Genomic DNA, 57,671 nt, shown 5'->3' with positions numbered 1-57,671 from the left:
AGGTGCCGTCCGTGAACAATTACTGAGTGTAGTGGGTCGGGAAACAAACATGCAGTCAATCGACGGGACCGAGTAACACGTCGATTGCGGCTTGGCCGGCAATTTCGGCCACCAGATAGGCCCAACGCTCAGTAAAAGGTCCGTTGCGCAACGGGATGCGGCTTCCCCGCGCACCGAGCACTTCGAGGTTCGTGGCGCCTCTTATCTGAAAGGTCACGTCAAAGGTGTTCTCGTCAGCAGCCGAAGTCAGTTCGATCTGAATCTCGAAGCCGCGGTATGCGATCGTTCGGTGCATGAAAGCCTCCCTTTTCGTCTTCGGAGACTAACATGAGTCAGCATCGGACGGTCTCCGCAACCTTTTGGATAGGTCGTCATGCATGCGCCACCACGCGTCCTCAACTATCTACATGCCGGAACCTTCAGGACCGCAATTACCGATTGAGTGAATGCTTCTTGGAACAAACTCGTTTGCACGATCTTCAACTGTTCTATCGACCTGTTTGAAGGGCGGGAGCGCTTGGGTCGTTGCATCCCGCTGGGTCGCTGCTCTCTTCCCGCACGCGATCGTTCGGTTGCTCGCCGAAAAACGCGCGGCTCTTTGGGCAAGTGTCGATCGCTTCCTGTGCTTATGCCGTGCAAGCGCGCTCTGCATCGCCCGCGCTCTGATACCCGCTTTGGGCAGGCAGCCTGAACACGCAACTCCGCGACTGACCGTCTTCCGCTTCCGGCTCTTTAATGCACACGGCGGCATCGAATCCGTCCTCATCGTTGTGACCGTGACCGGACATGATCCGGCTGGCGTGGAAAGACGAGCGGATAAATTTCCAGCCCACGATATAAGCGGAAATTGACTGGCATGAGTGAGCCCTCGAGCCGCTCAGGCGCCAAAGAAGACGGTGTGCAAAGCAGCTTTGCATGATGGACTTCGGTAAGTTCGTCGAAGCACTGCTGGAACACAAAGCGGCACTCGGTCCAGCCGGCACGTCCCATCCTACCCGCTTCCCTTTGTATAGCTTACTTTGAGCGCACAACTTTGGCTGATGTTAGAAGGAAGCGCGTTATACAGCGATTCACGGGCTATACTTAAGCATTCTCCGTCAGTCGAAGCGGCGCCTGTCTGTCCCAATGGAGCGCCTATGTACCGGATCATTCCATTCCGCGGCTTCGCCACGTCCGCGGGGCGGTGTCAGCCGAAGACATGTATGACGTGACGTTTCCAATCAAAGGCAGCTCCAATCCTGGCGTGCTTGGTCGCGCCGGCCACCGCATCCAGATTCATTAGGGTCCTTTTACTCGTCGCTGGGCCTATCTCATTGCAGAGAGCGCCGGGCAAGCGGCAGTCGATGCCCTCCTCGATGCGCAGCAAAAAGGATTGACAAGGCGGCTTTGCGTGGGCTTTAACGTCGCCTCTCAGTCCACTCGGTCCTGCATTCAATTATCTCGACAAGCTCGCCCTCGGAGCTTCATCCGTTGCACAGGCCTCTCTATGAACGCTAACCTTGTCGAACTGTACGTTAGCCCGAATGGCGATAGGTGGTTGTTGGTTGCCGCAGCCAACGGTCATCCCGTCGTTCGGCACGTTCCCAGCACCGCTTCGGGGGGACGCTCATCAGATTTGTCCCTGTCGGCCTTTCTTTGCACCGACGGCGCAACGCCGCAGCAAGATGCGCTGCTTCGACTGATCAGCCGACTTGCCTTGCCGCTCGCAAGCGCCTGCTCGACTGTACCGGCAGACGTCCCCGCACTGCATCGACCTACTGCAGATGACTTGCTTCTCACGGCGGCTCGTGTGAGGACCTTCGCCAGCGCACAGCATCTCACCAATGCAAGCGGCTTCTTCTTTGCCCGTGACGAGCGCCTCTTTCTCGTCACAAGCCGTCATGTGGTCAACGACGAACCTAGCAAGCACTTCCCCGATCGCCTGGACATAGAGCTTCACGTCGATCGAGATAATCTCGGTGCGTCGACGTGGTTTTCGATGCCACTGTTTTCAGAAGGCGTCGCAGCGTGGCGACAAGGCTCCGACGACGGCGGCTCGATCGATGTCGCGGTGCTGGAAATTCACAAAGCTAGGCTGCCATCAAGTGCCGTCTTCAACGCGTTCACGCCTGAGCATCTGCCCAAGTCTGGCGATGCCATGCCGATAGGCGCCTCGGTTCTCATCGTGGGGTTTCCGCTCGGCTTTCACGACTCGCTCCACCATCTTCCCGTCGTGAGACAAGGCGTCGTTGCATCGGCGTTCGGTCTTCGCTTTCAGGGTAAGGGATGCTTCATTACGGATGCGCGAACGCATCGAGGGACAAGCGGCGCACCTGTGGTGATGAGCAAGCCGTTAAAAGAACAGTCGGCGATGGGTGAGAGCTTGCCATGGACGCTTCTTGGCGTTCACTCATCCACCATTGACATGGGCAGTCGCGACCTCCAAGTCGACGAGACGCTCGGCCTCAACAGCGCATGGTACGCCGACATTTTGATGACGCTCACGGAACACTGAGGCAGTCGTTTCTCCCGGCGCCGGCAGCTACCTTCCGACAACAGCGCTGAGCGGTCCACCTTGCCATGACGACGGACGCACAAACTTACCGGCCTTCCGAGGCGGCGCTGCTTTGAAAAAGCTGCAGGAGGGCCGAGACAGGGCCGTCAGAGGCTTGCGGAAGGGCCCGATTTCGCCATGGGCATCCGCGGGCCAGGCCTTGCCCTCGTGGTGGTCGTTAAGCTGCCACCGGATCAAACCATAGCCAGGCGCACGGCGTACTCAGCAGATTGCCTGCTTACGAGTTGGGCACGTCACTGAATCACTAATCGGTTGCGACCGAGAAGGTCCACTCGTTCACGGAACTCATCCTGTCTGAACGCAAACGCAGGATGCTACGGACATGCGCCCCGTCGAGATGGCATGCCGCAGCCCGAGCCTCCTGCATTTTCGTGAAATGGTGCACCCTGCCGACGTCGGCAACTGCCGAACAACTACAGAAACTACCTCTGGGAATAGCCCTCTCGCCACAACGTGGCACCGACGGCCATCAGAACTTGGGCGTCTCCTTCCTCCAGACGATCCCAGGCCGACGCCAGCCACTGCGCGAGTCCGTTGCACGCGTCATTCAACGTCACGTAGTCTCTTCCCTCAGCGTTGAACTGCTCAAAGGTAGCAAGTACGTTTTCTTCTGTCGCCATGTCAATCCCCAGGGTACGTCCGTACTCGACGAGCATAGCCGCGAGTTGCTTGAAATATGCTGGACTGTCCGCGCCCACTTCTCGCACGCCTTCGTACGGGCTTCGCTGCATGGGCCTATCACGGATGTCCAGTGTAGTGACTGCCACGGGGCGTCAGCCCAAGCGACGCATGTGACATCGATAGCGCCGGTCCTCAACTGCCGTCGTCGGTCGCACGCGCCGGCGAAACGTAGATCGATTTCGAAAAAAGCGTCTCACCGCCCATCGATCGATCGAGTACACCGATCGCTCGGTTCAGCAGGCCGACCTCGGCGCCCATGCTACGCGCTTGACGCATATAGAAGTTCACAGCATCGAGCCCGTCAATGGTGCGGGCATCGCCTAGCGGTTGCCCCGGCCACCGCGCGAGAAGTACTGGATCTACATCGGGCCCGTAACTGTCCCTACTCGACAAAATGCACCCGGTGCCAATGTGCACCACTTCGCTTCGAGCACGATCTGCGTGGAACTGCGGAAGTGTCGAAAGAAACTCCAGTAGAGGATACATTTGCCCTCCGGGGCCTGTGCCTGCGATAGGTTGGGGGATCATTCAGCGCGCTGCAACGGTGGTAACACCGATCACGCAGTCGCCAGGAATACAGACGTTCTAAACGCAGCGCTATCGCACGCTTTGCGGGAGTCGCTCGGCTTTAATCCTTGAATGCCGAAAGGGCAATCGTTAATGAGATCGCAGACTGCCGCGAATCCGCTCATAGCCACGCTCCCATGATCGCTAGCGATCACATGTGGGCTGGCGCTGGCTCTGTTCAGCCGCTGAAACGGTCGCGTATATCGACTTATGGCAGACCGCAGTAGTACTGCGCGTCACCTTGCCGGCAAACAGCTATGATCCGGCGATCCTATCACCGGTAGTCGACCCCCGATTTCCGGGGAGAGATGACTGGCAGGACGAGCTGACTATATGGTCAGACGCATCGGACAAAGAGGTTCCACTAAAGCGCGCCGATGCGATCGCGCAAATTGTGACGCGCGGGTGTCGACTGTAGCGACAGAAAAGGGCCGGTAGACCGGCCCTTGAACTGCGTTACAGCGGTGAGATATTCGCGGCTTGCATGCCTTTCGGACCGCGCTTTGTCTCGTAGCTTACTTTTTGATTCTCCGCGAGCGTCTTGAAGCCGTCGCCTTTAACTTCCGAGAAGTGAGCAAACAGATCGTCCCCACCCGCATCAGGGGTGATGAAACCAAAGCCCTTGCTATCGTTGAACCACTTGACTGTACCGGTATCCATTAGAATTCCTTGAAAAAATAAGAGCTCGCGTTCGGAGCGACAAAAACTTCAAGGAAGAAGAGAGGATAGCGAGTACCGCGCCGACGACGCGGATAATGGTGATCAGCAATCGAGCTTCTTGAATATTTCATTTTTCACAATATAGTGGTGGCATGGCCTTGTCAATGCTTTTCTAGACGATTCTCAGTGGAACTGGGGCGGCTAATTGCGCCCTGATGACGACTCGAATATCGATCGGCTCTTGACATGCGGAAGTCGGCCGTGAGCCGTTGCAGCCCCAAGCCGCAACGCCGACGCACGTGCTGTCGTGGCAATCGTCCTGCCGAACGGCATGATGGTTGTACCTCGCACGATTGACGGGTTGACCACTCAACACGTTGAGCCGCTTAGGCGTCTCCTAGCGGTCTTCGTGCGAATCTCCAGGTTCGCGTTCCCATGTTTTCCGCGGAATGCTGTCGTTATTGTTCTTGTCAGCAAGATAAAAGATGAGCCATGCACCAAGGACCAACATAGTGACCGTCATCGCTATCATTGATGCACCGTTTAGTAGTTGCCGCGCCAGCGTCGCACTCCCACACGCTGAGAGCCGTGGGACAGCAGGCCTCTCAGCAACGCCAGTTGAAAACGTGATGCGAGGCACCTGCCAATGCCCACCGCAGCTTTGGTCTCGCTTGTTTCGGTGGCATTCCACAAAGCCAAGCAGATGGGCTGCCATTGGGACAATGAGCGCTAGGACTGCGGCTGCGACACGCAATTCCACGTCGGTCGTGTCCCACACGAACACTTAGATGGCCCCTAATGCTTCTCGCCACCGCTCGCTGGCACAGAACACGCTCGATGCCGGAGTCGTGCGACACGTCACAGGCTCCACAGGCTGGTCATCGCCTAGGCACTCGACGGTAGCGCACTTATTTTACTGCTCCGCTCACGACAACCTTTGACACCGGCGACGGATCGGAGTGTCCGCACCGCTTCGCGCGCTTTTGCTTCGAGCGACGCGCGCCCATTTCTTCGATCAAGTGCGTAAAGCCTCGAAGCCCACGGTGCACGGCACCTTTTTCATTCGCATTCATCAAACCTCCTTGAGCATGCACGTAGCTCATTATGCGCCCCCGGTACGAGGGGCGAGTGATTACTGCTGCAATGTCCGAGACGGCGCCTGTCACGGCGGGTCAGAAGGCGCCACGCACATCGTCGCCCTGACGTCGTGCCGGTCGAGACATGAATGACACTAGACACGAATGCCCTCAACACCGCTCGCGCAGGAAAATTCGGCCATCGGGGCGCAACCAGGATTACCGTCATCGCGGAATTGATCGTGCAACGTTTGGAGCATGCTTTAAGTCGCTCCGCAAAGGATCACCTTATGGTCGCCGTCCTGATCGCCCTTGCCCGAGAGCCGTATGGATGAAGATGGAAGCTATATGGCGGATAGCAAAGAGACGTTGCAGCGCTGGCGTGACAGCATTAAAAGAAAGATCACGATCGGTGTTGGCGTGTCGACGCGGAAAAAACCGATTCGCTCGTTGGAGAGGGCTTCTTGAACCGGGCTGATCTGCCGTTCTGCATTCCCGCGTCCTGTATCGTTGAGCGCTGTAATTTGGCAGGTCCGAGAGAGAACCAGTCATTCGATTGGCAAGGGGACGGCACTTGCCGAGGCTGGCGAGACGGCCGCGCAAACTCGCGCGCTGCTTCGAGCCCGATCCGGCTTTACTATCGTTCAGTTAGCTGCCGATTCAAGTTGGCAATAGTGGGCCTGCTATCCAGGGAATGATTCTTACCAGTATCTTCGAACCGCTTTTCAGAGGGCAGAACAGCAATTCAAGTGACCAATCTGAGAATCTTTGACTCGGTCTGTACATAGCGGTGAGATCGTTGAAGCCCATCGGGGTGCGATTGAAGCAGAGTCTGATGAGTCGGAAACTTATTTTCCATGGTCATGCCACGTGACAGGGCCCTCGAACCTACCAACTAAAGTGAGAAGTGGGCGAGCCCTCAGATAAAAGATGTTCGCGCGCCGACCTTTTGAGACATTCGACTATCTGTTCTCAAACGTCAGCAATGCGACGCGTTGCTCATGGCGCCAGTGCGATACAACTGGACCGTGTTGGCCTGCGCCAGGTGACTGCCTCGTCCCGAGGGGACCTTCGAATGTCCGCATGCATCGCTCGTCAAACGGTTTGATGGGCCGACCTTTGTCCGATACGATGGCCCTCGTTCTCTTAGATCTGCCTGCCAGTCTAAAACAACAAGGCAACCGCAACGGCGGTTTCGGATGTAAAAAGTCTCTCATTCACATCCACCGATTCACAGGCGTGCACCCGGTAACCAGTCTCACAAACCGCCATCGGATCGCTTGGAATCGCTTCCCGAGTTCTCAGCATGTGAGTGCATCCTCCATGCACGGCGCAAAATCTTGCGCCACCAGAACGGCCGAGGGTCAGCCAGCATGCTCAGCGCCCTGGCGTAATCGAGAACGAGCCCTGGTGTCCACGCCATAGTTAGGGCGCGCTTGCGAATCTGGGCAGCGACCCAGAGTTCCGGCGTAAAAAATAGCCGCACGAAGGCGCCCCAACCCGCTCTGTTGCCATATAGACGCCCGACAGCACCATTAAGTGCGGCCTCAAGCGCGTACGCCACCGAACTCGAACAGTTGCGATGAGTAAGGTTATATGTCGTATTCTGCCGGTAGTGATCCCAAAACGCTTGCAGGCTTGCAGGGTCGTAATTGCGAATGCGAACCTGCGTCGTCGATGGACACCACGCTTTCGATTCGTACGGGTAACTTGGCTGAAATACACCTGGAACATTGTTGTCGGGAGTTGCTCGTAGCAGCCGTGAAAATTCATCGGGCGACCGGTCAATTTCTGCGGCAGGATAAAGACTCACATAGACGCCTTCTGGTGTCTCCAAGGCTGCATGACCGGTCGAGATCACTCCGTTTTCGTCAATTGCTGCAATATAACGATCGATCAAAGGATAGTTCTGAGGCTTACCTTTGGATGAGCCCGTTGGCGTCCAAACATGCACCGTGAGTGCGGTCTCGCCATCAAGCGGTGGGCCATCCCATTCTGTTTGGCTGAAAACCGGCATGACTGTCGTTGGCACCGCCGCTGGACGTAACATGGACTTGTTCGAAGTCGCGAAGGCCGGATTGCGCACCATGTTTCGCACGCGTGCGCCAACGAGCAAGGTGTTTCCTCCAATAAAGACGAAAAGCGCAGCGAGACACCACGGCACTGTTCCGTAGTAGTGGGTTGGATAGGGCTGATAAACCGAGATCGCAAATAGCACTTCCAGTGTTCCCCACGCGAATGCGGCGCGCCATCGGCGATGACGAACTACCCACGCGGAAGTGCATTGCAACACTCCATCCGCTAGAAAGAATGTGCCGAAGATCATCGCGAGGATAAAATGGCCATGATGATGCCCCGCAAAAATGAGGACGGCTGCTAGCAGCACTGCAGCTCCTCGTACAAAACGAAGGATGCGCTGCCCTCCAACGCCGACTGACGCAGCTGCCATTGCAATGAAGCCATCGACCAACAGAAACCAGGCGAGAGGTGCGAAAGGGAACGAAAGGGCATTGTCGAGAGCGTCGATGAACAAGCCTATCCCGACCAGAATCCAGATCACGCCGAGCACGAGGAAGACCAGCCAACGTTTTCGGATCAGATTGACGCCCAAAACCAGCAATACCAGTCGAAACATGAAGGGCTTTCTCCATGCAGATGTCCTTCTGGAGTCGGAAAAAACGCGCGCCAGGTGCTCGTCAGTTGTAGCTCGCCCTTTCCTCGCAACCTATGGTTCATGCGACAGGCTAGCTCTCGCATGACCGTTCTCGAAGAATATCAGACCCCTGCAAATCATTTCTCCTTTGCTAGTGGCTGACCGCGCGTGGCCGACAAGCGCACGCTCGTTGGCCACGGAAGCTGGACTTCCGTTTGCTCAGCCATCTCAAGTGCGTCGTCTACCTCGATCCCAAGGTACCGCACCGTGCTCTCGATTTTTGTGTGGCCCAATAGCAATTGGACCGCGCGCAGGTTCTTGGTGCGGCGATGGATCAACGAAGCTTTTGTTCGTCGCATTGTGTACGTACCGTATGCGCTGTCGTCAAGTCCGATCGACGCGATCCAACGATGAACGATGCGCGCATACTGACGCGTCGACACATGCGCTGAGGCATGCAGCCGACTTGGAAACAAATAATCGGCAGGCTTCAATCCTCGAGCACAAATCCAAGCCGAAACACTTTGACGAGTCTGCTCCGTTATTTCTAACTGAACCGGTCGATGCGTTTTCTGCTGCATGAAAGTCGCGCGAGCTACGACATGACCTTCCATGGAGACGTCCTGCACTTGCAAGCGCGTCATATCGCACGCTCGAAGCTTACTGTCGATCGCAAGGTTGAACATCGCCAACTCGCGAACGTTGGATGACATCTGCAGTCTTGTCCGAATCGCCCAGATCTCACGAAGCTTCAATGGAGGCGTCTGTCCGGTCAGCCTCCCCTTATTCCACGGCACCCGACGAGCGGGCGAACAATCAAGCGCTTCCATGGCAACCTCCTCTTCAATTCTTCAATGAAGGGAGATCAACCTTCCGCTCACGCCAGCGGTCGCTTCCGACCCCGAACAGGCATTCGATCGGGCGACATGGACATAACCGGTCACAAGAGATATCGGTCATTCGGCGAGCCATGCGACGGGATAGCACAGATCAAGCACGGCTGAGAGCGATTACGGCGACGGAACCTGGACGATGCGCATTGAGACATTTTTTTCTCTGTAATCAGCCCTCACACGGAAATCGTCGAGCTTCGCCAGTGCCGTTGCCGCTAAAGCCTTTTGAGAAGTTTCCGCGATTCGCCGCATGCCTCACGAGACGTTTTCCGGCTTGTTACTTAGGTGCTAGTTTCGCGAGGTCAACAGGCTTGGATAATGCGGGTCAAGCCCAATTCGGTCATTGGCTTAGTGACGTATCCGTCGAAGTCTCCCATTTGCTCTTCTTCGAGATGAGTCTTGCCCGTTACGGCCACGATGCAGGCATGCGTTGAGTTTCCAGCGGAGCGAATGTATTTGCACAGCGTCAGGCCATCGATATCCGGCAGACCGATGTCCATGAAGATTGCATCGTATCGGGTGGCTGCAGCCAGCCGCAAGCCGACTCCTCCCTCGTGAGCAAGATGGGATCGGTGACCGAGAGAATTAGCGAGCGCCGCAAATGCCTCCGCAGAGTCGAGATCATCCTCAATGAACAGGAATAACATGAGTCCCTCACACAATGATCCCCTCGGCCTGCCCTCGTGGTAGCTGCTGCTATGGCACGATTTCGATAGCTGATGGAAGCAAAATTTCAATGTTTTCGCCTTGGCTCGACGCGCGTCCGCCATGTTTGGTCCAACGTCTCGACGCATGTAGGCATGTCGCACGGTCCATACCCGCACATTTTGTGCTCATGTTCGTGTTTGGACGGTCTCAAGGTGCCAGAGGTTTCTTCCGGGTTCCTGCTTCACGCAAGTGCTTACCGCCTATTTTCATAGGCGTTTGCGTTTTTATTCCATTCAACAAGCGTCCGTGCCCGGTTGTCTTCCAGGTGGGTACGGCAGTTGCATTGACGTGTGCGAAGGTCCGACACGCGCCTCCCATAGAACTAATTTCTCGACCCTGAAGCACTGAGGGATCACTTCCGATCGCCAGGAGCATGGTTTCATGAAACTTCGTGTTGGCTTCCAGTTGACCTATGCGTGTACGCAAGCGACACCCGCCATTCTGATGATGAATACCCATCCCTCGGTAGCGGAATGTATGCTGGAAGCGGATCGCATATGGTTCGATCCGCCGCTGTCGTTCACTCACTATTACGATGCGTTCGGAAATCTGTGCACGCGCATCGTCACGCCCGCTGGAGGCTCGCTTGTTGTCGCAACTGAAGGCGTGCTCGACTTGCCAGATACGGTCGAAACGCACCCTGTAGACGGTAGCGAACATTCGGTGGAGTCTCTGCCTCCCGATGCCCTTCAGTTTCTTCTGGGTAGTCGCTACTGCGAGACGGATCTGCTTTCGAATTTCGCGTGGACTCTGTTCAGCGGCGTGGCTCCAGGTCGCGCCCGAGTCCTTGCCGTTTGCGACTACGTGCATGATCACGTTAGATTCGATTACTCATCAGCCAGGCCGACCCGTACGGCGTTCGAAACTTTCAACGAAAAAATCGGCGTATGTCGGGACTATGCTCATCTGGCCATCGCACTGTGCCGCGCCTTGAATATCCCCGCGCGATACTGCACAGGCTACATTAGCGACGTCAATCTGCCGCCGCCCCACGCGGACCAGGATTTTTGTGCGTGGTTTGAAGCCTATTTGGGTGGAACTTGGCAGATCTTCGATCCCCGTAACAACGCCCCACGCACAGGCCGGGTGCTCATGGCCCGGGGCCGCGACGCAGCAGACGTGCCAATCAGCATGACATTTGGAGCCGCCGACCTTATTGGATTCAAAGTGATCTGTGAAAAACATGAGTGAAGGATGTTCACATCTCGTCTCGGTGCACCTGTAGGGCAGCCATGAGAATCTTCCACTGTACAGCGTGCGCACACCCGATCTTTTTCGAACACGTGCAGTGCGAACGCTGCGGCAGCGCACTCGGATTCATCTCCGAAACCGGTGAAATGAGTGCGTTCACCGACGAAGGCACAAATCGCTGGAAGGCCCACAATTCGGCCGACGATATGTTCTATAGGCCATGCCATAACTATGCGATCGAGCATGTTTGCAACTGGATGGTCCCCTCAGCGTCCGACGATCGATACTGTGAATCATGCCGCCTGACCTCCATCATTCCGAATCTCCGAGCACCACGACGAAAGCATTATTGGTCAAGGCTGGAGGCGGCCAAACGTCGACTGCTTTACACACTTTCCGTTTTGCAGTTGAGGGTGGAGACAAGACAACAGAATCCTGCGACAGGTCTGCAATTCGAGTTTCGCGAAAGTCGTGCTAACACAATTGTGACGACCGGCCATAAAGATGGTCTTATCACCATGAATATCGCCGAGGCAGACGATTTGCGGCGGGAACGCGTGCGTATCGCTTTGGGTGAACCCTATCGCACCCTGTTGGGACATTTCAGGCACGAAATTGGACACTATTACTTTGATCGGCTCGTGGCTGGCACAGAGCATCTAAGGTCCTTTCGCACTTTGTTCGGTGACGAACGCAAGGATTATGGCGACGCGCTCGATTTTCACTATCATAATGGCGCGCCTGCGGATTGGGGAAAGGCATACGTCAGTGCCTACGCCACCATGCATCCATGGGAGGATTGGGCCGAAACATGGTCCCATTATTTACATATGGTCGACACGGTAGGCACGGCCAGCGCATGCGGAATTAAAATCGAGTCCCGTGATCTTACTGCGCCCTATTCAATCGATCGCCCGGCTTCTCGTTTGCCTTCTTTCGAATCTCTGATTGAGCAATGGTGTCCTTTAACGTACGCGATGAATAGCTTGAATCGAAGCTTGGGAATGCCGGATCCCTATCCATTCACGCTGGCTCCCGCAGCCGTGAAAAAACTTGAGTTCGTCCACTATGTGATCGATACAGCTGGTTGACGTCGCTCACGGCAAAGGCGTTCGCTACTGCCTGCACGAAAGAAGTGGACGCGATTGCCCAAGCATACTGCGCCTGCGGAGGCAACATCTTCGCAGTTTGTTTCAAACCTGCATGGCAACCGCTCCCCGGCGGAGGAGATTATCGCCGCCCTGGTTCGAGCGGTCGAGCGATTGCTGGTCGGCCATTTAAGTCATTTGGTCTCAAATCCATAGTTTTGCGAACAGTAATAATAGTTACTCGTCCCCTCAGCAGCCCCGCTTAAATCGCTGCGACGCCTCGCCGGTTCAGCAGGTCGATAATTCCGGACGTCAAGGCGTCGACACTCACGGGCTTGTACAGCAGCTGGTCGATCTGAGCACCGGATGGAACGGTCATCGCCGCAGTCCACATGATAAAAGGGACGGTTGCAAACCGGCTGTCTTGCCTGAGCGCCCGGCACATTGCCAACCCATCGAGGCCGGGCATCATGTAGTCAGTCAGCACAAGATTGGGAAGACTTTCTTTTGCCAGTGTCAGCCCGGCAAAGCCATTGGAAGCTGTCAGAACCCGGAAACCCGATTCTTTCAGAAGTATTGCCCAGACATCGAGCAGATCGACCGCGTCATCCACCAGAAGGATGAGAGGGGCCGTAGAACCGTTGTGGAGATTCAAGTTGTTGCCCAATCAGTGGCGGACGGTATTGTCCATACCCACCCAAGGGCTGTGCCGTTCCGCATTGTGGAGCAACTTTCGATCCTAGGTAGCATTTGTTATTTTTTTGTGCGCTAGGTAATCCGAGATTAGCCTGGCGCTACATCGAGGGCACTCTGGGCAGCCCGGCATACTTTGCCTTGGTCAAGATATTTGCCTGCGTAAGCTGTCTGTCATATGGGACCAGTCTGTTAAAGTTGCAGAGCTACTTCCGCGTGTTTCACCTCGGCCGTGGCGGATTAGAGGACCAAGCCACCTTTTGGCAATGTGCCGCTACCTGCCGCGAACGCGGCTCATGAGGGGCCCGAGCATCCGCATGCACCCTATTGTCAAGCGCAACAATATCCAGATCACTGGTAGTGGCCGAGCCACAATGGTCTTTGCTCACGGATTTGGTTGCGATCAGACCATGTGGCGAAGCATTGTTCCCGCGTTCCGGGACCATTTCCGTGTTGTGCTTTTTGATCTGGTCGGCGCCGGCCATTCGGACCTATCTGCCTGGAATGAGGCACGTTACGAATCGCTTGACGGTTACGCGTCAGATTTGATTGAGGTTATCGACGCCTGCTCTGACCAACCTGTCGTGCACGTTGGACACTCGGTGAGTGCCATCATCGCGCTACTTGCGGCGAACGAAAGTCCGGACCGGTTCGCTGCAAACCTGATGATTGCGCCTTCGCCGTCATTCATCAACGACACACGTTACGTCGGTGGTTTCGAGCGGATCGACATCGAGGAACTCCTGGAATCCCTCGACAACAATTACCTTGGCTGGTCGAGCAAAATGGCGCCGGTGATCATGGGCGCGCCCGATCAGCCCTATCTCTCCGAGGAGCTGACGAACAGTTTCTGCCGGACGGACCCCGCCATCGCGCGTCACTTCGCGCGCGTCACATTCCTGTCAGATCACCGGTCGGATCTTCAGTACGTTACGACGCCCACCCTTATCATCCAGTCAGACGACGATCTTCTTGCTCCAGTTGGCGTAGGCGAATTCATGCATGACAGGATGCGCGAAAGCACATTGACGGTCGTGAATAATGTTGGCCATTGTCCGCACATGAGTGTTCCTGCTGACTGCGTAAACGCGATGAATGCCTTTCTAAAGCAGCAGGAAATGTGATGACGGGCGTCGCGGGGTTGGGTCCAACGGCAGATGAAATTTTCGAGAACGCGGGCTGTGGGCTCTTGGTCACGACGACCCAAGGCAGGATTGTCAGGGCGAACGGGACGTTCTGTCGCTGGATTGGCATGCAGCCAGACGAGATCGTGGGTCACAAGCGGTTCGCTGACCTGCTGACAATGGGTGGACGCATTTTTCACCAGACGCACTGGTCACCGCTGCTCCAACTGCAAGGGTCAGTTGCCGAGGTCAAGCTGGAGCTGCGCCACAGGGACGGCCGCAAAATACGCATGCTTGTCAATGCTGCACGGCGCCCGCATGGTGACGTTGACTACGACCATCTGGCCTGTATGGTGATGGACGAAAGACATTCTTACGAGCAGGAGTTGCTGGACGAACGACAAAAGGCAGAACTGGCGCTCAAGGTCGCATCCTCATCGGAGATGGCGCTACAGATCGCCGACCGTCACAAGGATGAGTTTCTCGCGACCCTCGCACACGAGATCCGCAATCCCCTCGCGACGCTTCGGGCAGTGGCCGACGTTCTGGAACGCAAGGAGTTCAGCGACCCCCAAATCACCTGGGCGCGTGGCGTTATCGGCAGGCAGGTCGGCCATATCACGCACCTGATGGATGACCTGCTTGAAGTCTCACGCATTGGAGAAGGAAAGCTCCAGATGCGGGACGTGGCGGTTGATGTAGTTTCCGTCGCCCGACAGGCACTCGAATCCTCCCAGTCCCTGATCAAGGCATCCGCACATACGGTGAATGTAGACATTCAAAGCGCTCCGCTTCTTGTGCAAGGTGACCCGACGCGGCTCTCGCAGGTAATGCAAAATCTGCTGAGCAATGCAGCGAAATACACGCCGCATGGTGGCGTCATCTGGTTCAGCGTCAAACAGCAGGAAGACGATGCCGTCATTATGGTCCGCGATAACGGCATCGGGATCGGTGAACAGGACCTTCTATCAATCTTTGGCCTCTACGCGCAGCTACCTCAGGGTGAATCACGCTCTCAGGGTGGATTGGGAATTGGTCTCGCACTCGTAAAAGCACTTGTTGAACGCCATGGCGGAACGGTATCGGCCCAAAGCGAAGGAAAGGGGCTTGGCAGCGAGTTCGCCGTACACATCCCAGTGATTGGCGTGGATGTGGGCTCTCCCGATTTTGCACCTGACCGGCGTCAGCAGGAGACACCCTCCCCACACCGCACGCAGCGAATCTTGATTGTGGACGATAATCCGGATGCAGCCGCGAGCCTTTCCATGCTGCTTGAAATGGACGGCCATGAAACACGAACGGTGGGCGACGGAAAGGATGCGTTGCGCATCCAGGTCGAATTCCGGGCGGACACGGTCATTCTGGATATCGGCTTGCCCGGAATGAACGGGTATGAAGTTGCGCAAGTGCTACGTCAACGTGAAAAAACCCGGGAAACCAAACTCATCGCGCTGACCGGCCGAGCTCAGCAACAGGATCGGGATATGGCGCTTGACGCGGGCTTTGATCTGCACCTTTCGAAGCCGGTTGATTACAGCGTGTTGTGCCAATTTCTTGCCGCCTAGCAACGAATGGCCGGTTTGATGGTTGGATGCGCCGTTTAAACGACGGGCCCGTTGAAACCGCGACTGACTGTTCATGGCCGGATACAGCCCGCTGCGGGCAGCGCAACTTGATCCTTTGCCGCCGGTCGAACCGCTAGCAGTGCAACGGCAGAAATCAGAATAGAGCAGCCTATGGATTGATGGATTTATCCCTTCCGATCGCTCCCCCGAGCAGCCCGGTCAAATCGATTCCATTCTTCGCCGCATCCAGTTGCTCGTCCGGCACCGGCCCCTCGCGCTCCGGATCAACGAGCGCCTGGTTCAGATCGACATACGGACGCATCCGATTCTCATAGGCCGCAAACGCCGCCGCAAAATCCGACCCGTTGCGCACGAGCTGATGCACGAGCACGAACGCGCCGACGAGCGCCAGGCTCGTGCCCTACCCTGAAAACGGCTATGCACAATGCGCCGCATCGCCGACCAGCACGACACGGCTCTTCGACCACGCAGGCATGTGAATCTGCGCGAGCTCGTTGTAGTAAAACTGATCCGTGCTCTTCATTGCATCGATGAAGCGGGGAAACTCGCCTTTCAGATGCGCGCAGCTCTCGGACACGATGCGCTTCTGCCCTTCGACATCGTTGCGGGACAACGGCGGCTCAGGCGCAGCGAAGCCCGCCCCGATGCGCAATTCGCGCTTGTCGCGGCTCGGATAGATGATGTACCCAAAATCGGCGACGCGATGTCCGATCTGCCAGTCGTCGAGCGCGATGAAGTTGGGCGTCGAGAACAGCGCGAGAACCACACCCAGCGGAAACACAGATGCCGCCTCGTTGTTGAACACCTGCTTGCGAACATTCGAGTAGATCCCGTCCGCACCGATCAAGAGGTCGAACGATCTGTCGGAACCGCTTTCAAACGCGACGCTGACACTGTCCTCACGCGGGGAGATTGAACCAATACTGTCGCCATAAAGGAACTCGACCTTCGCGCTCAATGCGTTCATCAGCAATTCGCAAAGATCGTCGCGAAAGATTTCGATGTCGGTGCTGTCGAGACGGCCCGCGCTGTAAGTGCGTTCTTCCGTCCGATGTATCTCGTTTCCATCGGCATCGAACATCGACACGCCTTTGAGCTGCGTGCGCAACGCCCTTGCATCGTCGAGCAAGCCCATCGCTTGCACGACATCCAGCGCGACGCCGCGAATATCGACAGCCTGACCGCCGCGCCGGAACTCGCCGGAACGCTCCACGAGCGTCACATCGTACCCGGCACGGTCCAGCCAGAAGGCAGCCGCCAGGCCAGCGACGCCGGCGCCTGAAATCAGAACGTTTCGAGTCATCGCAAATCTCCTCGCTGTCGGTCTTGCCGGCGATTCTAGCCGCTTTACAAGACGACGAGCCTTGATGAGTTGCCAGATGCCGGGTTTCCCATTTCCCATCCTCCGCAACTCACTGCCCCTTATCTGTCGCCCCGCCACACGACACCCTGCGCGCATCGCACAGCTCGCTTATCGACCATCCACCCCCCAGATCTCCGAACAGCGCCGCCGTATCAATGAGCCGTGTTTCCGTCACGCCGAGGGCTGTTTCCTCGCTGGTCAATTGCGTCGCCTGCGCCGTGGCGACGGTCGTATAGTCCACCGTGCCCGCCTGATACTCGTTCAACGCGACTTGGGCGCCATGACGCGCGTCCTGCACCGCGAGATCGATCGCGCTCTGCTGCTGCGCGAGGATCCGCAAGCCGGACAGATCGTCCTCGACGTTCTGGAACGCGCCCAGCACCGTACCGCGATAGTTCGCCACGGCCGAATCGTAGACCGCTCTCGCCGCGTCCACCCGCGCACCGCGCGCGCCGCCGTCGAAGATCGTCTCGCTCGCGCTGCCGCCCAGCGACCACACATAGCTGGCGATGTTGAACAGGCCCGCGAGCGGCGAACTCGACAACCCCGCCAGCCCCGATAGCGAAATGGTCGGATAGTACGCCGCCACCGCCACGCCGATGGCGGCGTTCTGCGCGGCCATCTGGCGCTCGGCCACGGCGATATCCGGACGGCGCTCGAGCAGCGTCGACGGCACGCCGGCGGGAATCTCGGGCAACGCGGGCAACGCGGGCAACGCCGCGCCGTGCGCGACGTCGAGCGCTTCCGGATTGCGACCGACGAGCACGGCGATCGCATGCTCGTACTTCGCGCGCGAAACGCCCAGCGCGATCAGGCTCGACTGCGCCGTTTCCAGTTGCGTACGTGCCGTGATGAGATCCGACGGCGCGATGGTGCCCGCATCCGACTGGTTCTGCGTGACCCGCAGCGATTCCGTGTACGCCTGCACAGTCCGCTGAAACAGGTCGATATTGGCATCCGCGACACGCAAATCGATCACTGCCTGCGCGAGCGCCACCTGTTCCGCGAGCGTCGCGTTGGCAAGCGTCGCCTGGCTTGCCTGCGCCGTGGCCGCGCTTTGTTCGATCGAACGGCGCACTTCGCCCCACAAGTCCGGCGCCCAACTGATATCGCCTTCGAGCGACGCCGCGTTGTTCACCGTTCTGCGATTGCCGAATGCCGCAGTGTTCGCACTCGTGCTCGCGCGCTCGCGCGTGCCGGACCCTGTCACGCCGAGCGTCGGAAACAGCGACGCGCGCGCGAGCCGCACGTCCGCGAGCGCTTCCTGATAGTTCGCGAGACTCTGCCGCACGGTCTGATTCGACACGGCCACCTGCGGTTCCAGCTCGTCCAGCAGCGGATCATGGAAGGCGGTCCACCAGTCGCCTTTGGACAGCGCCGCGGCATCGGGATGCGCGGCGGTCCAGCCGTCGAGTTCCTTCCACGTCGCGGGCACCGGCACGGGTGGACGATGATAGTCGGGGCCGACCGTGCAACCGGTCATGAGCGCGGCGAACAGAAGCGTCCAGACATTGCGAAGGGGGTTCATGATGCAGCCTCGGACTCGCGGCGCCGGTTCCACGGCAGCCGCGCGGACCATCCCGCGAGCCGCGCACGCAGCCGGTCCAGATAGAGATAGATCACCGGCGTCGTGTAGAGCGTGAAGACCTGGCTCAGGATCAGCCCGCCGATGACCGTCACGCCGAGCGGCTGACGCAGCGACGCGCCCTGCCCGATGCCGATCGCGAGCGGCACCGCGCCAAGCACGGCGGCGAGCGTGGTCATCAGGATCGGGCGCAGCCGCACGACCGCTGCATCGTGAATGGCGCGTGCGGCGTCATGGCCTTCATGACGCTGAAGATGAATCGCGACATCCACCATCATGATGCCGTTCTTCTTCACGATGCCGATCAGCAGAATCATGCCGATCATCGCGATGACGGAGAACGGCGTGCCGAAGATCAGCAACGCGAGCGTCGCGCCGATTCCGGCCGAAGGCAGCGTCGAGAGGATCGTGATGGGATGCACCGTGTTCTCGTAGAGCACGCCGAGCACGAGATACACCACGCCGAGCGCTGCGGCGATGAGCAGCGGCACCGCGCCCATCGATTGCGAATACGCCTGTGCCGCGCCCGCGAACCCGCCGTGAATGGACGCGGGCATGCCGATTTCCGCGCTCGCCTGCGCGATCGCCTGCCCCGCCGACGACAGCGAGCCCTTCGGCGGCAAGTTGAACGACAGGGTCGCGGCCACCTGCCCGCCCTGATGGTTGACCTGCGTGGCGGTATGGCTCGTCGAGAAACTGGCGAGCGCGGTGAGCGGCACCATGGTTTCAGCGGCCGTGCTGTCCGCACTGCCGCTCGACGTGCCGCCCTTCGAATTGGAAATGCTGTTGGTGGTGGCGTTGGCCTCGGCATCGGCGTTGTTCGTATTGCCGGACGACGATGCGCTCCCCGTTACCGCGACGGCGGACGCGGCCGTTACGCCGCTCACCGTGCTTTTCATCATCTGCGTCTGCGCGGTGCCGTTCGCGTTGCCCGCTGCCGTCGACAGATACAGGCGGTCCAGCTCCTGCGGATACTGCCAGTACGGCGGCGCCACTTCCATCACGACCGCATACTGGTTCAGCGCGTTGTAGATGGTGGACACCGTGCGCTGGCCGAGCGCGTCGTACAGCACGTTATCCACCTGATTCGGATCGAAGCCGTAGCGCTTGGCGGTCGCGCGCTGCACCTGCACCATCGTTTGCAGGCCGTTCTGTTGCAGGTCCGAGTTCACGTCCACCAGTTGCGCGCGATACTTGCCGAGCGCCGTGACGAGCTTCGGCGTCCATTTGAAGAGCTGATCGGCGTCGTCGGCGGTGAGCGTGTACTGGTACTCCGCCGCCGACTGCCGTCCGCCGATGCGCAAGTCCTGCTGCGCCTGCAAAAACAGCCGCGCACCCGGCACTGCCTCCAGCTTCGGCCGCAAGCGGTTGACCACTTGCTGCGCGGACGCATGCCGCTGGTTCAGCGGTTTGAGCGCGATGAACACCATCGCCGTATTCAGCGCCCGGCCGCCCGTGAAGCCCGCGACGGAGAGCACCGCCGGGTCCTTCTGCACGATCGCCTGCAATTGCGCAAGTTTTTGCTTCATCGCCGGAAAGGAGATGCTCTGGTCCGCGATGATCTGCCCCATCAGCGTGCCGTTGTCCTGCTCGGGAAAGAAGGTGGACGGCACGTAACGGAACAGCGCGACGTTGGCGACGATCAGGCCGATCAGGATCAGCACCACCAGCAGCGCGTGCTCGAGCACCGCCGTGAGCGAGCGCGAATAGGCCTGCAAGGCGCGCTCGAACAGCGTGTCGATCCAGCGCGGCCTCTGTTCGTGCCCGGGCGACCGCCTGAGCACGTACGCACACATCGCGGGCGTGATCGTGAGCGACACCACCAGCGAGATGACGATGGCGATCGACAGCGTCACCGCGAACTCGTGGAACAGCAGTCCGACGATGCCGGGCATCAGCAGGATCGGCAGGAACACGGCGATCAGCGACAGGCTCATCGACACCACGGTGAACGCCACTTCGCGGCTGCCCCGCAATGCGGCTTCGTGCGGCGGCATGCCGGCCTCGATATGGCGCATCACGTTTTCGAGCACGACCACGGCATCGTCGACGACGAAGCCGGTGCCGATCGTGAGCGCCATCAGCGAGAGATTGTCGATGCTGTAGCCGAGCAGGTACATCGGACCGAACGTGCCGACGATCGACAGCGGCAGCGCCACGGCCGGAATGAGCGCCGACCGCGGCGAGCGCAGGAACACGAACACCACGCCCACCACCAGCAGCACCGCGATGAACAGCGTGCGCCCCGTGTCGCCCACCGATGCGCGCACTGATTGCGAGTGATCCACGGCGACATGCACCTTCACATCGCCCGGCAAGGTCGCTTCGATGGACGGCAGCACCGCGCGAATCTGCCCCACGGTGCGCACGACATTGCCCCCCGGACGCGGAAACACGATGACGAGCACGGCTGCCTTGCCGTTGTACAGACCCGCGTTGCGGATGCTTTCGTTCGAATCGACCACGTCGGCGACATCGCGCAGCATGACCGGCGCGTCCTTGCGATAGGCGATGACGAGATCGCGATACGGCGCCGCCTTCGAGATCTGATCGTTGGACAGCACTTCGTAGCGCTGGCCGTTCGTATCGATATGCCCTTTCGCGCTGTCGGCATTGGCGGCGGACAACGACGCGCGCACGTCTTCCAGTCCGATGCCGTAGCTGTTGAGCTTGCCCGGCTGCAATTCGACGCGCACCGCGGGCAGCGCGCCGCCGCCGACGGTAATCTGGCCGACGCCGCTGATTTGCGACAACTGCTGCTGGATGACGGAATCCGCTGAATCGTAGAGCTGCGCGGTGGTGAGCGTGTCGGACGTGAGCGCCAGCACCGCGAGCGGCGCCTCCGCCGGGTTGTACTGGCGATAGGTCGGATTGCTGCGCAGCGTGGTCGGCAAGTCGGCGCGCGCGGCCTGGATCGCCGCTTCGACGTCGCGCGCCGCGCCGTTGATGTCGCGCGAGAGCCCGAACTGGATCACGATCAGCGAACTGCCGACGGAGTTGATCGAGGTCAGTTCGTTCACTTCGGCAATGGTGCCGAGCCTTCTTTCCAGTGGTTCGGCAACGGTCGAGGCCATCGTCTCGGGACTCGCGCCCGCCATCATCGCCTGCACGACGATCACCGGAAAGGCGGTGTTCGGCAGCGGGCCGACCGGCAGACGAAACACCGCCAGCAAGCCGGATAGCGCGATGGCGATGGCGAGCAGCGTCGTTGCGACGGGTCGCCGGATGAAGAGCGCCGACGGGTTCACGGCGCGCCCCCGCTCGCCGTGCCCGATGCGCGCGCGGCTCGCACACGCTGCGCGATACGGTCGAACAACAGATAGATGACGGGCGTCGTGAACAGCGTCAACACCTGACTCACCGTCAGACCGCCGATGATCGCGAGTCCGAGCGGACGGCGCAACTCGGAGCCCGTGCCGGTGCCAACCAGCATCGGCAGGGCGCCGAGCATCGCGGCAAAGGTCGTCATCAGAATGGGGCGCAGGCGCAGCAGCGATGCCTCGAAAATCGCCTCGCGCGGCGGCTTGCCGTGTTCGCGTTCGGCTTCCAGCGCGAAGTCCACCATCATGATGGCGTTCTTCTTCACGATGCCGATCAGCAGCACGATGCCGATAATGCCGATGACATCCAGATCGCTGCCCGCGATCATCAGCGCGAGCAATGCGCCGATGCCCGCCGAAGGCAAGGTCGAGAGAATCGTCACCGGATGCACGAAGCTTTCATAGAGCACGCCGAGCACGATATATACTGCGATCAACGCCGCCGCGAGCAGATAGATTTCACTCGACAGCGAATCCTCGAAGGCCTGCGCCGCGCCTTGGAACGCGACGCTGATCGACGCCGGCAACGCGAGCGATGCCTGTGCCTCGCGAATCTGCCGCACCGCGGTGGACAGCGACGCGCCCGGCGCGAGATTGAACGACACGGTCGCGACCGGAAACTGCGCCAGCCGGCTGATGACGAGCGGCGTCCTCGTGACCTTGAGCGTCGCGATCTGGCGCAGCGGCACCTGTCCGGTCGCGCCCGTTTGCGTGGGCAAATAGAGATCGCCGAGGGATTGAACGGTGGAGATCGATTCAGGTTTCGCCACCAGAATGACGCGGTGCTGGTCCGACTGCTCGAAGATGGTCGACACGATGCGCTGGCCGAGCGCGTCGTAGAGCGCGTTGTCGATGGTCGCGGGCGTGATGCCGTAACGCGCCGCGAGTTGCCGGTTCACCTCCACCTGGATGCCGGCGCCGGAGTTGTCCAGGTCGCTGGTGACATCGGTCAGGCCGTGCAGCGCCTTCATCTTCGTGACGAGCGCGGGAACGTATTGCTGCAACACCTGCTGGCTCGGACCGCGCAACGTAAGCTTGTACGCGTTGGGCGAGATGGACGTGTCGAGCGTCAGGTCCTGCTCGGGCTGTACATAGAGCCTGATGCCCGGCACGTTCGCGGTTTCTTCCGTGAGCCGCCGGGCGATCTCCTCCGCGCTTGCGCTGCGTGCATCGTGCGCGCGCAGATTGATGAGGAAGCGTCCGTTGTTGAGCGTCGCATTCGTGCCGTCGATACCGATATACGACGTCAGCGATACGACATCCGGGTCCTTCAGCACGGCATCCGCAAGCGCCTGCTGACGCGCCGACATGGCCGCGTACGACACCGATTTGTCCGCCACGCTGATGCCTTCGATCACGCCGACATCCTGGGTCGGGAACAGGCCCTTCGGTATCGCGATGTACAGCACGGCGGTGAGCACCAGCGTGATGGCAAAGATCAGCATGGTCAGCATCTGGTGTTCGAGCACCCACACGAGACCGCGCTCGTATGCGCGTTGCGTGCGTTCGAACAGGTGCTCGCTCACGCGTTCGAAGCGGCTCGGTTTGCGCTCGGTCTGCGCACGCAGGATGCGCGCGCACATCATCGGCACGACCGTCAGCGACACCAGCGCCGAGATCACGATGGTCACGGCGAGCGTCACCGCGAACTCGCTGAACAGCCTGCCTATCACGCCGCCCATGAACAGCAGCGGAATGAGCACGGCGATCAGCGAAAGCGTCAGCGAGAGAATCGTGAAGCCGATCTGCCCCGCGCCCGCGAGCGCCGCGTCGAGCGGTTTCATGCCTTCTTCGAGGTAGCGCACGACGTTCTCGATCATCACGATCGAATCGTCCACCACGAAACCCGTCGCGATGATGAGCGCCATCAACGAGAGGTTGTCGATCGAATAGTGCAGCTCATACATGATCGCGAGCGTGCCGACCAGCGACACCGGCACCGAGATGCTCGGCACGATGGTCGCGGGCAGGTTGCGCAGGAACACGAAGATCACCGCCACCACCAGCACGACCGCGAGCACGAGCTCCCACGCAGCGTCGTGCACCGACGCGCGGATCACGCCCGTGCTGTCCGCGATCACCTTCACCTGCATGCCGGCGGGCAAGGTGGATTCGAGAATGGGAAGCTGCTTGCGAATCTGGTCGACGGTCGCGATGACGTTCGCACCCGGCTGACGCTGCACGTTCAGTACGATGGCGGGCGTGCGGCCGCTCCATGCGCCGCGCTCGATGTCCTGCGCACCCGCGCTCGCGCGCGCCACATCGCGCAGATAGACGGGCGAGCCGTTCTGATAGGCGATCACCGTGTCCATGTAATCCTGCGGATCGGTGATCTGATCGTTGGAATTGACCGTGTAGTCGAGTTCGGGGCCGTCGAAATTGCCCTTCGGCTGACTCACGTTGACGTTCGCGAGCAACGTGCGCAGATCGTCGATGTTGAGGTCATAGGCGGCGAGCTTCTGGGGATCAGCCTCCACGCGCACGGCGGGCACGTTGCCGCCTGCCGCCGTGACGAGGCCGACGCCCGGCACTTCCGAGATCTTGGTGCCGAGGCGGTTGTTCGCCACGTCCTGCAACTGGGTGAGCGACATCGACTTCGAGGTGATGGCAAGCGTCATGATCGGCTGGTCTGCCGGATTCACTTTCGCATAGGTCGGCGGCGCGGGCAGGCCGGTCGGCAGATAGCTGCTGGCCGCGTTGATGGCCTGCTGCACGTCCTGCTCAGCGACGTCGAGGCTCAGCGCAAGGTCGAACTGCAACGTGATGACCGACGCGCCTTCCGAGCTATACGAAATCATCTGCTGCACGCCGGGAATCTCGCCGAGCTGCACTTCGAGCGGCGCGGTCACGGTGGTGGCCATCACGTCGGGGCTCGCACCGGGATAGAAGGTCTGCACCTGGATGGTCGGGTAATCGACATCGGGCAGCGACGAGATCGGCAGGAAATGCATCGCGACGAACCCGACCAGCACCATCGCGATCATCAGCAAGGAGGTCGCGACGGGCCGCAGAATGAAGGGACGGGACAGGTTCATGACGCGTGCGGCTGCGAGGCGGATCCCGGCGCGGACGCACTCGCCGCGCGCCCTGCTCCCGATACGCGGATCTTCGCGCCATCGCTCAGACGGTCCATGCCGTCGGTCACCACCGTCGCCCCCGCCGCGAGCCCGGACGTGACGACGGTATGCACGCCGTCGCTCGTACCGATCCCGATCTTGTTCACCGAGACGGTGCCGTTCGCGTTCACGCGATACACGAAGTTGCCCGGCGCGCCGCTCTGCACGGCGGCAGTCGGTACGAGCAACGCGCCGTGCAGCGTGTCGATCAGCAATTTCACGTTCACGAATTCGTTCGGGAACAGCACCTTGTCCGCGTTCGGAAAATCCGCCCGCAAGGTCACGGTGCCGGTGCTGGTGACGATCTGATTGCTGATCGCGTACAGCGTGCCGGTTCCGAGCAGCCGGGTGTTGTCGCTGCTGTAGGCATTTACCGGCAGCTTCGCCCCCTGCCCGAAGCGCTGCAGGATGCCGCCGAGCGAATCCTGCGGCACGGCGAACTCCACGGTGGTCGGCGCAATGGTCGTGATGACGGCGATGCCCGGACTGCTCGATGCCGTCACGTAGTTGCCCGGATCGACGAGCCGCAATCCCATACGCCCCGACACCGGCGCGACGATGCGGCAATACACCAGGTCCAGGTCGAACTGCCTGATGTTGGCGAGATCGGCCTGCACGGCGGCGGCGTCCTGTTGCACGGTGAACTGCTGATCGGCGAAGGTTTGCTCGGCAATCGACTTCTGCGCGTTGAGCTGCGTGTAGCGGGCGAGATCGGCACGGGCCTGTGCCAGCGCCGCGCGATCCTTGGCGAGTTGCGCTTCGGCCTGTTGCTTGTCGATCTCGTACTGGCGCGGATCGATCTGCGCGAGGAACTGCCCTTTAACGACGTCCTGCCCTTCCTTGTACCCCACCTCGGTGAGATAGCCGGACAGTTGCGGCAACACGGTCACCGTGGCGACGGGCGTCACCGTGCCGAGCGCGTTGAGCGTTTCGGGCATGTCGCCCTGCACGACCGTGGCCACCGTCACGACCTGTGCCTGAGCGCCGCGCAACGCCGGCTTGCGCCTGATCACGTGCAGTGTCACGAGCACCGCCACGATGACTACGATGAGCAACAGCACATAGCGCAAGCCGTGCCGTTTGCGGCGCGCGGGCGGCGTGTCGTTCGTCCCGCCGGTGGCGCTCATGCCCGAACCCTTGCGAGGTGTGTGCTGACGTGCAAAGGCGCGTTTCGACTCAGGCACGCGATTGAAGATGAAACGCCTCTGAGCATGTTGATCTCCTCGGTCATGGCGAAAAGAGCAGAGATGACGATTCGTAAGCACCGTTTGATTGCTTGTTCATCCGGGTCGTTCCCGTCTTGGTCGAATCGCAATGCAGACGATAGCCGAGCGTGGGTCGTTACGGGTTACGTGCCGGGAGACTTCGTAACAATCGTCAATCGAATCATGAAACAAAGGGTATTGACGTTTTCATTGCACGCTTGAAAGGACCGCATGCTTCGGTAAGCAAAACCGCCGTTCGTTGCATAGCGTCGAATGAATCCGCGAAAATGAACGGTGTGGACAGCAGGCAGGCGTTGATCCACCATTTTCGTGTCAGCAAAACGTATGATTCGTATGCCTCACCGGTGTAACGCGCGGTAAAGAAGAATCAGGACGATGCATCGCGCGGCGACATGCTTTGGCGGTAGCCTGTGAGCCATTGACCGTATGCCGACCGTCCCGCGATTCACTCATGCGGAATACCCAAACGCCGCTTCATGTAATGCTGGTCAACGATGACGCGCAATCGGCCGCGTCGATGCGTGCATTTCTTCATCGGCACGGCATCGAGTTGACCGTGGCGACGCAGGGCAATGGCGTGGAGAAGCGCATCGAGAGCGAGCACCCTGAACTTGTCGTGCTCGATCTGACGATGCCAGTGATCGACACGCTTGCCGCTCTGCGAGCGCTGCGCGGACTGGGCGCCCACGTGCCCCTCATTGTGTTGACGGCTCACCCGCGAGATATCGATCGCGCGCTTGAACTCGGCCTCGGCGCCGACGATTACCTGAGCAAACCTTTCAGCGCGCAGCAGCTTCACGCCCGCATCATCGCGCTGATGCACGGCCCGCGCGCCACTGCGCGCCGCGTCGACCCCTTTCATTTCGGTCCGTTTACGCTGGATTTCTCAACCCGCACCTTGCTGCGTGACCAGACGCCGCTCAAGATATGCGGCAGCGAATACGCGTTGCTCGTCATATTCACGCAGTATCCGATGCAGGCGCTTTCGCGTGCCCGGCTTGTGGAGTTGCTGCACGGGCCTCGCGCAACGGTGACGGAACGCGGCATGGACGTGCCGGTCTGGCGGCTGCGCCGCCTGCTGGAGGAGAATCCCGCCGTCCCGCGTCGCATTCAAACGCTTCGCGGCATAGGCTACATGTTCGTGCCGGACGAGGGCCACTGGATGTGAACGCGCTGCGCCGTATTTATCCTCACTCCGCCCAACAAAGCTCGCCGTCTTCGAGCGCGGGCATATCGACAGGCTCGATCACCTCATACAGGCAGTCTCCCCGTTGCGTCTTGCTCATCGAGCGTACGCAGATCACGGTTCCCGTCGTGGAGAAGAAGACGGGCGTCGCTGCACGCAACGGCGTCTCGACATCGTGCATATAACCGGCCAGCTCCCCTTCCTCGACTTGTTCGCCCAGACGAACCTTCGGTTCGAACACGCCGCGCTCGGGCGAGAGGACGAACGACCTGCCACCGGCACTTTTGAAAAGGCGCATCGGTTGCGCGGCGGCTTGCGGAGTCACGCTGATGATCCCGGTCCGATGCAATACGCGCCGCACACCCGCCTCCGCGAACGCCAGGATGTCAGGCGTTATCCGCGCTGCGCCGCCGAGTTCGGCCGTCAGCACCACCGTACCGGCCCGATCCGCCGCCGAATGAAAGGTGCGCTCCGCGCCCTGGCTGCCGCCGTAGCTGATGATGCAATGGGGCGCCGCAAATGCCTGCGCCAGCGCGAAGGTCTTCGCCACATGCGACGGGCTACCGAAGTCGCGAATGATGGAGCACGGCAGATACTCGAGCGAACGCCCGCCCGAATGCAGGTCGATTGCAACATCGGCCATCGGCAGGAGAACCGATTCGACATAGTGCGCGATCATCGCCGTGGGTCCGCCGTTTCGATCGCCGGGGAAGCTCCGATTGAGATTGCCGCCATCGATGGGCGACGTGCGCGTTCCCGCTGCGGCCGCGGGCAGATTCGCGGCGGGCAGTATGATCAGCCGCCCGTTGACATCGCCGGCATTGAGTTCGAGCGCGAGGCGCGACAGCGTCACCTGCCCTTCGTATTCGTCGCCGTGATTGCCGCCCAACATGAGGACCGTCGGCCCCGGTCCGCCGCGGATGCAAACGACAGGAATCTGGATGCGCCCGTAGGCGGACAGATCGTTCGAATCGGGCACGCTCAGGTAACCGTGCTGCTTGCCCGGAGTTGCAAAGTCGATATTGGTCGTCAGCCTGCTTGCGTTGGCTTCGGTGAGCTTGTCCACGGCGATCTTTCCCTCATCCATTCATGTTCAATACTTCGGAAGGCGTGCCGGTGCGCGCTACCCGCCCCTGTTCGATCAAGGCTACCCGGTCAGCCACTTCGGCAGCGAAGCGCATCTCGTGCGTGATCACCACCATCGTCATCCCTTCCCGCGCGAGCATGCGCATCACCTTCAGCACTTCCGAGGCCATGCGCGGATCGAGCGCCGACGTCGGTTCATCGAAGAGCATCAGTTGCGGTTCCATCGCAAGCGCTCGTGCAATCGCGACGCGCTGCTGCTGACCGCCGGACAGACTGGATGGGTAAGCATTCGCCTTGCCGGCCATTTCGACGCGCTCCAGCATGTGCATCGCTCGCTCGCGCGATTCCTTCCAGCTTTTCTTCAGCGCGAAACGCAGTCCGGATGCGGCGTTATCGAGGACGTTCAAATGCGGGAAGAGGTTGTAGTTCTGGAACACCACGCCGATCCGGGTACGCATTTCCGCCAATTGCCTGTCCGACGCCTCACGATAACAATGCTTCTCGCGTACGAATCCCACCGGCGTCCCCGCGACGGTCAGCTCGCCGGAGTCGATCTGCTCGAGACCATTGATGCAGCGCAGGAAGGTGGTCTTGCCGCAACCCGATGCGCCGATCAACACCACGACTTCCGACTGTCGGACGGTGAGAGAAAAATCGGCAAGGACGGCAGCGTCACCGAATCGCTTGGTTACGTTGCGCGCACAGACGATATCAACGGGCGCACTCATGCGAGTTCCTCCACGACAGCGCTCCTGACCGGCGCCGCCCCGCTGGAGCGCTGGTAACGGGAAGCCCATCGCTCGACCGCCGCCTGAGCGAGCATCAGCGCGGAGACCATGAACAGGTACCACGCGCTCACCACGAGCAGCAGTTCGATGATGAGAAAGTTGTCGGAGTAGATTTCCTGCGCGTGGGTCATGATGTCGCCTCCGCCGATGACCGCGACGAGCGACGTGTCCTTCATCAGCGCGACCACTCTCGTCATGCCCGAAGGCAGCATCACGCGCAGCGCCTGCGGCATCACGATCTTGAAGAGGATCGTCCGGCTGCGTATGCCGAGGCTCTGCGCGGCTTCGACCTGCCCGCGATCGACGGAGATGATGCCGGAGCGGATGATCTCCGAGAAATAGGCCGCTTCATGCAGCCCGAGTCCGATCATCGACGCAGTCATCGCCGTGATGATCGCGTTCGTCTGTCCTTCCCAGATCGTGCCGAGGAACGGCAACTCCAGATGGATGTGCGGAAAGACGATCGCGAGGTTGTACCAGAAGATCAGCTGGACGAGACCGGGCACGCTGAGAAACGCCCACGTGTAGGTGGCGCTCAGCGTGCGCGCCACCCCGATCCTCGATAACCTTGCGCACGCCAGCAGCAGTCCGCACAACACGCCGATCACCAGTCCGGCAACGGTCAGTACGAGCGTGATTTTCACGCCCGCGAGAATCCGCGGATCGAGCAGAAAGCGCGGGACGGCCGCGAAGTTGATCGCGCGGGTGTGCGCGACATCGAGCGCGAGTGTGGCCAGGATCGTGACGATGGCAATCGATACGATCCAAGCGCCCGTGCGCCTGCGCTTCCGGTATGGCAGCGCGCTGCCGGAGGTAGTGACGGCGGCGCCGAGCGGCGTGGCCGCGCCTTTCATGATGGGGTTGACCGGCATGCGTGTGCCTCACTGGCCGTCGTTGATGGTGAAGTCGGAAATCTTCTCCGCGCTGACATTCCATTTGTCGAAGATCCGCTCATAAGTCCCGTCGGCTTTCAACGATTGCAGCGCGGCCTGGATGGCCTTGGCAAGTTCGAGATTGCCCTTCTTCACGGCGATCCCGACCTTGCCGGATTCACCGACCATCGCAGGTTTGCCATCGACGCTGACCACTTCCAGCCGTCCTTCCGATTGATCGACCTCGTACACGCCGAGCGCAAAATCGCGCACTTCCGCCGCGCTGCGTCCCGACTTCAGGTCCAGACTGACCTGTGCCTGGCTGGGAAACCTCGAGATCGCGATCGGCTGCTTGCCGTCGGCGGCGCACTTCGAACTCTGCTGTTCGAGAATGGTCGATTGCATGCTGCCTTGCTGGGTCGCGACGGGAAGGCCGCACAGATCGCCGAGACTCCGGATGTGCCGCGGATTGCCTTTTTGCACGATGATCGACGTGAACGCCTGCGCATAGTCGACGAAGTCCACCTGCTTGCGCCGCGCCTCGGTGTCCGACATGTCCGAGAGCGCCATGTCGAAACGGCCCGACAGCAGCCCGGGGATGATGCCTTCAAACGGCACGTTCGAGAACGACGCCTTGACGCCGAGCTTGTCGGCCAGCGCTTTCCCGAGATCGATTTCGGCGCCCATCATCTGACCGTCCTTGTCGAATTCGAGCGGCGGAAAGCCGATGTAGCTGGCGATGCGCAACACCCCTGCCGATTTGATGACAGCCGGCGTCTGAATCGGGGATTGTGCGTTGACGATCCATGGCGTGCCGAGCGCGAGCAGCGCCAGGATCCATGACAACCACTTTCTGAGCGTTCCGGTCGAGCGATCGAGGTTCACGTTGCATCTCCTGATTCTTTGAATGGTCATGCGTTTGGTGCAGCCAGCGGCGCGCCTGCTGCGACGGGTTCGCGCGCCGAACTGGCCGTCGCGATCATCACGACGGTCGCCCCGTGCGGCAGCGTGCCGTTCGCTTTCAGAATGCGGATGGCGCCGAGCGCCGAGGCCGAGCTGAGTTCAAGATCGAAGCCGTGGCGCGCTGCGTCGCTCTGTGCCACAGTTGCAAGCGTGTCGTCGAGGCAGACCGCCGACCCGCGGCTCGCCGTCACGGCTCTGACGGCCTGATCGGTGGTCGTATCGCCGGCGATGGAAAACTGCTGCGTGTCGCCCGAAAAAAGATCCGTCGACTTTGCCTGACCCTGCAGGACTCGCGACAGGCGCGGGAATGGCTCGACCGCATGCAGCCTCGGCACCTTGTCGATCATCCCGGCGCGCTTCAGTTCGTCGAAGCCTTCGCCGATGCCCCATAGCAGATCTCCGCGCGCGCACGGCACGACGACATCATCGACGGCGCCGGCCTGCTGGAAGATTTCATAGGCGACCGTCTTGTAGCCTTGCACGCCATAGGGATTGCTCCCGACCGCGGGCAAGGCGAAGTTGGTGATCGGATACCAGCCTTCCGACACCATCCCGGCCATCACCTTCCAGCGATCCAGATGCGTGCGGCACACGACGATCTCCGCATTCATCCGTCCGAGCAGACTTCGATACGCATCCGAGATCGATGCCGTCACCAGCACGCGGCACTTCACACTGGCAGCCGACGCGTACGCGGCGAGGGAAATCGCTGCGTTGCCGGAGCTGGCGCAGACCACGCCGGCGGCACCGGTTTCGATCGCACGGGCCAATGCCAGCGGCGTCATCCGGTCTTTATGGCTGCCGGTAGGGTTCGCCGACTCGCGCTTGAAGATCAGCCTGTCGAGACCCATCGCATCTGCAAGCGCGGGCACATCGACGGCCGGCGTTCCGCCTTCGCCGAGCGACGGAAAGTCGAGGTAGGGCAACCAGGCACCGTACGATCGCATCGGTCCGACGCATGGCGGCAACGACAGCTCGCTCGGTCTGTATTCGGCGGCGACCGAGGTCGGCTCGCCGCGGCTTCTCGACGCCGGATCGCCTTCGAACCAGTCTCCCACGCCGAAATGCGATTGACCGTCGAGACTTCTGAATCCAATCAACAAAGGGTTGCGGACAACGTTGTTCATGAATATCCCTGGTTCATGCGAGAACGACTCGCGTTTTACAAGGCAAAGCGAATCCAGTCCGCGAGCGTGATCCGCTGCGACTCGATCGATAACCTCAGGTCTTGCTTGCACAGTGCTGCCGGACTGGGTGGGCGTTGCGCGATTGGCGGTGCCGCGGTCCGGAGATTCAAAGAGCGATGACTCGATGCCGGCGGCTTCATGAACCCGGTTCATCTTGTTCAAAAGTGTCGAGCCGGCAATAATATCTGTCAAATATCAAATTGCATGTAGTTGATTCAATCGCGATATCAACGCAGCGAGGTGAAAGCATGGATATGCGGCAGATCGAGTTGTTTCGAGCGGTAATGCTGCACAACGGCATCAACCGGGCAGCAGCGGCTTTGGGTGTGGCACAACCGAACATCAGCCGGGCCATCGCCGCGCTGGAGAAAGACGTCGGGTTCCAGTTGTTCAATCGTGAGAAGCAGCGCGTGACGCCCACCGACGAAGGGCTGTCGTTCTTCCGCGAAGTGCAGCACAGCTTCGCCGGACTGGACCGGCTTGGTCAGGCTGCGCGGGACATCAAGGAATTCGGTAACGGGCGACTGCGAGTGGCCAGCCTGATGGCGCTCTCGTTCGATTTCGCTCCACGGGCAATGCGTCGCTTCCTCGACCGCTTTCCGGAAGCAACGATTTCATTTCAGTCGAGGCCGAGCAGTCAGGTCTGGGAGTACACGGCGGGCGGATTATGCGAACTCGGATTCGCCGGTCCCAAGGAAGGATTCGCCGGTATCACTACCCATACATTCATGGCGAACAGTGCAGTTGCCGTTCTGCCTAAAGGTCATCGGCTTGCGCGCAAGCATTCGCTTCGGCAAGAAGACTTCGAAGGCGAGCGATTCATCTCGCTGGCGCTCGAAGATCCGACGCGGCATGTAGTGGACCTTGCCTTCTCCGAACGCAATGTCAAACGCAATCTCGTCGCGGAATCGCAATCGGCCAGCGTGCTATGCGCGATGGTTGCGAATGGAATCGGTGTGTCCATTACCGACCCGCTAATGTTTCTCGAAGGCCGCTTCAAGAACATCGTTTTCCGGCCGCTCGAGTTTTCCATCCGGAACGCCATCGAGCTTCTCATTCCGGCATCACGCAAGCCATCCCGATTGGGCGCCGGTTTCATCAAGGCGATGGAGGAGGAAAAGCTGGCGACGTTCGACGCGTTGCGCAAAGCCGGTTTGATCGAGCAGGACTATCGGTGATGTGTTCATGTTCGCGTAAGCGCTTCTATTCAAAAACCGACCTTCGTTGTACCCTTGTCACCCTCTCCGCGGGGCAGAGCGATACAGACAATTCAAATGGACATCAACCGCCTGGACCTCAATCTCCTCAAGATTTTCGACGCTGTTTATCGCCTGCGAAACCTGTCGGAAGTCGCCAAGGAAGTCCATCTCAGTCAGCCGGCGGTGAGTCACGCACTCGGGCGGCTGCGCGAGGCCATCGGCGACCGCTTGTTCATCAGAACGTCCGCCGGACTCGAACCGACGGCCCGCTGCGAGCGCCTCGCGGAACCCATACGTTCCGCGCTCGCCACCATTCAGGATTCGCTGCTGGACTCGATCGAATTCCTGCCGGAAGAATGCACGCGCGAGTTCCGCCTGCTACTGTCGGATGTGGGCGAGATCCTGTTCATTCCTCGCCTGCTCAGCCGCCTCAACGAGATTGCGCCAAAGGTGAAACTCGCGATTTTCCAGGCGCCGCGTTCGAGCTATGAACAGATGCTGGTGGGACGCGAAGTGGATCTCGTGGTGGGTCACCTGAACATGACCCGGCAGACCATTCGGCATGCCCATGTGTTTCGCGACCAATGCGTGGTCGTGACGCGCAAGCGGGATCGTGCTGACAGCGCCTCCAATGCGCTGACACTCGACGAATTCCAGTCGGGTTCGCATGTCGCCATCAAACAACTGGACGACCCGGTCGAGTCCGCGTTCGAGGATCTCAACATCCGGCGCACGGTGGTCATGCGCATGCCGAACTACTTCGCCTTGCCGAGCGTCATCGCGCAGTCTGATCTGCTCACCACCGTGCCCTCACGCGTCGCCGCGCACTTTCAGCGCAGCATGTCGCTCGACGTATACGACGTGCCCTTCCCCTGCCCGTTCTTCGATGTCCGCATGTACTGGCATACGCGCTTCGACACCGATCCCGCTCACGCATGGCTGCGCGAGACCTTTCTTTCCCTGTTCAAGTCAGACGAGCAATCGGTCGCGGCGCTGACGGCGCGATGATGGTTACCCGAAGGCGATCGTCATAGTCCGCCACGCACATCCATCAGGCAGCCCGTCACATAAGAAGCAGCGGGCGACGCCAGCCACACCACCGCTTCCGCGACTTCGTCCGCCGTTCCCATGCGTCCCAGCGGAATCGTGCTCGCAAAGCGAGCCAGCGAATCGGCCGTGCGCTGCTGGTGCAATTCCGTGTCGATGACGCCGGGCCGTACCGCGTTGACGCGAATGCCTTCCTGCGCCAGTTCCTTCGACAAGCCGATGGTCATCGTATCCATCGCGCCCTTGGTCGCCGCGTAGTGGACCCATACGTTGGGCGCACCCAGCACCGACGCACCCGAAGACATGTTGACGATGACGCCGCCCGCGCCGCCTCGCGCCGTCGACATGCGTCGCACCGCCTCGCGCGTGGCGATGAATGCGCCGATCACGTTGACGCTGAACACCTTCGCCAGGTTGTCGCTATCGAGATCGGCCACGCGGGACGTGCCGCCCGTGATGCCCGCGTTGTTCACCAGCACGCCGATGCGGCCCAGTTCGTCGATCTGCCGGAACGCGTCGAGCAGCGCGTGCTCGTCGCCCATGTCCGCGCGGATCGCCCACGCCTTGCCCGCGTTTGTTTCGATCTCGTCGACGACACCCTGCGCAGCAAGCGCGTCGTTCTTATAGAGAATCACCACGGGATGCGTCATCGCGGCGCGACGCGCAATGGCCGCGCCAATGCCGCGGCTGCCGCCCGTGATCACGAACAGTGGTTTATCGCTCATCCAGCTTCCTTTTCCAGTCTGATCGAGGTCTAGTAAGCGCCGTCGTTCGCATGCGACGCGCTCTTCGCGACAAGAGCCGCGTCCCTGAAACTGCGCGCAAGCTCGGTCGCCGCGCGCACCAGCAAGGTCGTATCGACACCGACGGCCACGAACTGCGCGCCAGCCTCCAGATAGTCATGCGCGAGCTTGCCATCCGTCACGAGGACACCCGCCGCCTTGCCTGCGCTTCGCACCACCGCGATGCCCTCGATGATCGCCGCTCGCACATCGGGATGATTGGCCTGGCCGCGCAAACCCATGTCCGCGGACAAGTCGGATGGGCCGAAGAACACGCCGTCGACGCCCTCGGTCGATGCGATCTCGTGCAGGTTGCTCATGGCTTGCCGCGTCTCGGCCTGAACCAGCAGCGCAACCTCGCCGTTGGCCTGATTCAGATAGTCGTCGATCTGGTTCCAGCGCGACGCTCGCGCCAGCGCTGCCCCAAGCCCCCGTATGCCCTCGGGCGGATAGCGCATGGCCTGCATCATCAGGCGTGCTTCTTCGGCGGTGTTGATCATTGGAATGAGCAGCGTCTGCGCGCCGATGTCCAGGTATTGCTTGACGAGCGACACATCGGCACGCACCGGACGTACAACTGCGTGCGACGAATACGGCTCGATCGCACGAAGTTGGTCCAGCGTCGTCCGTACATCGTTGGGCGCGTGCTCGTTGTCGAGCAGGAGCCAGTCGAAGCCCGTTCCGGCGAGCAGCTCGGCGGCATTGGCGTCGGCGAGTCCCACCCACAGCCCGATCTGCCGCTCTCCCGCGTGCAGCGCCCGTCGAAATGAATTTTCGCGAATCTGCATCTAGAGTCCTCAATGGAAGCGGAACGAGATCGCGCCGAGCGGACCGTAGTCGACATGGAAGCTGTCGCCGAATGCCGCGAAGCACGGTCGCGTGAACGAACCCGCCAGCACGATGTCGCCCGCCTCGATCTGTTCGTCGTAGGGCGCGATCTTGTTCGCGAGCCATGCCACGCCGTTTGCCGGATGATTCAGCACGCCGGCCGCGAGCCCCGTCTCCTCGATGACGCCGTTCTTGTAGAGCATCGCGCCGATCCAGCGAAGATCCACTTCCAGCGGGTTCATCGGACGTCCGCCGAGAACGATGCCGGCGTTCGCCGCGAAGTCGCTGATGGTGTCGCAGACCCGGCGCATCGCGCCCGTTTCGCTGTCGCGCTGTTCGATGCGCGCATCGATGATCTCGATGGCCGGGACCACATAGCTCGCCGCGGACAGTACGTCGAACATCGTGATACCCGGGCCCTTGAGCGGACGGTTCATGACGAAGGCCAGCTCCACTTCGACGCGTGGCGCGATGAAGCGATCGAACGGGATATCGCCGCCGCCCTCGAAGAACATGTCGTCCATCAGGGGCGCGAAATCAGGCTCGGTAATCTGGCTTGCCTGCTGCATCGCGCGCGACGTCAAGCCAATCTTTCGTCCCTTGATCTTGCGGCCGTCCGCGACTTCGAGCGCGACCCACGCACGCTGGATCGCATAGCCGTCGTCGACGGTCATCTGCGGATACTGTTTCGTGAAATGCGGCAACTGGACGCGCGTCCTGCGCGCCTCATACAACTGGCGGGCGAGTTGCGCGATGGTGTCTTGCGGAAGCATGAATCGACTTTTCCTTTTGGCTGTCGGATGGAGGTTGCATGGGACCGTCATGAATCAGCCCGCCATGCGCGGACCGACATAACCCGTCTGCCCGGCTTCCGACCCGAGGTTCAGAATGGGGCCGTCCATGCGCTCCTGCCAGATCAGCGACTCCATACCGATGTGCAGCGGATGATCCTGGATCGTGAGAATGAAGGTGGCCTCTTCATCGTAGTAGTGCGCATGCTCCGACCACGACGGTCCCGAGAGCAGCAGGTCGCCCGCCTTCCATGGAATCTCGACGCCATCGACGATGCTTCTTCCGTGCCCCGTGAAGTGATAGTTGATCGCGACCGAGCTGTGCTTATGACCACGTCCGACCTTGCGTGCCGGCTTTCCCACGGGATGCGAGAAGATCGTGGCGAAGAACGAGTGAGTCGTGCCGTTGCGACGTTCCGTTGCCGGGTTATAGAGAAGGATGATGTTGCGCTTCGCGTCGCCGTTCTCCATCGTCAGCATGTCGGCGACGGCTTCCCACGGCCACACCAGCGGCCGGTTGCGCACCACTTCGATATCCGTCAGGAATTCATAACCGCGCAGCCGCGCGCCTGCGTCGGAGATCTGCCGGTCAGGCGCGTTGTTGCGGTTATAGCTGTGGTCGAGTCCGGTCGCGGAGATCTCGACGTTGCGTTCGGTGACCGAATCAGCATAGTTGATCCAGTGCACGGCCAGCTTGCGCAACAAGGGCGCGTTGGAATACGTGAGACGCACCCAAGGCTCGTCGCCGGTGTTCTTGTGCGAATACGCCTGCATCGAAGGGATGGTGAGCGTTCCCCACTTGCTCAACTGGTGCGCTTCCGTCCCGACTTTGACGCTGCCCGAGCCACGGATGCAGAACTCGATCTGATTGGAATTGCGCATCAGCGCACGCGTCTCTTCGCCTGGATTGACGACGCTGATGGTGACGTCGATGCCGGGCGCGAAGCCCATCGAGCCATCCGTGCACGACGGATGAACGATCAACGCCGCACGCCGGCCGTCCTCGGGCAGCGGCATCTCGCTCAGTCGGCTGATCTCGCGCTCGGTCTCCTCGCGCGGGACGAGCAGCGGTTGCCAGGGTGTGATGGGCGCCGGTGCGGCTGCGCTGCCGTCCAGCATCGTGAATGTGGGTTCGCTCATGGTGTCCTCCGATATGCCTGAACTTGTAGTGAGGGGGGAGCCGGTCAGTTCCTGGATCAGCGGATTGGCGCAGGACCGCTGAGCGGCAGACGGATCTCCGCGCCGTGTCCCGTCACCGCGCGCTCATAGGCAAGCTTGGCGACAGCCAGATCCGATATGCCCATGCCCATGGCCTTGAAGAGCGTGATATCGCCTTCACGCTTCCTGTCGAGGCCGTGTCGAATGACGTCGGGCAAGGTCTGAACGTGTGCCCAGCCTTCATTCGCCGAGCCGAAGAAGTCGATGAATTCGCGGGACGCCTTTTGCGTGTTGACGAGGTTGTCGACCACGATCGCGACGGCGCGCTCGAACACGTCGGGAAAGAACTCCGCGTTGTGCGGCAGGATCGCGCCAACCGCATTCAGGTGCGCATTGGGCGCAAGCAAGCGCGCGTCGAAGAAAGGCTGCGTCGCCCGCGTGACCAGCGTCACGATTTCGGCGCCATCGACTGCATCTTCGAGCGAGGTTGCCTCGACGACCTGCACCGAGCCTAGACTGGTTGCCACCTTCTCGAAGAACGCGTGACGCTTCTCGGCGGTAGGACTCCAGATGCGCAAACGCTTGAGCGGCCGAACCGCGTTGACGGCAAAAATCTGCGCGAGTGCCTGACGCCCGCTGCCGATGATCGCCATGTCGCTCGCGTGCCTGTCGGCCATCCAGCGCGTGCCGACAGCGGTCATCGCGGAGGTCCGGATCTGGCCGAGCGTGTTTGCTTCGAGCATGGCGAGCAGCCGGCCGTTCTCGGTGCTGAACAGCGAGAACACCGCTTTCGCGCCGGCGGCGGTATGCACCCATGTCTTGAAGCCGCACACGCCCTCGCGCAACGACGCGGAGCCGAGCGCATGCATGGAGCCGCCATCGCCGATATCGCCGATTGCCTTGGGAACGTTGAACGCCGTGTCGTTGGCGATCTCGCCGAGGCTGTTCTCCAGCGCATCGATGGCGTCGTCGAGCGGCACCAGCTTCGATACATCGGATTCAGTTATCCAGATTGCTTCTTGTGTCATCAGTTATCCTGCCAAATGTGAATGGAGTGTGGGGCGATCGTGGTCGCTGCCGGCTACATCGAATCAGATGAATGGAAGATGACGCTCGCTCGACTTGCTCGCGATCAGCCAACGCTCGCCATCGAAGACCAGCGTGTCGATGCAGCGCCGCACTGCCGAGGGTGTCATCGACGGTGTGTCGCTTGCGTCCGTGCGTTGCGCTTCGAAGGCCATCAGGAAGAAGCTCACTTCGGCATGGGTACGATCCACCCTCGACACCAGCGGATTGCAGACAGCATGGAACGTTCTCCGGGTCTCGGGACGCGCAGCGAGCGCCCGGCCGATGCTTTCGCGGCCGCGCAGTGCTTCGCCGTTCCGATGCCACACGCCATCCGGCGCGAACAACGACACCGCCAGCTCGTGGGTACGCTCGTCGAGACAGCGGAAGAATGCGAAGACGGTTTCCGTACACGCCTTCGACGATGCAAGCGCTGCTTCATCCGACATGCGGCCTCCGCTCGTTGGTCACCGTATTGGCAAGCGTGCCGATGCTCGACACGTCAACTTCGAAGACATCGCCTTCCCGCAGATAGCGCGGCGGCTTCCGAGTCATGCCCACGCCTTCGGGCGTGCCGGTGGCGATGACATCGCCGGCATCGAGCGTGGTGAAGGAACTGAGGTAGGCGATCAACTGCGGCACGCTGAAGATCAGATCATCCGTTCCGGAGCGCTGTACTTCTTCGCCGTTGAGCCGGCCAGTCAGCACGAGCCTGCCTGGATCGGGCACTTCATCGGCGGTGACGATCCACGGACCCAGCGCGCCCGAACGCTCGAAGTTCTTGCCCGGCGTCGCCTGTGTGTTGTGCTGCTGGAAATCCCGCACCGAGTTCTCGGCCATGCACGTATAACCGGCTACGTATTCGAGCGCGTGCTCGACGCTCACATGCCGCGCAGGCTTGCCGATGACAACCGCCAGTTCCGCTTCGTAGTCGAAGCAGTCGGAGTTGAAGGGACGCACTACCGGCTCGCCATGTCCGACCAGCGAACTGGCGAAGCGAACGAAGATGGACGGATACTCGGGAAAGGCACGCTTCATTTCCACCAGATGCGCGCGATAGTTCAAGCCCGCGCATATGATCTTCGCATCGCGCCCGACCGGCGGCAGAAGCCTCACGGCGGAGAGCAGCACGGTCTCGCCAGCGGCGCCGGAGCGCGCCTGTGCTATGGCCTGTTCGAACGTATCGGCAGCGTCGATCGAGGTCACCTGGTCGTCATTCAGAACGCCCCACCGCTGGCGACTTGCGTGCTCAAAACGAACAATTTTCATCTCGCACTTTCCATTGAAGAATTCACTTGCGTATCGAAACCATGCGTCGTGACGCGGGGATCAACGCGGATACCGGTACGGGCCGATCAAGGTGATCGCGAATGCGCTGACGACGCATGCAGCCGACGCGAACATCATCACGGGCGTGTAGCTTTGCAGGCGATCGAACGCGATGCCGAAAAGAATCGGTCCGCCCAGCGTGCCGAGACAGAACAGCGAAATCATCACGCCGTACACGGAGCCGAACGAGCTCAGACCGAAGTAGCGCTTCACCAGGAACGGCATCAGATCGCCTTCCGCGCCCACGAGCATGCCGGTCAGTGCCGCGCCCGTCGCCAGCAACGCGTAGGACGGGTTGTGCGACGAGGTTGCGAGGATCAGCCCGCCGACAGCGCCCAGCAGAAACGCGCCGCAGGCCACCACGCGAGCCGGCACGATGTCCAGCAGCACGCCCGCGCCGAATCGGCCGATGGTGAGGCCGATCGCCGAGAACGCCGCGCCGGCCACGGCCTGGTTCGCCGACAAGCCTTTGTCGGTAAGCAACGCGGGAATATGCACGATGCTGCCCAATCCGACCGCCGCCACAATCGCGATGCTGATGCTGATGATCCAGAAGCGCGGCTCGGCCAGCGACTCGCGCAGCGAGTTCGACGGTCCGTGCTTGCCGCCGCGGGAGGCTGCGGGAATCGGCAGCGTCGCCTGGCGGTCGACGCGCAGCAGCAACAGCGCGGCCACACCCATGACTGCCGCGAGCACGCCGAGCACGGCATAGGCTTGCTCCCAGCCGTAGCGGGTCATCGCCCAGCGCGCGACCCAGGGCGCCGACGCCGCACCGATTCCCGCGCCGATCGATGCAACGCCGAACGCAAAGCCCGTCCGGCGCTCGAACGAACGCGCCAGGATCGGCAGGTAGCCGACCGGCGAAGTCGCGACGCCAAGCAGCCCGATCACGAAGGTCTTGAAGCCGATCAACAGCGGCGTTGCGGGGCCGACGCAGATCAGGAGGAAACTCGCCACGAACAGCGCGAGCGACCACGCGATCACGCGATAGGCGCCGTAGCGGTCCATCAGCTTGCCGGCGATCGGTGCGCCCAGCGCAAGTCCGAGCGATGCCATGGCAAGACAGGTGGACGCGACCGCACGGCCGGAGCCGAGCGATGACGCGATCGGCAGCAAAAAGACGCCCGTCGTGCCGGCGAACAGTGAGGTATAACCGCCTGCCAGTCCCAGCGACGTCGCGAGCAGCAGAATGGCGCTGCGCATGACGGAATGCCGGGTATCACTCGAAGATGCGGCAATCGGCTCCGAAAGGGCCGTGTGCGAGCCTTCCATCGTGGTGTCTCCTGGATTTGATCTGGATTTTTTATGAATGAAATCTAGCGGATCTGCGCAGGCGTTGACACTGAAACCTGTGCATTCGTCAAGTGCACGCGCTGCATCGGGCCTAGAAGCGATGGGCGATGTCGGCGCGCACGGCGGTCTGGGCATGGGTCGCGGACGGACTCAAGCCGGAGATCGACGCGACTGCGGCATTGCCGGTCGAGTCGATTCCGCTCGCGCGCTGATAGACGGCGGTGGTGTAGACCGTGGTGCGTTTGGAGAGCGCGTAGCTGGCTCCCAGACCGAGCTGGCGATACCAGGCGCCTTCGTGCCCGCCCACCGATGCCGAGCGTGTCAGGCTCGCCATCACCCCGGCGAGCAGCGCCGCCGAGAACTGGTAGCGCAGGTTCAGTTCGACCGTGTTGATGGCCGCCGTGCCCGTGTATCCGAGCGGATTGGGCCCGGACGTCGCGACATCGCCGAGACCTGTGTAACGGACATTGGTGTAGATGACGCCGGCGGTGGCCGCCTGCCACGTGACGGATGCGCCGGCCCCGAAGAGATCGAACGCATTGGCCGATGCATAGCCCGCATACAGTGGATTGCTCTCGGGCGTCGTCGCACTGCCGAGCGAGCCGAGATTGTTTGCACCGACACCCGCACCGTTCGGATTCGCGCCATAGAAGGCGACGTTCGGATTGCGCACGGAGAGCCAGGCGGTACCGGCACGCAGCGCTCCGCCGTCGTAGGCGGCGCCGAGCGACCAGGCCGAGTTGCGCGCATTCGATCCTGCTGCGCCGCCCACGCTGTACAACGCTTCCGCCGTGATGCCGCCGATCTTCGGCATCACGTATTTGATGCTGTTGTTCAGCCGGCGCGTGCTCAACAGGTTGTCGATGTCGCCTGGATGCGTGGCCGCATAGCCGCCGAACTGCCACGCGGCGGAGAACGGTGCAACGATGTCGAGATGCGGATCATATTGCCGGCCTAGGGCGACCCGGCCTAGTCCCGACTCGATGCCCACGAAAGCCTGCCGGCCGAACTCGCTGCCGCCTTGCGCAAAGGCGCCGTTGTTCAGCGTAAAGCCGCTTTCGAGCGTGAAGAAGGCTCGCAAGCCGCCGCCCAGTTCTTCGGTGCCGCGAATGCCCCAACGACTTCCGCTCAGGCCGAACGCGCCGTCGGTCATGGCGAGCTGGTTTCCACCGCCGACCGGACGACCCTTGACTACGGCTCGCTGCGAGCCGACCGCATAACTGATGCCGACATCCAGAAGACCATACAGCGTGACGCTCGATTGTGCGTAGGCGGGAACCGCGAGCACGCCAGGGACGAGTGCCAAGAGCACGTACCTTTTCATCCAATCTCCTCCGAGTTATTTTTTATATGCTTCGCTTGAGTGGAAGCGCGTCCTTTTGCGTTTTTGTTGCAAGGCTGCAAGCGCGGACGGACGCTGCGAATCTATCGGATCACGGATGCAACCGACACTGAAACCTGCGCATGAGAGACATGCATGAGGCGAATTGGGGGTTGCTTCGGTTGGGTTTGGGGCAAGGTGCGTTCAATGCCCCTTATCGAAATCACTGCGTCCCTCCCGGGGAATTTCGCGACTTCTCTGGAGACAAGGATTCGTGGTGTCGCTGGCGTGCGGCGGTTGGTGAACCAGTTCAGCTCAGCTCTCGCTGACACCTTTCGGTGTAGCAACACTCACCAGGCGGTAGAAGCGCAGAGCGGGATGACGGGATGGCGGAAGCTGCGATGGTGCCGGGACCAGGGTCGCGCCAAAGTCTGACTAACGCTGCGAGAGACATCAAATGAATGTGTTCGTCGACCATCCGGCGGTGCTGTTCGCAGTTTTGCTCGCCCTTTTCATCGGCGCGGTGGCCTTCGGCGCGTTTGTTTTGCGACGTCTGGCCGTGTTGCCGCCCGATGACCGCGACGACTGCAACATCATTCAAACCTCCACGCTGACGCTTCTCGCGCTTCTGGTTGGATTCAGCCTGTCGATGGCGGTGAATCGCTACGACGTCCGGGAGTCCTTGGAAGAAAGCGAAGCCAACGCCATCGGCACCGAGTACGCGCGAGCTGACCTGGTCGATTCCGCCGTCGGCGCCATCACGATCCTTCCGGCGACGGTCGCGTTGTCGCTTGCACTGATCGCGGACATTGACAGCCCAAAGGGCGGTGTCATCCGCGTCGAACTGCGGGACCTCGGAAGGCTGCTGACGTCACTTGAGCCGTGATCCCCGATGCTCGATACGGCGCTGCCGGGGCCCTGGCCGTTTGGTTCCCTGCCTTACACCGTGCGTCGCTTTCCAGGTTGCACGATATGCTGAGAGCAAAGTCTCAAAGATGAAAATCAATGCAAGACCGTCAGCGGCTTGCGGGTCAGATGCCAGAGTCGGAAGAGCACAAGCCATCTTCGCAGCAGGCCAATGCGGCTCGCATCCAGCACCACGACGTCCGCGCCACGATTCGCGTGGGCCGCAATGGACTTCTCGGCCGAACCGAAGATGCGCTTCCAGGTATAGGGAACACCGGCGTCTTCCAGCACCGCACATGTGCTCGTCAAGGCATCTCGCATGAAATCCTTCTCTTGCCGACGCAGCGCCGATCGGGAGTGAAACGCGACCGCGCGGCTTTGAGCCGCATCATCGAGGATCTCGATCACTTCAACGTGAGCGACGCACTTCTCCGCAAAGAGAAACGCCGCATGACGCGCCGCTTCGAGCGCACCGGCCGGGCAAATCACGGGAATGAGCAGCTTGAGCATCTCAGTCTTCTTCAATGCGGATTGAGCAGTCTTCATTGCAGCACCACGTGCATCAAGATCGCGCAAAGCTTCAGTTCGCCGGTATAAAACTTTCGTAAAGATTCAGCCTGTACAATGGCGGAAGGGTGTCAGGCGAATTCGCGTTTGACAGGATCAGCGTCGGTCGGGCCGCCACGCTGGATCCTTGACGTCCATTTCATGCTGCAGCATTCCGCACGACAAGCCCGGCACATCGCCCGACAAGCCCTCACCGCACTCGAGCATTTCCTGCACATCGAGGCTGCGAGCGGCATCATTCTTCTCATTGCCGCCGCTGCTGCTCTGCTTTGGGCCAACTCGCCCTTCGCTGACGCATACCATCACCTTTGGGAAGCGCCGATCGCCTTCAAGGTCGGATCGTTCGAGTTCTCCAGGCAGTTGCACTTCTGGATCAACGACGGGCTCATGACGGTGTTTTTTCTGGTCGTGGGGATCGAGATTCGCCGGGAGATGCACGAGGGATCCCTGAGCGATCTCCGGCAGGCCGTTTTGCCGCTCGCAGCGGCCGTCGGCGGGGTGATTGCGCCCGCGCTCATTTACCTCGCGGTCAACTATTCATCGGGAGAAATCCGCGGCTGGGCGGTGCCGACTGCAACGGACATCGCTTTCGCTGTCGGCGTGCTGGCGTTGCTCGGGAAATCGATTCCGGGAAACTTGCGCATCTTTCTTCTGACGCTTGCAATCGTCGATGACATCATCGCGGTATTGATCATCGCGGTCTTTTATTCTTCCGGCCTCGACTACGCCGGCTTCGGAATCGCGGCCGCCGGTGTCGTGATGGTGCTGGTCATGCAGCGCATGAGCATCGGCGCCGCGGCGGCCTATATCGTTCCCGGCGCGGTGATCTGGACGGGTCTGCTCGTGAGCGGAGCGCACCCGACGCTTGCGGGCGTCGTGCTCGGATTGATGACGCCCGTCGCGCCCACTTTCCACCGCGAGCGCGCGCTCGTCGAAATGTCGCAGGCGACTGCCAGTGTCACGCAAAAGAGCACCGCCCACGAGAACGCCGACAAATTGGCCAGACCGCTGCAGATGTTACGGCTGGCGCAGCGCGAGATGCTGGCGCCCGTAGTTCGCGTGCAATGGTCGCTCCATCCGTGGGTCGCCTACGGCATCATGCCGTTGTTTGCGCTGGCCAATGCGGGCGTGAGTTTTACGGGTCTCGATCTGTCCGGCGGCCAGGCTCACTATGTGTTGGTCGGTGTGGTGGCTGCGCTTGTGCTCGGAAAACCGCTGGGCGTGTTCGTGTCGACGTGGACGCTGGTCAGGACGGGATTGTGCCGCTTGCCTGATGGTGTGGCGTGGGGCGGCGTGATGTTGGTGGCGTTGCTTGCGGGCATCGGCTTTACCATGTCCATCTTCATATCGATGCTCGCGTTCGACGATCCTGAGACGCTTTCCGTCGCCAAACTCGCAGTCCTGATCGGCTCGGTGCTCGCGGGTGTGCTCGGATTGGGATGGGGCATGATCTACGCGCGACGCCGCCCGGTCATCGGGCCGTCTGCTTAGGCGCATCTCTCATCCGCCGACGCCGGGACCTTGCGAACGAGTCGTTACGTGAAGGACTCAGCCACGCTTCGTACCTGTTTCTTGTCGTCTTCGAGGGTCATCGCGTCTTCGGCGCGTGTCAGTGCGAGCTGCGACTGATGACGCGCGGCTTCGCGAAACGCGTCATCACCCATTTCGACAAGCGCCCGACAAGTCTTCTGCAATCGAAGCTGTATCTCGACAAACCTTGAGCGTCGAGTGCTGCCATGTCCACGTACTGCACGTATCCGGTCACACCCGCGTGCAAAGGCTCGGCGCTGTCCGCAATATCCGTCGCGGGATCTTTGAGTTCTCTACCGCCAAGGAAAGGCTCACCGAGCCGTGCATCGATTGCGGCCTGTGTCGCCTGCTCGACTCTGTCGGTCGTCTCACCGACGCGAGCAAGCCCTAGCAGCGTGAGGTGATCGTCATCATGAACAGCACCGACCGTCATTGCGGTCCGTACACGCCGACCTTCAACACGACCAGCGCGACCATGCTGAACAGGAAGGAACCGACAAAGGTCGACAATGCGTTCTGCGTGACGCTCCCCTGAATCAGGAGAAGAATTGCACGCGGGGTGACGGTATTCGTGGCCGATCCATAGGCCGGCGTCATGATGCTCAGGGAGAAGGTGGTGACTCGTTGCCCTGACCCACTGTTTTCGTATGAACAGCAGCAGTATCGATTGCCAACGTGCCACGCCCGCCTCCATGCGACTTCAGGATCGAAGTGACGGCGTCAAAAGCACGTTGCGCGCCTACGGATCTCAATCTTGCCATTCAACCCGCACGCCTGTCGCATTCGCACGGCGGCACCGCCTGACGATTCCCCTTCTGCCACGCTATGCCCACGTCGATACCCAACGTCGGAGGTGCATCAGAATGGCCAAGAAATATGCGGGCGGCTGCGCATGCGGTGCAGTGAGATTCGAATTCGATACCGATCCCGGCTTCTACGCCGATTGCTACTGCCGGGACTGTCAACGGGCGAGCGGCGGCGTGATGGCCACGTTCTTCGGCGTTCCGGAAAACGAGTTCACGTTGCTGAGCGGCAAGCCGAAGTCGTTTGCCTATATCGCGGACTCCGGCAAGCGAATCGACCGGAACTTCTGTCCCGATTGCGGCTCGCGCCTGTTCACGAACCACGCCGGCGCGTTTCCGGGCACGGTGTTCGTGATGCTGGGCAGCCTGGACAATGCCGAAACCATTCAGCCGATGCTCGAAATGTTCACGAAGCGCCGACACACATGGCTCAAGCATCCTGACATTCCGCAGTTCACGGACATGCCTTCATGACGCATCGGCGGCTCAGTTCACCAGCGTCTCCCGCTTCTTCTGCCGCAACGCGACACCCGGCCACAACTGGGCGCCGCCGCGTTCGTATTGCCCAGGATAGCGAATCCGGCTGACGTCGCCGAGCACTTCGGCGGCGTGCCACGGCCATCGCGGGTCGTCGATGAACGCGCGCCCGAGCGCCACGCAATCGGCCTGCTGGTTCGCGAGAATGGCCTCGGCCTGATGCGGATCGGCGATAAAGCCGACGGCCCGCGTGACCATGCCCGTGCGGCGCTTGACCTCTTCGGCGAGATGCACCTGATAGCCCGGTTCGACGGGAATGGCGGCAGGCGCCACTGCCCCCGAGGTCACGCAGACGTAATCGACGCGGATCGCCTTGAGCGCGTCGGTGAACGCGACACATTCGTCGATCGTGATGCCGCCGTCCTTCCAGTCGGTCCCGGTGATGCGAAAGCCGAGCGCGATATCGGCGCCGAGCGCGTCGCGGACAGCGGCGGCGATATCGAGCGGCAGACGCATGCGGTTCGCGAGGCTGCCGCCGTATTCGTCGTCACGCTGATTGGCCAAGGGCGAAAGAAACTGATGCAGCAGATAGCCATGCGCGGCATGAATCTCGACCACCTCGAACCCGAGACGCGCCGCCCGCTTCGCGGAAACGACGAAGCTGTCGCGCACGCGGCGGATGTCGTCCTTCGTCATCGCCTGCGGGGTGTGCCAGCCGTCGGTGAACGCAAGCGACGACGGCCCCTGCGTCTGCCACGGGTCCTCACCCGCGCCGAGCGCACCACGCCCTTCCCACGGACGTTGCGCCGAAGCCTTCCTGCCAGCGTGGCCCAGCTGGATGCCCCAGCGCACGCCCTGCCCGACGCCACGCGCCGCGGCCATCACGCGCCCCAGCGCGGCTTCGGTGACATCGCTATACAGCCCGAGACAGCCATGCGTGATGCGCCCATGCCGTTCGACGGCAGTCGCTTCGAGCATCACCAGCCCCGCACCCGAGACGGCGAGCTGCATGAGGTTCATCAGATGCCAGTCGCTGGCGCAACCGTCGTTGGCGCTGTACTGGCACATCGGGGCCACGACGATACGGTTGTCGAGTTCGACGGAACCCATGCGCAAAGGGGAAAAAAGAATACTCGTCATGCCGTGTCCAGATGATGTGGAGCGCTCCGCGAGGCGAAACGCGGAGCGTCGAAAGAAAAAACGTCAGGCCGCATTCGCCTTCGCATACGCGGCGACTTCCGCGTGCGTGGCGAACCAGACGTCCTTGGTCTTCATGTAGGTGATCAACTCGTCGAGGATCCAGATGCGCGAGCGCGCCGTGATGATGTGCGGATGCATCGTCAGCTGGAACAGGCCGCCGCTCTCGTACGCGTGGTCGAACTCGCGGCGGAAGATCTCGAAGACATCGGTAGGCGGCGTATACGGGCGCAGCGACTGGAAGCGATGCATGCTGAAGTACACGGCATCGTCGCGAATCCATTCCACCGGCAGTTCCACCACGCCCGTCGCCTCGCCTTCGAGCATCAGCTCGTAACAGTCCTCGTCCGCCATCAGCGACGAATCGTAGAGCAGGCCCATTTCCTTCGCGATGCGCAGCGTATGCGGGCTGAAGTCCCACGAAGGCGTGCGCAATCCGACCGGCCGCACGCCCGTGATCTTCTCCAGCGCGTCCGACGAGCGCAGCATCAGATCGCGCTCGTCCTCGTAGGACAGCACCGAGTTGAGTTCGTGAATCCAGCCATGAATGCCGATCTCATGTCCTTCGGCGATCACGCGGCGCTGTTCGTCTTCATGCAGCATGGCCGCGACCGCCGGCACATAGAAGCTCGCCTTGACGCCGTGCCGTTCCAGCAGTTCAAGCAGTCGCGGCATGCCGACGCGCGCGCCGTATTGCCCCCAGCTCATCCGGCTGATGGACTTGCCGCCGTCGCGCAGTTCGTTGGTCTCGTGATCGCTGTCGAACGACAGGGCCACCGCGCAACGTGCGCCGTCCGGCCAGTGCGCGGGCCGCAGACTGCGCCCCGCGCGCGTGTGATTCACCTTCGCGCGCCAGGTTTCTTCCGGCCATTGCCAGGGTTCGAGGGTCTGCTTCGAAAGATCGTTTGTCATCCTGGTTTCCTTTGGTTCAGATTGGGACCGGCTTTATCGGCCGCCATCGACGGACAGGATCTGCCCGTTGACGAAGCCCGACAGCTCCGACGCGAAGAACAGCACCGCGCGCGTGATGTCCTCGGGCGTGCCGAAGCGCCGCAGCGCAATGCCGTCGAGCAGGCTGCGCTGGCGCGCTTCGCCCATCGCGGCCCATTGCTTTTCGGTGGCGTCGTTGGTGCGCACGAAGCCGGGCGCGACCGAGTTCACGCGAATCCCGTGCGGTCCGAGTTCGTGCGCGAGTTGCCGCGTGAGGCCGAGCACCGCGTGCTTCGCGGAGCAGTACGCCTGCACGCCAGTGAGCGAAGCCTGCAAGGCCGCGCCGGAACTGATGTTGATGATCGCGCCGCGTCCCGCGCGCTTCATGCCGGGCGCGGCCGCGCGGCTCAGCGAGAAGGTCGTGCCGAGGTTGATCTCGATCACGCGGTCCCATTGTTCGTCGGTGACTTCATCGACTGGACGCGGCGCCTGTCCGGCCACGCCGCCCGCGTTGTTGACGAGCACGTCGAGCGCACGGCCGCTGTGTTCCTCGATCCCGCGAACCCATGCCGCAGCCGCCGCGCGATCCGTCAGATCGACAACCTTCGTTTCGATGCGCGGCGCCGCGAGCGTCGCGAGTTCGTCGGCGCGAATATCGCAGGCATAGACGTGTGCGCCGAGTTCCGCGAACGTCGTGGCGATCACGCGCCCAAAACCGATGGCCGCACCGCTGACGGCCACCACCTGCCCTTCGAAGGAAATGTTCATGTCTCGAGTAGTTCGTTGAGGTTGCGGTCGGACAGCGTGCGTTCACCGTCCTCGATCTCGTGGATCATGTCGCACAAGGCATTCAGCTTCACGCAGTCGATGCCGTGCGTGCGGCCCGTCTCCACCACCGGCTTGATCTGCATGTCCACTTCCGTACGGCGCTTGCGCACCGCGAGATCGCGCCATACGCCGGAATGCGTCTTGGCGTTCGGCCGGTTGAACGCCACCATCGCCGCGACGCTCGCGCGGGCCGCGGCTTCGTCGGACTGCGGCGTGAACGCGGCCGGATCGAAGCCATTGAAGCCGCGCGCGTTCACGCCTTCCGCCTGCGCCACCTGCAGGACTTCGGTCGCCATCTCGCGCCACAGCGGCAGCAGTTCGGGACGTTCGAGACAATCGGCGATGCCCAGTTGACCAACCGCCTGCGCGAACAGCAGCGAGCCATAGGCCAGCTTGCCCCACAGGTAGGAGAAGATTTCGTTGGTGAGGACGGCGTCGGGTTCGAATTGCTGCATGAGTCCGTGCAGCGCCTGGATACGCTCGGTCGAGGCGCCATCGATTTCCCCGACCACCACCGCCGCCCGGTTGCCGTAGTGAATCTCGCCCGGCTTGATCCAGTCCGCGCCGAAGTTGACGAATGCGCCGACCGTCCGCTCGCGGCCCACGACCTGCGCGATCACGTGCTCGCACAGTCCGTTCTGCAGCGACAGCACATAGCCGTCCTTCGTCAGATGCGGCCACAGTGCTTCACACGCCTCACGTGTATGGTGCGCTTTCACGGCGAGGAAGATGCGGTCCCACTGCCCGTCGATTTCACCCGGAAGGAAAGCTGGCGCGCTTACCGTAAATCGATCTACCGGACCGGTGATCGACAAGCCACGCGCCGGATCGCGGATCGCTTCCACGTGCTCGCGGTCGATGTCCACGAAGGTGATGTCGTGACCCGCGCGCACGAGATACGCGCCGATCGTTCCGCCGATGGCGCCCGCGCCCCAGATCAGAATGCGTTGTTTCATTGAAGGTTTGCCCGTTGGTTTAGCGAAGCCGCTCGCGTGCGGTTTCGCGGAAAGTCGAGATGACGATGCCGGAGACGATCGCCGCCGCCGTCAGATAGAAAGCCGGTGCGATGGGCGAGCCGGTCACGCCGATGAGCCAGGTCGAGATGAACGGTGCGAAGCCGCCGAAGATCGCGGTGGAGAGGCTGTAGCCGATCGACATCAGCGTGGTGCGGCCGTAGGTCGGGAACAGCTCGCACAGCGCCGACGGACCCGCGCCCGAGAAGGCCGCGATGAACAGGTTGAAGAAGATCTGGATGGCCAGGATCGCGCCGAAGCTCGCGCCGCCGAGCACCACGCGGAACAGCACGTACGAGAACAGCAGGAAGCCCACGCAGCAGCCGATGAGCAGCGGCTTGCGGCCGATGCGGTCCGACAGCGCGCCGAAGAACGGCGTGGCCGCGACCAGCACGGCGAGCGCGATCGAATTCGACATGAGTGCCTGCGTCGTGCTGAGGCCGGCGTACTTGCCGAGGAAGGTCGGCATGTAGCTGAGCATCACGTAGTACGACACGGTCCAGATGATGGTGAAGCCGAAGGCCTTCGACATCATGCCGAGCGCAGCCGACTTGCTGGTGCGTTCGACCTGCTCCAGGTTCTCCTGCGCCTGCGTGAACGCGGGCGTCTCGACGATGTTGCGGCGCATGTAGAGACCGATCGGCAGCAGGATGCCACCGAACAGGAACGGCAGGCGCCAGGCCCAGGCATCGAGTTGATCGGCGGTAAAGGACGCGCTGACGATGGTCGCGACCACGCTGCTCGCCAGCGACGACGCCGCAATCGACGCCTGGCCCATGCCGCCATAGAAGCCGCGTTTGCCCGGTGGCGCGGATTCGACGATGAACGACGTGGCGCTGCCCCATTCGCCGCCCGCCGCGAGGCCCTGAACGAGCCGCAGGAACACGAGCAGCGCGGGGGCGAGTGCGCCCGCCGTCGCATACGTCGGCAACAGGCCGATGCCCGCCGTGCCGACCGCCATGCCGAAGATGGTGATGAGCAGCGCGGCGCGCCGGCCGTGCACGTCGGCGATGCGGCCGATGATCGCGCCGCCCACCGGCCGCGCCAGGAAGCCGACGCCGAAGGCGGCGAAGCTCGCCAGCAGGCCGCCGTACTTGTCGCCCTGGAAGAAGTTGCGCGCGAGCGTCGCGGCGAGGAACGCGTACACGATGAAGTCGTAGTACTCGAGCACGTTGCCGATCATGGCGGCCATGAGTTGCTGGCGTGTCGAGTGTGCTTGCGGCGCGTCTGTCGTCAGGGGCGGGACGGCAGCTTGCGTATCAGCCTGATTGAGCATACAGGAACCCTAAGTTTTCGATGTGGAGATGCCGGAATCCCGGCATGCGATGTTGGTCAAGCGACTCTTAAGCGGATTCGCGCGGCGAAGGCGAAGTCGACGGCGCCGCCGGCGTCAATGCGCCGAACGGCGGGGGCAAGCGGTCGATGCAGGCGCGCATCGCCGCGAGGATCTTGTCGCGCTTCGCCGGATAACGGCTGGCGACGCAGCCCACGTCCAGCGCCGCGATGGGCACGCCGCCGGCATCGCAGATCGGCATCGCGATGCCGACGCCATCCAGCGCGAACTCTTCCTCGACGATGGCAACGCCCTCGATGGCCGCCTGATCGATCTTTTCGTTGATGCGCGCGAGGTCGGACAGCGCGTACGGCGTGCGCTGCTCCAGCGGCCAGAGCGCGAGCAGTGCGTCGCGCTTCTCGCGCGGCAGGCAAGCGAGCATCGCGCGGCCCATCGCGCCGCAATAGGCGGGATACGACTTGTCGATTTCGAGGTCGTAGCGCACCACGGTCTGCGCGAGTGATTTGGCGACAGTTCTGAACTGTCCGTCGTCCGTGAACACGCTCAGCACGACCGTCTCGCCCACTTCCACGCACAGATCGTCCATCGCCGGTTTGGCGATGGCGGTCAGGCGCGCGCCGAGGTCGCCGTTCCAGCCGAAGCCGCCGCTGCGAAACGCCGGATTCAGCCGATAGAGGTTGTGATCGTCGCGTTCAAGGTAGCCGCGCGAGAGCAGCGTGCGCAGCAGCGCGAGCGTGCTGCTCTTGGGCATCGCGAAGATCGTGGAGACGGTGGTCAGCGCCACGCCCTCTTCCGTCGATGCGAAATATTCGAGCAGGTCGAGGACCCGCGCGGCTGATCGGACTGCCTCGTTCATATATACGAACTCGATTCATTAGTGTGAATCGATTGTTCACGGCCAAAACAGATCGAGCAAGCAAGGGAAAACCCTTAGGCAACAAAGCTTGAATGACCGACGAGCACGTCAGGTCCGAAACCTGCACCAAGGCAGTCACACGAACACCCGTTTCGATCAGAGCGTTCGTCAAGGCAGCGAAAGGCCGGCTACGGCGCGCGTGTCTTCTCTTACGGGAGCTGAGCCCTCGCGCGCGTGCGCAGGAAAAGAGCGCAGCCGTCCGGATGAGCGCAAGATCGTTTCGGCAAGCGATCTCGCGCAGATCGCATGCGGGCCGCCCCGATCCTCTGAACCCGACTGGAGATCCTCACATGAGCACCCTCGCCGACCGCCGCGCTCCCGCCGCTGCCCAATCCAAACGCTACGGTCTCTTCGTCTGCTTCATGGCCGCGCTTGCCGGCCTGCTGTTCGGCCTGGATATCGGCGTGATCTCCGGCGCGCTGCCTTTCATCGCGAAACAGTTCGTCCTCAACGATCGTTCGCAGGAATGGATCGTCAGCTCGATGATGGTCGGCGCAGCCCTCGGCGCGCTCGCGGCCGGCTGGCTCTCGTGGCGTCTCGGACGCCGCTATGCACTGGTGCTCGCGGCGATCCTCTTCATCATCGGCTCGCTGTGGTCCGCATTCGCGAGCGGACCCGCTCACCTGATCGGCGCGCGTCTGGTGCTCGGGTTGGCGGTGGGCATGGCGTCGTTCACCGCGCCGCTGTATCTGTCCGAAGTCGCGCCGAGGCAATGGCGCGGCGCCATGATCTCGACCTATCAGTTGATGATCACTGTCGGCATCCTGGCGGCGTTCCTGTCCAACATCGGGCTCTCCTATATCGCCGACTGGCGCTGGATGCTGGGTGTCATCGCAATTCCGGCGGCGTTCTTTCTGGCAGGCGTGCTCGCGCTTCCCGACAGTCCGCGCTGGCTGCTGCAACGCGATCGCGGCGACGAAGCCCGCGCCGTGCTGCAACGCCTGTATGCGAATCCCGCCGACGTGCAGAGCGAACTCGAACAGGTCAGCGACGACAACAAGCAACCGCAACGCGGCTGGAGCCTGCTGCGCAGCAATCCCAACTTCCGCCGTTCGGTGGCGCTGGGCGTCGTGCTGCAGATCTTCCAGCAACTGACCGGCATCAACGTCGTGATGTACTACGCCCCGCGCATCTTCCAGCTGGCCGGCTTCGCAACGCATGAGCAGCAATTGTGGGCGACTGTGATCGTCGGCCTCGTGAACGTGATTGCGACCTTCGGCGCGATTGCCTTCGTCGATCGCTGGGGACGCAAGCCGATTCTCTATGCCGGCTGCGCGGTGATGGCGTTCGGCATGTGCGCGCTCGGCTTCCTGCTGCATGCAGGCGTATCGGGCACGGCGGCGCAGGGGATGGCGGTCGTGTCGCTGCTGCTGTTCATCGCGGGCTTCGCGATGTCGGCCGGGCCGCTTGTGTGGATCCTGTGCTCGGAGATTCAGCCGCAACAGGGACGCGACTTCGGCGTCGCCGCTTCCACGCTGGTCAACTGGGTAGCGAACATGGTGGTCGCGGCCACGTTCCTGAGCCTGCTTTCGACGATCGGCGAAGCGAACACCTTCGTGCTGTACGCGTTCCTGAATGCGCTGTTCGCGGTCATCGTGTTCTTCTATGTGCCGGAGACGCGCGGCATATCGCTGGAAAAACTGGGCAACGACCTGATGGCCGGCAAGCGCCTGCGCGATCTCGGCGCGGCCGACTGAGCCGCTATAGCGCGTGCGCTTCCGGCCACGCGTTCTCGAACACGCATTCGTCGAAGGAGCGGCGCGCGGCCCATCGTTCGGTTTCGAGCATCGGAGCATCGTAGTAGCGTTCCACGTGCCCCACGCAGAGGATGGCGACCGGCCGCGCGCCCGCCGGCATGTTCAGTAAGGCGCCGACGGCAGCGGGATCGAACAGCGATACCCAGCCCATGCCGAGCCCTTCGGCGCGGGCCGCGAGCCACATGTTCTGTATCGCGCACGCCACCGACGCCAGGTCCATCTCCGGCAGCGTGCGACGGCCGAACACATGCTGTTCGCGGCCGTCCATCAGCGCCATCACGAGCACTTCCGCGCACTCGCGCAGACCTTCCACCTTGAGACGCATGAACGCGTCGCGACGTTCGGCGAGAGCGTCGGCGGTGAGCAGGCGCTCGCGTTCGACGGCATCGCATAACTGCGCGCGCAACGTTTCCGACGTGATCCGCACGATGCGCCAGGGCTGCATGAAGCCGACGCTCGGCGCATGCAGCGCCGCATCGATGAGCCGCCGCATGACCTGCGGATCGACCGGATCGCTGACGAAATGGCGCATGTCGCGACGCTCGTGAATGGCGCGGTAGACGGCGTCGCGATCCGTGTCGCTGAAAGCTTTGTTCATGTCGGCGTAAGGTGCGGCGAGGGTGGGATCCGGGCACGCGATGATATCGCCTGCGCGATCCGATCGCGCATTCCCGTGCCACCCATCCCGGATTACCTAGGTAATTGACACGTATCGACCTAGGTAATTTGAGCGCCTACTCTCGTTTTCATCCCTCCGATGCCCACCGACACGTGAAAAGCGAGATGAACATGTCAGCTCAACCAGGTCAGGAAGTCGACACCCGTACGCTGCGGCGCGTCATTGCGGCCGCCTCCATCGGCAATTTCGTCGAATGGTTCGACTTCGCCGCATACGGCTTTCTCGCGACGATCCTCACGCGCGAGTTCTTTCCCAGCGGCGACCCCACTGTCGGTCTGCTGAAAACCTTCGCGGTGTTCGCGGTGGCCTTCGCGTTCCGGCCGCTCGGCGGGCTGTTCTTCGGCGTCGTCGGCGACCGGGTGGGACGCAAGCGCACCCTCGCCTTCACCATCCTGCTGATGGCCGGCTCGACCACGCTGATCGGCCTGCTGCCGACCTACGCGAGCATCGGTTACTGGGCGCCGCTGCTGCTCACGATCATTCGCTGCGTGCAGGGCTTCTCGGCTGGCGGCGAATATGCGGGCGCCTGTGCCTATGTGATGGAACATGCGCCGCGCCGCCGGCGCGCGTTCTTCGGCAGCTTCGTGCCGGTCTCGACGTTCTCGTCGTTTGCCTGCGCCGCTGTCGTCGCCTATGCGATGGAATCGTGGCTGTCCTCGGCCGCGATGGTCGACTGGGGTTGGCGCGTGCCGTTCCTGATCGCCGCGCCGATCGGTCTCATCGGCGTCTATCTGCGCGTCAACCTGAACGAAACGCCCGCCTTCAAGGCACTCGAAGGCAAGCATGAAGTCGCGCATGCGCCGCTCGCGGAAACCCTGCGCTCGCAGTCCTGGAACATCCTGAAGCTGGGCGCGTTCGTCTCGGTGACGGCGCTGTCGTTCTACACCTTCACCACCTACTTCGCGACCTATCTCCAGGTGGCCGGACATCTGTCACGCGGCACCTCGCTGCTCGTGACCGTGCTCGCCCTCTTCTTCGCCGCCGCGTTGTGTCCGCTGGCAGGCCTGTTCTCGGATGCCGTGGGCCGCCGCGTGACCATCGGCAGCACCTGCGTGTTCATCATCGCGTCGGTCTATCCGGCCTTCACGCTGGGCGGTTCGGGCAATCTGTCGCAATCCCTGTTCGGCGTCGCGCTGCTGGCCGTGGGCGCGGTGCTGTCGGGCGTCGTGACGGCGCCGCTGCTGTCGGAGGTCTTCGCGACCAAGACCCGCTACACGGCATCCGCGATCACCTACAACCTCGCCTACACGATCTTCGGCGGCACTGCGCCGCTGGTCGCCACCTGGCTGATCTCCGTCACCGGCACGAACCTGTCGCCGGCTTACTATCTGATCGCCGTGTCGATTCTCGCGATGATCGGCGGCCTCTCGTTGCGCGAGACCTCGAAGACGGCGCTCGAAGAAGCCGGCTTCGCGAACACGAACGCAGGCGGCACCGCAACCGCCGACGCGTTCTCCCGTACCCACTGAAGCGACTTCAACGGACCACGACCATGAGTGCATTGCACGATTCGAGCATCATCATCGACGGCCTGAACATCTCGAAGTTCGAGCGCTCCGTGTTCGAGGACATGCGCAAAGGCAACGTCACCGCCGTGAATTGCACCGTCTCGGTGTGGGAAGACTTCCAGAAGACCATCGACAACATCGCGGAGATGAAGCAGCAGATCCGCGAGTACAGCGAGATCCTGACGCTGGTGCGCACGACCGACGACATCCTGCGCGCGAAGAAGGAAAACAAGACCGGCATCATCTTCGGCTTCCAGAACGCGTATGCGTTCGAGGACAACCTCGGC

The 57,671-nt window shown here is 61.5% G+C and carries 52 protein-coding genes and 1 pseudogene; 15 read left to right on the top strand and 38 right to left on the bottom strand.

The features are described 5' to 3' along the window. Positions 1-55 precede the first annotated feature (55 nt). Positions 56-295, bottom strand: a complete 240-nt coding sequence (locus QCE69_RS16815; RefSeq protein WP_309920492.1) for a hypothetical protein — start codon at positions 293-295, stop codon at positions 56-58. A 1,191-nt stretch (positions 296-1,486) separates the two neighbouring features. Here QCE69_RS16815 and QCE69_RS16810 point away from each other — a divergent pair. Then, the gene (locus tag QCE69_RS16810) at positions 1,487-2,494 is read left to right on the top strand and encodes a serine protease (RefSeq protein ID WP_309931968.1); all 1,008 of its coding nucleotides are present in this window, start codon (positions 1,487-1,489) and stop codon (positions 2,492-2,494) included. Between the two features lie 482 nt (positions 2,495-2,976). Here QCE69_RS16810 and QCE69_RS16805 read toward each other — a convergent pair whose 3' ends face one another. From QCE69_RS16805 to QCE69_RS16795, 3 genes are all read right to left on the bottom strand, one after another. Next, complete coding sequence (locus QCE69_RS16805) at positions 2,977-3,285, bottom strand: hypothetical protein (protein ID WP_309931966.1); 309 nt, start codon at positions 3,283-3,285, stop codon at positions 2,977-2,979. A gap of 82 nt (positions 3,286-3,367) precedes the next feature. After that, a complete protein-coding gene (locus QCE69_RS16800) occupies positions 3,368-3,721 on the bottom strand; it encodes a hypothetical protein (protein ID WP_309920486.1) in 354 nt (117 codons plus the stop codon). A 537-nt stretch (positions 3,722-4,258) separates the two neighbouring features. Beyond that, positions 4,259-4,462 (bottom strand): cold-shock protein, encoded by a 204-nt coding sequence (locus QCE69_RS16795; protein ID WP_040048723.1) that lies wholly within the window; start codon positions 4,460-4,462, stop codon positions 4,259-4,261. A gap of 1,403 nt (positions 4,463-5,865) precedes the next feature. Here QCE69_RS16795 and QCE69_RS16790 point away from each other — a divergent pair. Then, complete coding sequence (locus QCE69_RS16790; protein ID WP_309931964.1) at positions 5,866-6,006, top strand: hypothetical protein; 141 nt, start codon at positions 5,866-5,868, stop codon at positions 6,004-6,006. A 790-nt stretch (positions 6,007-6,796) separates the two neighbouring features. Here the strand turns inward: QCE69_RS16790 and QCE69_RS16785 are convergent. From QCE69_RS16785 to QCE69_RS16775, 3 genes are all read right to left on the bottom strand, one after another. Then, positions 6,797-8,173 (bottom strand): DUF308 domain-containing protein, encoded by a 1,377-nt coding sequence (locus tag QCE69_RS16785; RefSeq protein ID WP_309931962.1) that lies wholly within the window; start codon positions 8,171-8,173, stop codon positions 6,797-6,799. 155 nt (positions 8,174-8,328) lie between these two features. Further along, positions 8,329-9,021, bottom strand: coding sequence for a tyrosine-type recombinase/integrase (locus QCE69_RS16780; RefSeq protein ID WP_309931960.1), 693 nt, complete (start codon positions 9,019-9,021; stop codon positions 8,329-8,331). Positions 9,022-9,386: 365 nt separating this feature from the next. Beyond that, the gene (locus QCE69_RS16775; protein ID WP_309927741.1) at positions 9,387-9,731 is read right to left on the bottom strand and encodes a response regulator; all 345 of its coding nucleotides are present in this window, start codon (positions 9,729-9,731) and stop codon (positions 9,387-9,389) included. Between the two features lie 442 nt (positions 9,732-10,173). On the opposite strand from QCE69_RS16775, the gene QCE69_RS16770 reads away from it, so the two are divergent. Together QCE69_RS16770 and QCE69_RS16765 are read left to right on the top strand one after the other, a co-directional pair. Then, a complete protein-coding gene (locus QCE69_RS16770) occupies positions 10,174-10,983 on the top strand; it encodes a transglutaminase family protein (RefSeq protein WP_309927744.1) in 810 nt (269 codons plus the stop codon). Positions 10,984-11,024: 41 nt separating this feature from the next. Beyond that, entirely contained in the window at positions 11,025-12,074 is a 1,050-nt protein-coding gene (locus tag QCE69_RS16765) for a putative zinc-binding metallopeptidase (RefSeq protein ID WP_309931958.1), read from the top strand. A 259-nt stretch (positions 12,075-12,333) separates the two neighbouring features. Here QCE69_RS16765 and QCE69_RS16760 read toward each other — a convergent pair whose 3' ends face one another. Continuing rightward, positions 12,334-12,726, bottom strand: coding sequence for a response regulator (locus QCE69_RS16760; RefSeq protein ID WP_309927747.1), 393 nt, complete (start codon positions 12,724-12,726; stop codon positions 12,334-12,336). A 355-nt stretch (positions 12,727-13,081) separates the two neighbouring features. Here QCE69_RS16760 and QCE69_RS16755 point away from each other — a divergent pair, with 355 nt between their 5' ends. Together QCE69_RS16755 and QCE69_RS16750 are read left to right on the top strand one after the other, a co-directional pair. Further along, positions 13,082-13,888, top strand: coding sequence for an alpha/beta hydrolase (locus QCE69_RS16755; RefSeq protein ID WP_309931956.1), 807 nt, complete (start codon positions 13,082-13,084; stop codon positions 13,886-13,888). Beyond that, entirely contained in the window at positions 13,888-15,453 is a 1,566-nt protein-coding gene (locus QCE69_RS16750) for an ATP-binding protein (RefSeq protein WP_309931955.1), read from the top strand. Before QCE69_RS16755 ends, QCE69_RS16750 begins: the two co-directional genes overlap by 1 nt. Positions 15,454-15,622: 169 nt before the next feature. On the opposite strand, the gene QCE69_RS16745 is transcribed toward QCE69_RS16750, so the two are convergent. The 6 genes from QCE69_RS16745 to QCE69_RS16720 are packed head-to-tail and all read right to left on the bottom strand — an operon-like array spanning position 15,623 to position 25,985. Further along, positions 15,623-15,844 (bottom strand): hypothetical protein, encoded by a 222-nt coding sequence (locus QCE69_RS16745; protein ID WP_309931953.1) that lies wholly within the window; start codon positions 15,842-15,844, stop codon positions 15,623-15,625. 45 nt (positions 15,845-15,889) lie between these two features. Beyond that, positions 15,890-16,933, bottom strand: coding sequence for an FAD-dependent monooxygenase (locus tag QCE69_RS16740; protein ID WP_309931951.1), 1,044 nt, complete (start codon positions 16,931-16,933; stop codon positions 15,890-15,892). Further along, entirely contained in the window at positions 16,887-18,365 is a 1,479-nt protein-coding gene (locus QCE69_RS16735) for an efflux transporter outer membrane subunit (RefSeq protein ID WP_309931949.1), read from the bottom strand. Before QCE69_RS16735 ends, QCE69_RS16740 begins: the two co-directional genes overlap by 47 nt. Then, positions 18,362-21,670, bottom strand: a complete 3,309-nt coding sequence (locus QCE69_RS16730; protein ID WP_309931947.1) for an efflux RND transporter permease subunit — start codon at positions 21,668-21,670, stop codon at positions 18,362-18,364. The genes QCE69_RS16735 and QCE69_RS16730 overlap by 4 nt, the downstream gene beginning before the upstream one ends. Continuing rightward, complete coding sequence (locus QCE69_RS16725; RefSeq protein WP_309931945.1) at positions 21,667-24,777, bottom strand: efflux RND transporter permease subunit; 3,111 nt, start codon at positions 24,775-24,777, stop codon at positions 21,667-21,669. The genes QCE69_RS16730 and QCE69_RS16725 overlap by 4 nt, the downstream gene beginning before the upstream one ends. Beyond that, entirely contained in the window at positions 24,774-25,985 is a 1,212-nt protein-coding gene (locus QCE69_RS16720) for an efflux RND transporter periplasmic adaptor subunit (RefSeq protein WP_309931944.1), read from the bottom strand. Before QCE69_RS16720 ends, QCE69_RS16725 begins: the two co-directional genes overlap by 4 nt. A 580-nt stretch (positions 25,986-26,565) precedes the next feature. On the opposite strand from QCE69_RS16720, the gene QCE69_RS16715 reads away from it, so the two are divergent. After that, positions 26,566-27,252, top strand: coding sequence for a response regulator (locus QCE69_RS16715; protein WP_309931942.1), 687 nt, complete (start codon positions 26,566-26,568; stop codon positions 27,250-27,252). Positions 27,253-27,274: 22 nt separating this feature from the next. On the opposite strand, the gene QCE69_RS16710 is transcribed toward QCE69_RS16715, so the two are convergent. From QCE69_RS16710 to QCE69_RS16690, 5 genes are read right to left on the bottom strand one after another with little or no spacing between them, the layout of a single operon-like run. After that, positions 27,275-28,357: a succinylglutamate desuccinylase/aspartoacylase family protein gene (locus tag QCE69_RS16710; RefSeq protein ID WP_309931940.1), complete on the bottom strand. Its 1,083-nt coding sequence runs from the start codon at positions 28,355-28,357 to the stop codon at positions 27,275-27,277. Then, positions 28,350-29,084, bottom strand: a complete 735-nt coding sequence (locus QCE69_RS16705) for an amino acid ABC transporter ATP-binding protein (protein WP_309931938.1) — start codon at positions 29,082-29,084, stop codon at positions 28,350-28,352. Before QCE69_RS16705 ends, QCE69_RS16710 begins: the two co-directional genes overlap by 8 nt. Continuing rightward, a complete protein-coding gene (locus tag QCE69_RS16700; RefSeq protein WP_309927769.1) occupies positions 29,081-30,016 on the bottom strand; it encodes an amino acid ABC transporter permease in 936 nt (311 codons plus the stop codon). The genes QCE69_RS16705 and QCE69_RS16700 overlap by 4 nt, the downstream gene beginning before the upstream one ends. A 9-nt stretch (positions 30,017-30,025) precedes the next feature. Next, a complete protein-coding gene (locus tag QCE69_RS16695) occupies positions 30,026-30,901 on the bottom strand; it encodes an ABC transporter substrate-binding protein (protein WP_309931937.1) in 876 nt (291 codons plus the stop codon). 26 nt (positions 30,902-30,927) lie between these two features. Then, positions 30,928-32,319, bottom strand: coding sequence for a pyridoxal-phosphate dependent enzyme (locus QCE69_RS16690; RefSeq protein WP_309932808.1), 1,392 nt, complete (start codon positions 32,317-32,319; stop codon positions 30,928-30,930). Positions 32,320-32,414: 95 nt separating this feature from the next. Between QCE69_RS16690 and QCE69_RS16685 the strand changes: the two genes are divergently transcribed. Next, positions 32,415-33,344 (top strand): LysR substrate-binding domain-containing protein, encoded by a 930-nt coding sequence (locus QCE69_RS16685; protein WP_309931935.1) that lies wholly within the window; start codon positions 32,415-32,417, stop codon positions 33,342-33,344. Positions 33,345-33,440: 96 nt separating this feature from the next. Further along, complete coding sequence (locus QCE69_RS16680) at positions 33,441-34,373, top strand: LysR family transcriptional regulator (RefSeq protein WP_309927774.1); 933 nt, start codon at positions 33,441-33,443, stop codon at positions 34,371-34,373. 20 nt (positions 34,374-34,393) lie between these two features. Here the strand turns inward: QCE69_RS16680 and QCE69_RS16675 are convergent, their stop codons facing one another. The 9 genes from QCE69_RS16675 to QCE69_RS16635 form a co-directional block, all read right to left on the bottom strand. Beyond that, positions 34,394-35,137, bottom strand: a complete 744-nt coding sequence (locus QCE69_RS16675; protein WP_309931933.1) for an SDR family oxidoreductase — start codon at positions 35,135-35,137, stop codon at positions 34,394-34,396. A 29-nt stretch (positions 35,138-35,166) separates the two neighbouring features. Further along, positions 35,167-35,982, bottom strand: coding sequence for a 4-hydroxy-2-oxoheptanedioate aldolase (gene hpaI, locus QCE69_RS16670; RefSeq protein WP_309931931.1), 816 nt, complete (start codon positions 35,980-35,982; stop codon positions 35,167-35,169). Between the two features lie 9 nt (positions 35,983-35,991). Next, positions 35,992-36,795 (bottom strand): 2-oxo-hept-4-ene-1,7-dioate hydratase, encoded by an 804-nt coding sequence (hpaH, locus tag QCE69_RS16665; RefSeq protein WP_309927778.1) that lies wholly within the window; start codon positions 36,793-36,795, stop codon positions 35,992-35,994. Between the two features lie 54 nt (positions 36,796-36,849). After that, positions 36,850-37,953 (bottom strand): hypothetical protein, encoded by a 1,104-nt coding sequence (locus QCE69_RS16660; protein ID WP_309931930.1) that lies wholly within the window; start codon positions 37,951-37,953, stop codon positions 36,850-36,852. 56 nt (positions 37,954-38,009) lie between these two features. After that, positions 38,010-38,999: an ornithine cyclodeaminase family protein gene (locus QCE69_RS16655; RefSeq protein ID WP_309931928.1), complete on the bottom strand. Its 990-nt coding sequence runs from the start codon at positions 38,997-38,999 to the stop codon at positions 38,010-38,012. 63 nt (positions 39,000-39,062) lie between these two features. Further along, a complete protein-coding gene (locus QCE69_RS16650) occupies positions 39,063-39,485 on the bottom strand; it encodes a nuclear transport factor 2 family protein (protein WP_309931926.1) in 423 nt (140 codons plus the stop codon). Continuing rightward, positions 39,475-40,305 (bottom strand): fumarylacetoacetate hydrolase family protein, encoded by an 831-nt coding sequence (locus QCE69_RS16645; RefSeq protein ID WP_309931924.1) that lies wholly within the window; start codon positions 40,303-40,305, stop codon positions 39,475-39,477. The genes QCE69_RS16650 and QCE69_RS16645 overlap by 11 nt, the downstream gene beginning before the upstream one ends. A 60-nt stretch (positions 40,306-40,365) precedes the next feature. Further along, positions 40,366-41,568, bottom strand: a complete 1,203-nt coding sequence (locus tag QCE69_RS16640) for an MFS transporter (RefSeq protein WP_309931922.1) — start codon at positions 41,566-41,568, stop codon at positions 40,366-40,368. Positions 41,569-41,749: 181 nt separating this feature from the next. Next, positions 41,750-42,982: a porin gene (locus tag QCE69_RS16635; RefSeq protein WP_309931921.1), complete on the bottom strand. Its 1,233-nt coding sequence runs from the start codon at positions 42,980-42,982 to the stop codon at positions 41,750-41,752. A gap of 454 nt (positions 42,983-43,436) precedes the next feature. On the opposite strand from QCE69_RS16635, the gene QCE69_RS16630 reads away from it, so the two are divergent. Then, the gene (locus QCE69_RS16630) at positions 43,437-43,865 is read left to right on the top strand and encodes a hypothetical protein (protein WP_309927791.1); all 429 of its coding nucleotides are present in this window, start codon (positions 43,437-43,439) and stop codon (positions 43,863-43,865) included. A gap of 116 nt (positions 43,866-43,981) precedes the next feature. Here the strand turns inward: QCE69_RS16630 and QCE69_RS16625 are convergent, their stop codons facing one another. Then, entirely contained in the window at positions 43,982-44,461 is a 480-nt protein-coding gene (locus QCE69_RS16625) for a universal stress protein (protein WP_309931919.1), read from the bottom strand. 132 nt (positions 44,462-44,593) lie between these two features. Here QCE69_RS16625 and nhaA point away from each other — a divergent pair, with 132 nt between their 5' ends. Continuing rightward, entirely contained in the window at positions 44,594-45,943 is a 1,350-nt protein-coding gene (gene nhaA, locus QCE69_RS16620; RefSeq protein ID WP_309931917.1) for a Na+/H+ antiporter NhaA, read from the top strand. A 118-nt stretch (positions 45,944-46,061) separates the two neighbouring features. Here the strand turns inward: nhaA and QCE69_RS16615 are convergent, their stop codons facing one another. Both QCE69_RS16615 and QCE69_RS16610 read right to left on the bottom strand, forming a co-directional pair. Further along, positions 46,062-46,415: a hypothetical protein gene (locus QCE69_RS16615; RefSeq protein ID WP_309931915.1), complete on the bottom strand. Its 354-nt coding sequence runs from the start codon at positions 46,413-46,415 to the stop codon at positions 46,062-46,064. Beyond that, positions 46,412-46,597, bottom strand: a pseudogene (locus QCE69_RS16610) (DUF2254 family protein); the annotation flags it as partial. The pseudogene QCE69_RS16610 and the gene QCE69_RS16615, both read right to left, overlap by 4 nt. 248 nt (positions 46,598-46,845) lie before the next feature. Here QCE69_RS16610 and QCE69_RS16605 point away from each other — a divergent pair. Further along, on the top strand, positions 46,846-47,259 hold the full coding sequence (locus tag QCE69_RS16605) for a GFA family protein (RefSeq protein WP_309931913.1): 414 nt from the start codon (positions 46,846-46,848) through the stop codon (positions 47,257-47,259). Between the two features lie 12 nt (positions 47,260-47,271). Here the strand turns inward: QCE69_RS16605 and QCE69_RS16600 are convergent, their stop codons facing one another. The 6 genes from QCE69_RS16600 to QCE69_RS16575 all read right to left on the bottom strand — a co-directional run bounded on the left by QCE69_RS16600 (position 47,272) and on the right by QCE69_RS16575 (position 53,380). Further along, a complete protein-coding gene (locus tag QCE69_RS16600; RefSeq protein WP_309931911.1) occupies positions 47,272-48,402 on the bottom strand; it encodes an NADH:flavin oxidoreductase/NADH oxidase in 1,131 nt (376 codons plus the stop codon). Positions 48,403-48,465: 63 nt separating this feature from the next. After that, positions 48,466-49,371, bottom strand: coding sequence for a polysaccharide deacetylase (locus tag QCE69_RS16595; protein WP_309927801.1), 906 nt, complete (start codon positions 49,369-49,371; stop codon positions 48,466-48,468). A gap of 33 nt (positions 49,372-49,404) precedes the next feature. Then, the gene (locus QCE69_RS16590; protein WP_309927803.1) at positions 49,405-50,157 is read right to left on the bottom strand and encodes an SDR family NAD(P)-dependent oxidoreductase; all 753 of its coding nucleotides are present in this window, start codon (positions 50,155-50,157) and stop codon (positions 49,405-49,407) included. After that, on the bottom strand, positions 50,154-51,173 hold the full coding sequence (locus tag QCE69_RS16585; protein WP_309931909.1) for a 2-dehydropantoate 2-reductase: 1,020 nt from the start codon (positions 51,171-51,173) through the stop codon (positions 50,154-50,156). Before QCE69_RS16585 ends, QCE69_RS16590 begins: the two co-directional genes overlap by 4 nt. A gap of 19 nt (positions 51,174-51,192) precedes the next feature. After that, complete coding sequence (locus tag QCE69_RS16580) at positions 51,193-52,422, bottom strand: MFS transporter (protein WP_309931907.1); 1,230 nt, start codon at positions 52,420-52,422, stop codon at positions 51,193-51,195. Positions 52,423-52,573: 151 nt separating this feature from the next. Next, entirely contained in the window at positions 52,574-53,380 is an 807-nt protein-coding gene (locus tag QCE69_RS16575) for an IclR family transcriptional regulator (RefSeq protein WP_309931906.1), read from the bottom strand. Between the two features lie 350 nt (positions 53,381-53,730). Here QCE69_RS16575 and QCE69_RS16570 point away from each other — a divergent pair, with 350 nt between their 5' ends. Further along, positions 53,731-55,137 (top strand): sugar porter family MFS transporter, encoded by a 1,407-nt coding sequence (locus QCE69_RS16570; protein ID WP_309931904.1) that lies wholly within the window; start codon positions 53,731-53,733, stop codon positions 55,135-55,137. Positions 55,138-55,141: 4 nt separating this feature from the next. Here the strand turns inward: QCE69_RS16570 and bluB are convergent, their stop codons facing one another. After that, positions 55,142-55,795 (bottom strand): 5,6-dimethylbenzimidazole synthase, encoded by a 654-nt coding sequence (gene bluB / locus QCE69_RS16565; RefSeq protein WP_309931902.1) that lies wholly within the window; start codon positions 55,793-55,795, stop codon positions 55,142-55,144. Positions 55,796-55,986: 191 nt separating this feature from the next. Here bluB and QCE69_RS16560 point away from each other — a divergent pair, with 191 nt between their 5' ends. After that, the gene (locus tag QCE69_RS16560; RefSeq protein WP_309927813.1) at positions 55,987-57,345 is read left to right on the top strand and encodes an MFS transporter; all 1,359 of its coding nucleotides are present in this window, start codon (positions 55,987-55,989) and stop codon (positions 57,343-57,345) included. Between the two features lie 23 nt (positions 57,346-57,368). Continuing rightward, positions 57,369-57,671, top strand: a 303-nt coding sequence (locus tag QCE69_RS16555; protein WP_309931900.1) for a membrane dipeptidase, incomplete at its 3' end; no start/stop codon positions are given.

Origin of the sequence: Caballeronia sp. LZ032, assembly GCF_031451315.1 — a bacterium.
GTDB lineage: Bacteria > Pseudomonadota > Gammaproteobacteria > Burkholderiales > Burkholderiaceae > Caballeronia.
Note: the sequence above shows the minus strand (reverse complement) of the source record. Positions and strands in the feature narration are given on the sequence as shown.

Excerpts from the sequence above, each read along its gene's own strand:
- QCE69_RS16725 (WP_309931945.1), bottom strand. The coding sequence starts at position 24,777 with ATGAACCTGTCCCGTCCCTTCATTCTGCGGCCCGTCGCGACCTCCTTG.
- QCE69_RS16570 (WP_309931904.1), top strand. The coding sequence starts at position 53,731 with ATGAGCACCCTCGCCGACCGCCGCGCTCCCGCCGCTGCCCAATCCAAA.
- QCE69_RS16600 (WP_309931911.1), bottom strand. The coding sequence starts at position 48,402 with ATGACGAGTATTCTTTTTTCCCCTTTGCGCATGGGTTCCGTCGAACTC.
- QCE69_RS16780 (WP_309931960.1), bottom strand. The coding sequence starts at position 9,021 with ATGGAAGCGCTTGATTGTTCGCCCGCTCGTCGGGTGCCGTGGAATAAG.
- QCE69_RS16790 (WP_309931964.1), top strand. The coding sequence starts at position 5,866 with ATGGATGAAGATGGAAGCTATATGGCGGATAGCAAAGAGACGTTGCAG.
- QCE69_RS16580 (WP_309931907.1), bottom strand. The coding sequence starts at position 52,422 with ATGGCCGCCATGATCGGCAACGTGCTCGAGTACTACGACTTCATCGTG.
- QCE69_RS16595 (WP_309927801.1), bottom strand. The coding sequence starts at position 49,371 with ATGACAAACGATCTTTCGAAGCAGACCCTCGAACCCTGGCAATGGCCG.
- QCE69_RS16560 (WP_309927813.1), top strand. The coding sequence starts at position 55,987 with ATGTCAGCTCAACCAGGTCAGGAAGTCGACACCCGTACGCTGCGGCGC.
- QCE69_RS16800 (WP_309920486.1), bottom strand. The coding sequence starts at position 3,721 with ATGTATCCTCTACTGGAGTTTCTTTCGACACTTCCGCAGTTCCACGCA.
- QCE69_RS16590 (WP_309927803.1), bottom strand. The coding sequence starts at position 50,157 with ATGAACATTTCCTTCGAAGGGCAGGTGGTGGCCGTCAGCGGTGCGGCC.
- QCE69_RS16680 (WP_309927774.1), top strand. The coding sequence starts at position 33,441 with ATGGACATCAACCGCCTGGACCTCAATCTCCTCAAGATTTTCGACGCT.
- QCE69_RS16735 (WP_309931949.1), bottom strand. The coding sequence starts at position 18,365 with ATGAACCCCCTTCGCAATGTCTGGACGCTTCTGTTCGCCGCGCTCATG.
- QCE69_RS16605 (WP_309931913.1), top strand. The coding sequence starts at position 46,846 with ATGGCCAAGAAATATGCGGGCGGCTGCGCATGCGGTGCAGTGAGATTC.
- QCE69_RS16650 (WP_309931926.1), bottom strand. The coding sequence starts at position 39,485 with ATGTCGGATGAAGCAGCGCTTGCATCGTCGAAGGCGTGTACGGAAACC.
- QCE69_RS16685 (WP_309931935.1), top strand. The coding sequence starts at position 32,415 with ATGGATATGCGGCAGATCGAGTTGTTTCGAGCGGTAATGCTGCACAAC.
- QCE69_RS16765 (WP_309931958.1), top strand. The coding sequence starts at position 11,025 with ATGAGAATCTTCCACTGTACAGCGTGCGCACACCCGATCTTTTTCGAA.
- QCE69_RS16750 (WP_309931955.1), top strand. The coding sequence starts at position 13,888 with ATGACGGGCGTCGCGGGGTTGGGTCCAACGGCAGATGAAATTTTCGAG.
- QCE69_RS16720 (WP_309931944.1), bottom strand. The coding sequence starts at position 25,985 with ATGAGCGCCACCGGCGGGACGAACGACACGCCGCCCGCGCGCCGCAAA.
- QCE69_RS16710 (WP_309931940.1), bottom strand. The coding sequence starts at position 28,357 with ATGGATGAGGGAAAGATCGCCGTGGACAAGCTCACCGAAGCCAACGCA.
- QCE69_RS16630 (WP_309927791.1), top strand. The coding sequence starts at position 43,437 with ATGAATGTGTTCGTCGACCATCCGGCGGTGCTGTTCGCAGTTTTGCTC.
- QCE69_RS16715 (WP_309931942.1), top strand. The coding sequence starts at position 26,566 with ATGCTGGTCAACGATGACGCGCAATCGGCCGCGTCGATGCGTGCATTT.
- QCE69_RS16805 (WP_309931966.1), bottom strand. The coding sequence starts at position 3,285 with ATGCAGCGAAGCCCGTACGAAGGCGTGCGAGAAGTGGGCGCGGACAGT.
- QCE69_RS16815 (WP_309920492.1), bottom strand. The coding sequence starts at position 295 with ATGCACCGAACGATCGCATACCGCGGCTTCGAGATTCAGATCGAACTG.
- QCE69_RS16640 (WP_309931922.1), bottom strand. The coding sequence starts at position 41,568 with ATGCGCAGCGCCATTCTGCTGCTCGCGACGTCGCTGGGACTGGCAGGC.
- hpaI (WP_309931931.1), bottom strand. The coding sequence starts at position 35,982 with ATGCAGATTCGCGAAAATTCATTTCGACGGGCGCTGCACGCGGGAGAG.
- QCE69_RS16795 (WP_040048723.1), bottom strand. The coding sequence starts at position 4,462 with ATGGATACCGGTACAGTCAAGTGGTTCAACGATAGCAAGGGCTTTGGT.
- nhaA (WP_309931917.1), top strand. The coding sequence starts at position 44,594 with ATGCTGCAGCATTCCGCACGACAAGCCCGGCACATCGCCCGACAAGCC.
- QCE69_RS16615 (WP_309931915.1), bottom strand. The coding sequence starts at position 46,415 with ATGACGGTCGGTGCTGTTCATGATGACGATCACCTCACGCTGCTAGGG.
- QCE69_RS16675 (WP_309931933.1), bottom strand. The coding sequence starts at position 35,137 with ATGAGCGATAAACCACTGTTCGTGATCACGGGCGGCAGCCGCGGCATT.
- QCE69_RS16810 (WP_309931968.1), top strand. The coding sequence starts at position 1,487 with ATGAACGCTAACCTTGTCGAACTGTACGTTAGCCCGAATGGCGATAGG.
- QCE69_RS16575 (WP_309931906.1), bottom strand. The coding sequence starts at position 53,380 with ATGAACGAGGCAGTCCGATCAGCCGCGCGGGTCCTCGACCTGCTCGAA.
- QCE69_RS16690 (WP_309932808.1), bottom strand. The coding sequence starts at position 32,319 with ATGAACCGGGTTCATGAAGCCGCCGGCATCGAGTCATCGCTCTTTGAA.
- QCE69_RS16660 (WP_309931930.1), bottom strand. The coding sequence starts at position 37,953 with ATGAGCGAACCCACATTCACGATGCTGGACGGCAGCGCAGCCGCACCG.
- QCE69_RS16775 (WP_309927741.1), bottom strand. The coding sequence starts at position 9,731 with ATGTTATTCCTGTTCATTGAGGATGATCTCGACTCTGCGGAGGCATTT.
- QCE69_RS16705 (WP_309931938.1), bottom strand. The coding sequence starts at position 29,084 with ATGAGTGCGCCCGTTGATATCGTCTGTGCGCGCAACGTAACCAAGCGA.
- QCE69_RS16655 (WP_309931928.1), bottom strand. The coding sequence starts at position 38,999 with ATGACACAAGAAGCAATCTGGATAACTGAATCCGATGTATCGAAGCTG.
- QCE69_RS16785 (WP_309931962.1), bottom strand. The coding sequence starts at position 8,173 with ATGTTTCGACTGGTATTGCTGGTTTTGGGCGTCAATCTGATCCGAAAA.
- bluB (WP_309931902.1), bottom strand. The coding sequence starts at position 55,795 with ATGAACAAAGCTTTCAGCGACACGGATCGCGACGCCGTCTACCGCGCC.
- QCE69_RS16635 (WP_309931921.1), bottom strand. The coding sequence starts at position 42,982 with ATGAAAAGGTACGTGCTCTTGGCACTCGTCCCTGGCGTGCTCGCGGTT.
- QCE69_RS16585 (WP_309931909.1), bottom strand. The coding sequence starts at position 51,173 with ATGAAACAACGCATTCTGATCTGGGGCGCGGGCGCCATCGGCGGAACG.
- hpaH (WP_309927778.1), bottom strand. The coding sequence starts at position 36,795 with ATGCTTCCGCAAGACACCATCGCGCAACTCGCCCGCCAGTTGTATGAG.
- QCE69_RS16740 (WP_309931951.1), bottom strand. The coding sequence starts at position 16,933 with ATGCGCGCAGGGTGTCGTGTGGCGGGGCGACAGATAAGGGGCAGTGAG.
- QCE69_RS16700 (WP_309927769.1), bottom strand. The coding sequence starts at position 30,016 with ATGCCGGTCAACCCCATCATGAAAGGCGCGGCCACGCCGCTCGGCGCC.
- QCE69_RS16755 (WP_309931956.1), top strand. The coding sequence starts at position 13,082 with ATGCACCCTATTGTCAAGCGCAACAATATCCAGATCACTGGTAGTGGC.
- QCE69_RS16770 (WP_309927744.1), top strand. The coding sequence starts at position 10,174 with ATGAAACTTCGTGTTGGCTTCCAGTTGACCTATGCGTGTACGCAAGCG.
- QCE69_RS16645 (WP_309931924.1), bottom strand. The coding sequence starts at position 40,305 with ATGAAAATTGTTCGTTTTGAGCACGCAAGTCGCCAGCGGTGGGGCGTT.